Origin of the sequence: Acinetobacter sp. NIPH 817 (assembly GCF_000368405.1) — a bacterium.
Classification (GTDB): Bacteria; Pseudomonadota; Gammaproteobacteria; order Pseudomonadales; family Moraxellaceae; genus Acinetobacter.
Genome location: NZ_KB849420.1, coordinates 3,086,502 through 3,129,834 on the forward strand (window position 1 = coordinate 3,086,502; position 43,333 = coordinate 3,129,834).

Annotated in this window: 39 protein-coding genes and 6 pseudogenes (1 of these 45 running past the window's edge); 10 read left to right on the plus strand and 35 right to left on the minus strand. The window is 39.5% G+C overall.

Features of this window, described 5'->3' with window-relative positions; all coding sequences use genetic code 11:
• The 3 genes from F968_RS18140 to abaR all read right to left on the minus strand — a co-directional run.
• Positions 1-128: the beginning of an acyl-CoA dehydrogenase family protein gene (locus tag F968_RS18140; protein ID WP_081399718.1), read on the minus strand. Its footprint begins 1,648 nt before the window's first position; the window shows 128 of its 1,776 coding nt (coding positions 1-128); the start codon lies at positions 126-128; its stop codon lies beyond the left edge, outside the window.
• Between the two features lie 50 nt (positions 129-178).
• Positions 179-2,068 (minus strand): fatty acyl-AMP ligase, encoded by a 1,890-nt coding sequence (locus F968_RS18145; protein WP_004795346.1) that lies wholly within the window; start codon positions 2,066-2,068, stop codon positions 179-181.
• A gap of 867 nt (positions 2,069-2,935) precedes the next feature.
• Positions 2,936-3,652, minus strand: coding sequence for a LuxR family transcriptional regulator AbaR (gene abaR / locus F968_RS18150; protein WP_004795347.1), 717 nt, complete (start codon positions 3,650-3,652; stop codon positions 2,936-2,938).
• A 635-nt stretch (positions 3,653-4,287) separates the two neighbouring features.
• Here abaR and F968_RS18155 point away from each other — a divergent pair.
• Together F968_RS18155 and abaI are read left to right on the plus strand one after the other, a co-directional pair.
• The gene (locus F968_RS18155; RefSeq protein WP_004795349.1) at positions 4,288-4,704 is read left to right on the plus strand and encodes a DUF4902 domain-containing protein; all 417 of its coding nucleotides are present in this window, start codon (positions 4,288-4,290) and stop codon (positions 4,702-4,704) included.
• Positions 4,705-4,767: 63 nt separating this feature from the next.
• Positions 4,768-5,334, plus strand: coding sequence for an acyl-homoserine-lactone synthase AbaI (gene abaI, locus F968_RS18160; protein ID WP_080632436.1), 567 nt, complete (start codon positions 4,768-4,770; stop codon positions 5,332-5,334).
• 140 nt (positions 5,335-5,474) lie between these two features.
• Here the strand turns inward: abaI and F968_RS18165 are convergent, their stop codons facing one another.
• The 7 genes from F968_RS18165 to F968_RS18195 form a co-directional block, all read right to left on the minus strand.
• The gene (locus F968_RS18165; protein WP_034596696.1) at positions 5,475-6,836 is read right to left on the minus strand and encodes an MFS transporter; all 1,362 of its coding nucleotides are present in this window, start codon (positions 6,834-6,836) and stop codon (positions 5,475-5,477) included.
• A gap of 120 nt (positions 6,837-6,956) precedes the next feature.
• The gene (locus F968_RS18170) at positions 6,957-7,982 is read right to left on the minus strand and encodes an enoyl-CoA hydratase/isomerase family protein (RefSeq protein WP_004795359.1); all 1,026 of its coding nucleotides are present in this window, start codon (positions 7,980-7,982) and stop codon (positions 6,957-6,959) included.
• 12 nt (positions 7,983-7,994) lie between these two features.
• Entirely contained in the window at positions 7,995-8,768 is a 774-nt protein-coding gene (locus F968_RS18175; protein WP_004795361.1) for an enoyl-CoA hydratase, read from the minus strand.
• Positions 8,769-8,789: 21 nt separating this feature from the next.
• Complete coding sequence (locus tag F968_RS18180) at positions 8,790-9,917, minus strand: acyl-CoA dehydrogenase family protein (RefSeq protein WP_004795362.1); 1,128 nt, start codon at positions 9,915-9,917, stop codon at positions 8,790-8,792.
• Positions 9,918-9,928: 11 nt separating this feature from the next.
• On the minus strand, positions 9,929-11,578 hold the full coding sequence (locus F968_RS18185) for an AMP-binding protein (RefSeq protein ID WP_004795363.1): 1,650 nt from the start codon (positions 11,576-11,578) through the stop codon (positions 9,929-9,931).
• A gap of 77 nt (positions 11,579-11,655) precedes the next feature.
• Positions 11,656-12,546 carry a 3-hydroxyisobutyrate dehydrogenase gene (mmsB, locus tag F968_RS18190; protein ID WP_004795365.1) on the minus strand — a complete coding sequence of 297 codons (891 nt, stop codon included), beginning with the start codon at positions 12,544-12,546 and terminating at the stop codon, positions 11,656-11,658.
• Positions 12,547-12,557: 11 nt separating this feature from the next.
• The gene (locus F968_RS18195; RefSeq protein WP_004795367.1) at positions 12,558-14,075 is read right to left on the minus strand and encodes a CoA-acylating methylmalonate-semialdehyde dehydrogenase; all 1,518 of its coding nucleotides are present in this window, start codon (positions 14,073-14,075) and stop codon (positions 12,558-12,560) included.
• 166 nt (positions 14,076-14,241) lie between these two features.
• Between F968_RS18195 and F968_RS18200 the strand changes: the two genes are divergently transcribed.
• Complete coding sequence (locus F968_RS18200; protein ID WP_004795369.1) at positions 14,242-15,123, plus strand: LysR family transcriptional regulator; 882 nt, start codon at positions 14,242-14,244, stop codon at positions 15,121-15,123.
• Positions 15,124-15,180: 57 nt separating this feature from the next.
• Here F968_RS18200 and F968_RS18205 read toward each other — a convergent pair whose 3' ends face one another.
• The 5 genes from F968_RS18205 to F968_RS18225 form a co-directional block, all read right to left on the minus strand.
• A complete protein-coding gene (locus F968_RS18205; protein ID WP_004795371.1) occupies positions 15,181-16,614 on the minus strand; it encodes an amino acid permease in 1,434 nt (477 codons plus the stop codon).
• A 371-nt stretch (positions 16,615-16,985) separates the two neighbouring features.
• Entirely contained in the window at positions 16,986-18,425 is a 1,440-nt protein-coding gene (locus F968_RS18210; protein WP_004795372.1) for an amino acid permease, read from the minus strand.
• Between the two features lie 161 nt (positions 18,426-18,586).
• Positions 18,587-18,946, minus strand: a complete 360-nt coding sequence (locus F968_RS18215) for a RidA family protein (RefSeq protein WP_000071348.1) — start codon at positions 18,944-18,946, stop codon at positions 18,587-18,589.
• 10 nt (positions 18,947-18,956) lie between these two features.
• Positions 18,957-20,060, minus strand: coding sequence for an alanine racemase (alr, locus tag F968_RS18220; RefSeq protein WP_004795374.1), 1,104 nt, complete (start codon positions 20,058-20,060; stop codon positions 18,957-18,959).
• Between the two features lie 20 nt (positions 20,061-20,080).
• Entirely contained in the window at positions 20,081-21,346 is a 1,266-nt protein-coding gene (locus F968_RS18225) for a D-amino acid dehydrogenase (RefSeq protein WP_004795376.1), read from the minus strand.
• Between the two features lie 136 nt (positions 21,347-21,482).
• Between F968_RS18225 and F968_RS18230 the strand changes: the two genes are divergently transcribed.
• Positions 21,483-21,950, plus strand: a complete 468-nt coding sequence (locus tag F968_RS18230) for an Lrp/AsnC ligand binding domain-containing protein (protein ID WP_002118087.1) — start codon at positions 21,483-21,485, stop codon at positions 21,948-21,950.
• A 41-nt stretch (positions 21,951-21,991) separates the two neighbouring features.
• On the opposite strand, the gene F968_RS18235 is transcribed toward F968_RS18230, so the two are convergent.
• The gene (locus tag F968_RS18235; RefSeq protein ID WP_004795378.1) at positions 21,992-23,137 is read right to left on the minus strand and encodes an acetyltransferase domain-containing protein; all 1,146 of its coding nucleotides are present in this window, start codon (positions 23,135-23,137) and stop codon (positions 21,992-21,994) included.
• Positions 23,138-23,211: 74 nt separating this feature from the next.
• Between F968_RS18235 and F968_RS18240 the strand changes: the two genes are divergently transcribed.
• Positions 23,212-25,302: a TonB-dependent receptor gene (locus tag F968_RS18240; protein ID WP_004795380.1), complete on the plus strand. Its 2,091-nt coding sequence runs from the start codon at positions 23,212-23,214 to the stop codon at positions 25,300-25,302.
• A gap of 39 nt (positions 25,303-25,341) precedes the next feature.
• Here F968_RS18240 and F968_RS18245 read toward each other — a convergent pair whose 3' ends face one another.
• The 7 genes and pseudogenes from F968_RS18245 to F968_RS18275 all read right to left on the minus strand — a co-directional run bounded on the left by F968_RS18245 (position 25,342) and on the right by F968_RS18275 (position 30,787).
• Positions 25,342-25,719: a nuclear transport factor 2 family protein gene (locus tag F968_RS18245; protein ID WP_004795382.1), complete on the minus strand. Its 378-nt coding sequence runs from the start codon at positions 25,717-25,719 to the stop codon at positions 25,342-25,344.
• Positions 25,720-25,747: 28 nt separating this feature from the next.
• Entirely contained in the window at positions 25,748-26,128 is a 381-nt protein-coding gene (locus F968_RS18250; RefSeq protein ID WP_004795383.1) for a ribonuclease E inhibitor RraB, read from the minus strand.
• Positions 26,129-26,256: 128 nt separating this feature from the next.
• Entirely contained in the window at positions 26,257-26,922 is a 666-nt protein-coding gene (locus F968_RS18255) for an RluA family pseudouridine synthase (RefSeq protein ID WP_004795384.1), read from the minus strand.
• Between the two features lie 111 nt (positions 26,923-27,033).
• Positions 27,034-27,735: a DUF1003 domain-containing protein gene (locus tag F968_RS18260; protein ID WP_004795386.1), complete on the minus strand. Its 702-nt coding sequence runs from the start codon at positions 27,733-27,735 to the stop codon at positions 27,034-27,036.
• 80 nt (positions 27,736-27,815) lie between these two features.
• Positions 27,816-28,319, minus strand: a complete 504-nt coding sequence (locus F968_RS18265; protein WP_004795388.1) for a DUF2867 domain-containing protein — start codon at positions 28,317-28,319, stop codon at positions 27,816-27,818.
• A 485-nt stretch (positions 28,320-28,804) separates the two neighbouring features.
• Positions 28,805-30,005: pseudogene (locus F968_RS18270) on the minus strand (MFS transporter).
• Positions 30,006-30,202: 197 nt separating this feature from the next.
• Positions 30,203-30,787, minus strand: coding sequence for a TetR/AcrR family transcriptional regulator (locus tag F968_RS18275; RefSeq protein WP_004795395.1), 585 nt, complete (start codon positions 30,785-30,787; stop codon positions 30,203-30,205).
• A 296-nt stretch (positions 30,788-31,083) separates the two neighbouring features.
• On the opposite strand from F968_RS18275, the gene F968_RS18280 reads away from it, so the two are divergent.
• Positions 31,084-31,785 (plus strand): SDR family NAD(P)-dependent oxidoreductase, encoded by a 702-nt coding sequence (locus F968_RS18280; protein WP_004795397.1) that lies wholly within the window; start codon positions 31,084-31,086, stop codon positions 31,783-31,785.
• 69 nt (positions 31,786-31,854) lie between these two features.
• Here F968_RS18280 and F968_RS18285 read toward each other — a convergent pair.
• Positions 31,855-32,317 (minus strand): annotated as a pseudogene (locus F968_RS18285) (hypothetical protein).
• A gap of 25 nt (positions 32,318-32,342) precedes the next feature.
• Positions 32,343-32,705: a hypothetical protein gene (locus F968_RS18290; protein ID WP_004795400.1), complete on the minus strand. Its 363-nt coding sequence runs from the start codon at positions 32,703-32,705 to the stop codon at positions 32,343-32,345.
• Between the two features lie 15 nt (positions 32,706-32,720).
• Here F968_RS18290 and F968_RS20055 point away from each other — a divergent pair.
• A pseudogene (locus F968_RS20055) lies at positions 32,721-32,840 on the plus strand (4Fe-4S dicluster domain-containing protein); the annotation flags it as partial.
• An 89-nt stretch (positions 32,841-32,929) separates the two neighbouring features.
• Here the strand turns inward: F968_RS20055 and F968_RS20715 are convergent.
• The gene (locus tag F968_RS20715; protein WP_228128908.1) at positions 32,930-33,160 is read right to left on the minus strand and encodes a hypothetical protein; all 231 of its coding nucleotides are present in this window, start codon (positions 33,158-33,160) and stop codon (positions 32,930-32,932) included.
• 248 nt (positions 33,161-33,408) lie between these two features.
• Here F968_RS20715 and F968_RS18300 point away from each other — a divergent pair.
• Positions 33,409-33,687 (plus strand): annotated as a pseudogene (locus F968_RS18300) (short-chain dehydrogenase); the annotation flags it as partial.
• A gap of 148 nt (positions 33,688-33,835) precedes the next feature.
• On the opposite strand, the gene F968_RS18305 reads toward F968_RS18300, so the two are convergent.
• From F968_RS18305 to F968_RS18320, 4 genes are read right to left on the minus strand one after another with little or no spacing between them, the layout of a single operon-like run.
• The gene (locus tag F968_RS18305) at positions 33,836-34,246 is read right to left on the minus strand and encodes a hypothetical protein (protein ID WP_004795406.1); all 411 of its coding nucleotides are present in this window, start codon (positions 34,244-34,246) and stop codon (positions 33,836-33,838) included.
• 8 nt (positions 34,247-34,254) lie between these two features.
• Positions 34,255-34,743, minus strand: coding sequence for a hypothetical protein (locus F968_RS18310; protein ID WP_004795408.1), 489 nt, complete (start codon positions 34,741-34,743; stop codon positions 34,255-34,257).
• Complete coding sequence (locus F968_RS18315; RefSeq protein WP_004795410.1) at positions 34,740-35,570, minus strand: lipase family protein; 831 nt, start codon at positions 35,568-35,570, stop codon at positions 34,740-34,742. Before F968_RS18315 ends, F968_RS18310 begins: the two co-directional genes overlap by 4 nt.
• Position 35,571: 1 nt before the next feature.
• Positions 35,572-38,334 (minus strand): type VI secretion system Vgr family protein, encoded by a 2,763-nt coding sequence (locus tag F968_RS18320; protein WP_004795412.1) that lies wholly within the window; start codon positions 38,332-38,334, stop codon positions 35,572-35,574.
• A 261-nt stretch (positions 38,335-38,595) separates the two neighbouring features.
• Between F968_RS18320 and F968_RS18325 the strand changes: the two genes are divergently transcribed.
• On the plus strand, positions 38,596-39,288 hold the full coding sequence (locus F968_RS18325) for a tetratricopeptide repeat protein (RefSeq protein ID WP_004795414.1): 693 nt from the start codon (positions 38,596-38,598) through the stop codon (positions 39,286-39,288).
• An 11-nt stretch (positions 39,289-39,299) separates the two neighbouring features.
• Here the strand turns inward: F968_RS18325 and F968_RS18330 are convergent, their stop codons facing one another.
• On the minus strand, positions 39,300-39,773 hold the full coding sequence (locus F968_RS18330) for a DUF4844 domain-containing protein (protein WP_004795416.1): 474 nt from the start codon (positions 39,771-39,773) through the stop codon (positions 39,300-39,302).
• Between the two features lie 738 nt (positions 39,774-40,511).
• On the opposite strand from F968_RS18330, the pseudogene F968_RS20840 reads away from it, so the two are divergent.
• A pseudogene (locus F968_RS20840) lies at positions 40,512-40,598 on the plus strand (hypothetical protein); the annotation flags it as partial.
• Positions 40,599-40,702: 104 nt separating this feature from the next.
• Here F968_RS20840 and F968_RS18335 read toward each other — a convergent pair.
• The 4 genes and pseudogenes from F968_RS18335 to F968_RS20490 all read right to left on the minus strand — a co-directional run bounded on the left by F968_RS18335 (position 40,703) and on the right by F968_RS20490 (position 43,056).
• A complete protein-coding gene (locus tag F968_RS18335) occupies positions 40,703-41,122 on the minus strand; it encodes an NUDIX hydrolase (RefSeq protein ID WP_004795417.1) in 420 nt (139 codons plus the stop codon).
• A 333-nt stretch (positions 41,123-41,455) separates the two neighbouring features.
• Positions 41,456-41,957 (minus strand): annotated as a pseudogene (locus F968_RS18340) (NUDIX hydrolase).
• A gap of 266 nt (positions 41,958-42,223) precedes the next feature.
• Positions 42,224-42,799, minus strand: a complete 576-nt coding sequence (locus F968_RS18345; protein WP_004795421.1) for a DUF4126 domain-containing protein — start codon at positions 42,797-42,799, stop codon at positions 42,224-42,226.
• Positions 42,800-42,921: 122 nt separating this feature from the next.
• A complete protein-coding gene (locus F968_RS20490) occupies positions 42,922-43,056 on the minus strand; it encodes a zinc ribbon-containing protein (protein ID WP_004640417.1) in 135 nt (44 codons plus the stop codon).
• Between the last annotated feature and the right edge of the window lie 277 nt (positions 43,057-43,333).

Below are 43,333 nucleotides of genomic sequence, written 5' to 3' on the forward strand. Positions count from 1 at the left end.
ACAGCACGCTGAGGGTATTGTTCCTTCTCATCGCGCTCAATGGCAGCGGACCAAGAAAAATCGTTGTTAGTATCATGTACGGAGCCTAAAATTTGCTCCAGACGAGCAGCAGATTGAAACTGCCGCAAATTAGATGTAAGTGACATGAGTTTTTGCTCAAATGATTAAAGGGTAAGGATTAAAACAAAGCACTTTTCAATCGATTAAAAATGAGCGCGCGCACTTCTCGTTCCTTGATCATTGAGTTGAGTAGATTGGAGCTATAACGAATCAGTTGCCCCCGCTGCTCACGATCACGGATGATTTCTAAGCCATTTTTGACATAGTTTCGAGCCATCACTGTTCTACGGTTTGGATGGGTTAAACAGATCAGTTGACCGCGCTCGATCTGCTCTTTAATTTTTCTTCTTCTAATTTTTCCGCTAGTGGTCTTGTTGATCCGACCTTGATGCAGCAAATAAACACCTTCTACAGGCAAACCGATATCAGCCGCGACTTGTTCTTTAACCTGAGTTCTGATGGTTTCAAAATTAAGTGTCTTGTCTATCGACTTCTTTTTGATCTCAAGCACAACCGTGACACCATCAGAATTACCGAAATTCACTGCTGCCACACAGCCTTTACGGACAGCAGGATGTGCTGTTTCAACAGAACACTCGATATCTTGTGGGTAATAGTTTTTGCCACGGATGATGATCACATCCTTAAGGCGACCAGTCACATACAGGTCTCCGTTTTTAACAAAGCCCATATCACCAGTTCTCAAGTAGTGCACTTGACTAGGCTTATCTGCCTTATCGAGGATGGTTGCAGCAAAGGTTTCCTGATTGACCTCAGGCTTCTGCCAGTAACCCGCAGTGACACTCTCACCTGCTAGCCAGATTTCACCGACTTCATCAGCCCCTACCTCTTTGCGGGTATGTGGATTGACAATACGGCAATCAATGTGTGCGGAAATCTTGCCACAGCTTACTATTTGTACGGCTGTCTGATCTTGACTGGTCTGTACCAAATTGGCATTCAACTTTTCACGATCAATTGAAATAGCATTAAGCGGACCAGTCACACCACTGACTAGGAGCGTAACTTCTGCCAAGCCATAGCACGGCAAGAAAGTATCCATTCTCAATTTCGACTGAGTATTGAACTTCTCCATGAAGCTTTGCATAACATGAGCTTTGATTGGCTCAGCACCGTTAAACATCACACGCACACGGCTCAGATCAAGCGCTGCTGCGTCCTCATCCGAAATGCGATGCAGACACAACTCATAGGCAAAGTTTGGTCCGCCACTAATCGTGACACCTTTTTCGCTAATAAATTGCAGCCACTTAAGTGGTTTACGAATAAAATCCAGCGGTGACATTACATAGCAGGTCAGACCTACATACACAGTCTGCAAAACTGATCCGATCAATCCCATGTCATGATAAACAGGTAGCCATGTAAGACCGATATCATCGGCTTGTGTACCAAAAGCTTCAGCAATCATGACTTCATTTGCCATGATGTTTTTATGAGTGACAATTACCCCTTTAGGCCAACCAGTTGACCCTGAAGTGTATTGAAGGAAGCAGATATCGTCTTCAGCAATATGTGGAAAATCCTTTTCCACTAAGTCACGCTGCAATTGGGCATCAACAGCATGCAATATTAAACTTTCGTTTTGGGCTTTTAATGTGATAAGACCCGATAGCTCAAGAATCTTTTTGGTTGTGAGTACTATCTTTGGCTCACAGTCATTCATAATATTCAAAATATTAGAAAAACCATTGCGGTTAAAAGGCAAGCTGACAGGTACTGCGATAATTTTAGCTTTTAAACAGGCAAAGAACGATACGATAAAGTCCAATCCAGGCTCAAACAGCAACACGGCGCGATCACCGCTATCTACAAGATTCATTAAGATTTGGGCCTGACGTTGAACTTGCTCGTTCAGCTCTGCATACGTCAGAGATTGAATTCCACCGGATTGGCGCCCTAAATACTCGAAAGCAATCCTAGCTCCATTTGAATTTGCGTGGGATTCCAAAGTTGCAAGGATATTATCCGTACCCATTACAGCCATAACTTACTCCGATTAATTATAATTCACCCTTTAAACTCGCTAATTCAGAAATGACACTTCTAGCTGGGGCTTTTAATAAAAAATGAATATACTTTTTGTTTAAAATATAAATTCACATTATATTTTATGTGCGAGTGTTTTTTATTACACCTGTAAGGTTTTACAGGTTGGCCTGTTTTTATTAAGAATTAAGAAATTGGATATCTTTCATAAATTAATTTTTATTCAGTTCAATATTGTGAAGGCTGGCAATTAAATTAAACCTCTAACTCAATTTTTGCCCTTATTTCGTTAATATTTAATAGTGTTTCTCAAGGTTTTTAGCATGCTAACTATATGGCCTGTTCGTATTCTTATTTTGTGAATCTCTTGATTAGATATCTTGTATTTACAATCTAATGTGCTGTTTATTTGCTTTTCTTAAGGGCAATAAATGATTCAGATAAGGTCTTCTCACAGCCTTTATTTATAAGGATAAAGCTCCTAAAGAAATCTGCTTTAATGTGTACCTGAATAGCATGAAGCTATGTACAGCGCCTTGACTGATATACAACTCTATAAATTAATAAATTTTATCTTCTAAGAACCGATAAAATGCCAATACCAAATTTTAAAACAATAATATTAATAAAATATTTTTAACTATAAATTTCATTTATTCTTTATTTTATCATTAAGTGAAAATATTATTAAATCACTCTATCAAATCAATTTTAAAAACTTTTATAAACAAGATTATCCATACAAATTCTAATTTAATTAAAATTTTATTAAATTAAAAAATTCTCAATTAACTCCATTTCAAACAAAAATCTAATAACAATTTATTTTATTAAAATTAATTATTATATTTCTATATATCTAACTTTATAAAATCCCTAACATTACAGCTCTAATCGCTGCTGAAATTTTATTATTCACATTAAGTTTCTGCATTGAATTTCCAAGATGAAAATTTACTGTTCTTTCAGTTACACCGAGAATCTGAGCAATCTCTGCTGACGTTTTTCCTTCCGCAGTCCAACGTAGAACCTCTTTTTCCCGATTCGTTAAATAAAGATTAAACTGAGCAAATTCTGTTTCATTCACAATTTTAGCAATACTGGAATGTACTGTCTGAGATAGCCAAAACATATTGGTATATTGAGCTTTCTGCTCTTTTTCTGATAATTGGTCAGTGGATCTTGCGAGTGTTAGCATTCCCCTTGTACCAATAAAATCACGGCTTGACTGTGCCCAACCGACATTTAAACCATAAGAACGCGCCTCCTCCCAAAAATCTTTTTGAGATTGTGTGTTCGCAGATTGGCTCGACCAGACAAGAGGTTGAAGTGATAGCATACAATGCTGTACGGTTGGATCTACCCTCACATATTGCTGTTTAACATAACGCTTCTGCCATGCTTCGGGATAATTATTCAACATAATTGTTTTTGGTTCAGCAATAGATAATGGCGACTGCATACCATAAGCACAATAATCAAATCCAAGCTTTGAAGCTGTAGATTTGACTACCTCAAATAGCTGATATTGATTTTTTACCATCAGGGATGCTGATAGTAGATCTTCTTGCCAATTTTCCATTTACTCTCATTAAACCTCATGCATAAATCATTTTTATTTAGTTGCATATAGTGAATTCATAATCTAATTAACAACATTTTTGAGCCTGAGAGGGTGGTAAATTTTCCGGATAAACTGGTTTCAGAAAGCTTTTTAAGGTTGTTATATTGCACATGCGAATTATGCTTGAAAGCCTCAAATTTACAGGATGCATTTTATTCCAAAAATGAGTATTTTTTATTTTTAAAAGGAGCCTATTATTTCTTCTTATTTGTATATTTCTATTAATTTAACTAAAGAATAACGTCTAGCAGTGATACTAGAAGTATAAATTTTTATTTATTATTTGATGAAACGCATAATCATGATAATGATTTCTAAAATATTATTTTAATAATAGGATAGATATTATCTACAATACATATGAAAAACTTAAACTATTGATGGCCTTTAAACAAGCAACTCTCATATTGAAGCTATAGATGGGTCAATTTCTGCGTAAGTAAAACTTCCTGCCTGAAATACTTTCTAAAGAACAGCTTAACGTTGTGTATCACCAGATTAGGGCTAACCTGTAAAACTTAACAGTATTTTGTTGGCAATAATTTATGTTATTTATCTATAGAACTGTAATTCAAGTCACTTGAATAGGTAGCATGGTCACAATCCCCCCTGATTTTTCAATCTCAACAGATGGTTTTATTCGGATGAATGAAATCCAGCTTATGAATTACCCCCTCCAACACCTCATATCTATTGTTGAAACTACACAAATTGAAGACTCTCAAATTCTATATTGTGGGTTTACTGAATGGGCAACATCACGGAGCCCAGCTTTAAGTACTGGATGGGACTGGGAATTTATTGAGAACAATGGAATTGCTAGCTTAAAACGAATTGGGCTACCTCGAAGCAATATCATGATTGTTGATTTATCTGGTACAGATATTGGATTTGATGTTACTGAGACATTAATCGAAAAAAAAATAGATTCTTTGTTTTGGGAACAGTTCATTTATGCTCAAATCAATACAACGCAAACAAAGACTAAATTAAGTCCAAATTTCTCTTAGAAACCTGTAAATTCTTACAGTTACCACCTTTTCAGCTGTCGAGTAAAGTCGCCTGAAAAATAAGTGGAAGCACTTGTAATGAATGTTATTGCTGGATTCCAAAACAATTTTTCAGAAGTCCTATATACCAAATTTAAAAGTTATCGCTACAAGGTATTTGTTGAACATTTGGGTTGGGAGTTGAACTGTCCAAATAATGAAGAACTAGATCAATTTGATAAAATCGATACAGCTTATGTCGTCGCTCAAGATAGAGAATCCAATATTATTGGCTGTGCCAGACTACTACCCACGACTCAACCCTATTTACTGGGTGAAATATTTCCTCAATTAATGAATGGAATGCCTATTCCTTGCTCACCAGAAATTTGGGAATTATCAAGATTTTCAGCCGTAGATTTCTCGAATCCGCCGACCTCCGCTAATCAAGCAGTGTCATCCCCAGTCTCTATTGCAATTCTGCAAGAAGCGATCAACTTTGCAAGAAAACAAGGTGCAAAACAACTCATTACGACCTCACCTCTTGGGGTAGAGCGGTTATTACGTGCCGCGGGTTTTCGCGCCCATCGTGCAGGACCGCCAATGGTTATCGATGGATATGCCATGTTTGCATGCTTGATTGAAGTGTAGTTTGTTAAATCAAAGTCTAAGATATGGGTGACATAGCAAAGATGAAGGTCTTAAGCCCGAATCTCGTTTCATTCGCTAAATTTCAAAAGCCCTAGTCAAAAGATTAGGGCTTTTGAAATTTGAAAGACTCAAACTTAATATTAAGACTGCTCAGTAATTTTGTTTTTCAAATTTAATTCTGATTTTTTATGGTAAGCCTCATCAGTTTTAGTTTGCCAATCACGTGGCATAAATGAAGTCGATATAATCGCAACGATAGCCATAGAACCAATATAAATCATAATTAAGTATGGATTACCCTGCCCGATACTTAAAAGTTTGGTTGCAATTAATGGTGCTAAACCACCACCAAGTACCCCGGCTAACTGTACCGAAATTGAAATTCCGCTATAACGAATTTCTGCTGGAAATTGACGGGCAAAAAGCTGAGCTTGCGGCGCATACATAATTGGGAATACAACACCAATTGCTAAAACAATGGCTGTCCAGACTAATACTGGGTCTTTTGTGTTGAGCATGGTGAAAAATGGATAGCAGTAAAGTGCCAATATGCATAAACCAAACATGAACATATTGCGTTGACCCACTTTATCTGACAAATGCCCACATAACGGTGTCATAAATAGAATGACTATTGCACCGCAAATGGTAGCAAACAAAATGTCTTGGCGTGCGATCCCAAGTTGTGCAGTGGTATAAGCCAATGTAAAAGTTGAAGCAATATAAAACCATGCGTTCTCGGCAGCGCGGGCCAAAATAATGGTGATGAGTTGCTTTGGATGGTTTTTAAAAACTTGTAAAGCAGGAACTTTAACTTCTTCGGACTGCTGTTTTACTTTTTCAAAATCGGGTGATTCAGGCACTTTCACTCGAATGTACCAACCTACTGCCAGCAAAATAATGCTGGCAAGAAATGGTAAACGCCAACCCCAGCTAAACAGTGCTTGTTCAGGTAATAATGACACCAGTCCTAATGCAATTGAGGCTAGCATTAAACCGCCACCTGTACTGGCTTGAGGCAAACTTCCCCAGAACCCTTTACCGCCTTCGGGTGCATGTTCAACGGCCATGAGCACAGCACCGCCCCATTCACCGCCCATTGCCATCCCTTGAATGAATCGTAAGACAACCAAACAAATTGCAGCCCAGTAACCAATTGATTCGTAAGTTGGTAATAAGCCAATGAGTACCGTTGGGATTCCCATGAGCATTAGAGTCAACAGCAACATCGATTTACGGCCAATCTTGTCACCAAAATGACCAAAGACTAGTCCCCCTAGTGGTCGCCCAATAAACCCAACGGCATAGGTGGCAAATGCAGCAAGCACACCCGTAAGAGCATCTAGATTTGGGAAAAATAATTTATTAAAAATCAGCGCCGCCGCCGCACCGTAAATAAAAAAGTCATACCACTCAATGGTGGTGCCGACCATGCTTGAGATGCCTGCTAATCGATGTGACGACTTTTTAGTATTTGAACCGTTTCCATGTACTGTTTGCATCGTAATATCCTTTTTAGATTTTTTTGTTTTATCTTTTTTATGCTTATGACCAGCCCTGACCATAAGCATTTTCAGGTCTCGCTTTATCTCCTTAAGCTTTTTATGTTTTTGTAATGCGGTTTAGCTCAATTTTTCTAAAATTGGCTCAAATTTCGAATTACGTTCTTGCCATTGTGGTTGTTTGTCTTTATCGACAATGAGCGCGCGGACACCTTCAATAAAGTCACCATGTTCAAACCAGATATCCTGTAAATCACGTTCAAGCTGCATACACTGCGGTAAAGAAAGCCCACGCCCTAAATGCTGCAGTTTCAAACTGGTTTGTTTGGCTATAAATGAGCGCTGCTGCAAAATACTGAGCATCTTACTTGCCCAAGTTTTTAAGCTTTCATCTTGTTCATTTTCAAGACTTTGCTCGATTTCATCTAAATGCTGATATCCGAAGTGTTTACGGATACCTTCCGCCAATTGTTTTAATTCACTTTCGGCAGGGCGAGTAATAAATCGGGTAATGATGTGTTCAATTCCCTCTTTAGTTAAACTTGGCGCTTCAACGAGAGCATCTTGCAAAGCTTGTAACTGCTCGCTTGGCACATGATAGTCAATTAAATCGAGGTAAAGCGCATCGCTACTGCTGATCTGCTCACCCGTAATGGCCATATAAACACCGATATCATCAAGGCGAGACAGGAAGTGTGTTGCACCAACGTCTGGGAAGAAACCAATCGCTGTTTCAGGCATGGCAAATCTAGACTTTTCGCTGCTTACCACAATGTGACAAGCCTGAGCCAAGCCAAAACCGCCACCTAATACATAGCCATCAAGCATAACAATGACTGGCTTTGCATATTCACGCAGTACATTCAACATTTTATATTCGGCACTAAAGTAGCCTTTGTAGTCGGCCGTGCCATTTTTATAACTGTCATAGAGATAGCGAATATCACCGCCTGCACAGAAGGCTTTTGGGCTATTTGATTTGATTAAAACGGCCTGAATAGCAGCATCATTTCGCCACAGTTCCAATTGGGCACCAATACTTTTGATCATATCTAGCGACAATGCATTGAGATGAGTCACACGGTCTAAGGTAATCACGCCAAGCTTACCTTGTCGCTCAATCATTAAGTGATTTTCTGTATTCATTTTATTGATCTCTTATTGATTTTTAAAATTTGGCTTTCGTTTTTCAACGAATGCCTGCATTCCTTCTTTTTGGTCAAATGTTGCAAATATTGAATGGAACATACGTCTTTCAAAACGTAAGCCTTCTGTGAGGTTTACTTCAAAAGCTCGGTTAATGGTTTCTTTAAGCATCATGTTTGCAGTTAAAGAGCGTGCCGCAATTTTTTCAGCTGCTTGTAAGGTTTGTTCAAGTAATTCTTCTTTGCTAAACACACGTGCGACTAAACCACTTTGCTCTGCTTCTATAGCGCCCATTTGACGAGCGGTAAAACACATTTCCATTGCTTTGGCCTTACCAATGGCATGGGTTAAGCGTTGTGTGCCACCAATACCCGGAATTACCCCTAAGGTGACTTCAGGTAAGCCAAACTTGGCGTTGTCAGCACAATAAATAAAATCACACATAAGTGCCAATTCACAGCCACCACCTAATGCATAGCCGCTGACCGCAGCAATTAGAGGTTTACGGCGCTGTGCAATTCGGTCTGCAAGATGAAAAAAGTCATCAAAATAAATATCAGGAAATGCCAAATCAGCCATTTCTTTAATGTCTGCACCTGCGGCAAAAGCCTTTTCAGAACCTGCCAATACGATGCAACCAATTTCACGGTCTTTTTCGAGCTGATCTAATGCCTGATTAATTTCACTAATTAATTCACTGTTTAAAGCATTGAGCGCTTGAGGGCGATTTAATGTAATCAACCCAACCCCATTACGCTTTTCTAATAAAATACTTTGCCACTGCATTATTTATTCCTTGTTCTGGTTTTATAGACTACGTGCAATCACTAAACGTTGGATATCACTCGTGCCTTCGTAAATTTGACAAATACGCGCATCACGATAAATACGTTCAATTGGGAAATCTCTGAGATAGCCATAGCCACCAAACACTTGTAGCGCACTCGAGCACACACGCTCAGTCATTTCTGAAGCAAATAACTTAGCCATTGAAGCTTCGTTGAGACACGGTTGACCTGCTTCTTTTAAACGCGCAGCGTAGTGAACCAGTTGTCTCGCTGCTTCAATTTCAGTTGCCATGCTAGCAAGGCGAAAAGCGATGGTTTGATGCTCAAAAATTGGTTTTCCAAAAGTAATACGTTCTTTGGCATAACGAGTTGCTTCTTCGAGTGCCGCACGTGCTAGACCGACTGCTTGCGCCGCAATACCAATACGGCCACCTTCTAAATTGGCAAGAGCGATTTTTAAGCCTTCGCCCTCTTTGCCTAGCATGAGACTTTTGTGAATGCGTACATCGGTCAGTGCAATCTGGCAAGTATCTGAAGCATGCAGACCGAGTTTTTCTTCAACACGAATTACTTCATAACCCGGTGTCTCGCGTGGGACTAAAAATGCACTAATGCCCTTTTTGCCAGCGCTCGGATCGGTCACTGCAAACACAATAATGACCCCTGCATTATCACCCGAGGTAATAAACTGCTTGGCACCATTTAAAATGTAATCATCGCCATCTTTCACCGCTCGGGTTTTAAGAGCTGCCGCATCTGAGCCAGTATGTGGTTCGGTTAAAGCAAAAGCACCGATCATTTCACCTTGTGCCAAAGGTTTTAAAAAACGCTCTTTTTGCTCATCAGTACCAAATTTTAAAATAGGGACACAACCAACCGAGTTGTGTACGCTCATGATGGTTGAGGTTGCGCCATCTGCTGCCGCAACTTCTTCGAGGGCTAGTACATAGGCTAAGTTACCCGTGTCAGAACCACCCCATTGCTCTGAAACAAGCATGCCCATAAAACCGAGTTGCCCCATTTGAGCTAAGGTATCTTTCGGGAATGTCCCGTCTCGATCCCAATCGCTGGCATTAGGCTTAATTTGTTCTTGGGCGAAACTTTTCGCCATATCACGAATGAGTAATTGTTCTTCGGTAAATTGCATTGTTATTTCCTTTACCCTGCTTTAGCTTGTTGTTTAGCAATTTCTTGATTACGCAATAAAAAGCGCTGAATTTTACCACTTGGAGTTTTAGGTAATTCACTCACAAATTCAACTAAACGTGGGTACGCATGTGCAGAAAGTCGTCTTTTAACAAATTGGCTGAGTTGTTCAGCAAGTGCATCTGAAGGTTGAGCATCTCCAGCTAAAATTACAAATGCCTTAACCACTTCGGTACGGTCGGGGTCAGGCACACCAATCACTGCGGCCTCAACTACTGCATCATGTTCAAGCAAAGCACTTTCTACATCGAATGGCCCAATCCGATAACCCGATGTGGTGATTACATCATCACTACGGCCAACAAAGCTCATGCTGCCATCAGCATGCAACTCGGCAGTGTCGCCCGTTAAGTAGTAATGACCAACAAATGGCGATTTACGGCTTTCTTTATAGCCACCAAACCACATCATTGGAGACTGGCTAATGTCGACCGCTAAAATTCCCGGTGTGTCTGGCGGAAGCTCTTCACCTTGTTCATTGACAATGGCAACACGGTAGCCCGGACTTGGGAAACCTGCTGAACCAGCATGAATTTCATGTTTTAAACCATGATGATTACACACCACCATGCCCACTTCGGTTTGCCCATAGTGGTCATAAATCGGAGCATCAAGCACTTGTTTAAACCACCGAATTACTTCTGGGTTAAGTGGCTCACCTGCACTGCTCACTACACGGAACTGACCTTTTAACGGCGCCATTTGTGCTGGGTCAGCTGCCATCATCATGCGGTAAGCAGTTGGCGCACCTGCCAAGTTATTAATTTTATAATCTTTCACAATTTGGCATAGACTATCTGTGCTGAAACCACCTTCATAGAACAAGGTAGCGTGACCCAAGAATAACGGCCCAGTAATCGCATAGTACAGACCATACGCCCAACCCGGATCGGCAATATTCCAAAACGAATCTTCTTCGGTTAAGCCAATGGCATCTTGCATATATCGGCCAAAGGCAATCAGTGCTTTTAAAGGCACTTCCAAAGGTTTAGCAGGACCTGTAGTACCTGAAGTAAACATGAGCAAAAAAGGATCTTGGATGCTACGCATAACCAAATCACATTGATCGGACTGCTGCTTCACTTCATTCCAAAAGTTAAAACCGCCTGCTTTAAGCGGAGTACCTTGTGTGTCGGCCACCGTCACAATTGCAGGGCAATTTTCAATTTCATCAAGCTTGCTACGGTTGCCCATATCAGTCACCACCAGCTTACTTTGTGCAAGCTGAATACGGTGCTCAATCGCTTTTGGACCAAACGCAGTAAAGAGTGGTTGATAGACTGCACCAATTCGCCAAGCTGCAAGAATCGTCACGATCAATTCAGGTGTTCTTGGTAATAGACCTGAAATACGGTCACCCGCTTTCACACCTTGTGATTTTAAAAAGTTAGCAAACTGACTCGACCATTCTTTTAATTCACGGAAGGTATATTGCTCTTTTCGTCCGTCTTTTCCTTGCCAATACAGTGCAATTTTGTCGCCATCTGCATGTCGATCACAGCATTCATAACAAGCATTTAAGGCATCAAGTGAACCTGATAACATCTGTTTTGCAGTACTTTCCAAATCGAAAGCCTGTACAGCATTTTGATAATCCATCATATCTTTTCCCTCAGTCCGGATTTGTTGTTATTCACGACAGGGTTTAATGTGTTTAAAGCCATCCTTTGGCTTTACCGTTATGCCTCTTGTGGCAGGTACTGCTGAATAATGCTCGAAAAATCCAGATTGGCATTCCCGCGCATGCACATTTGCTGATAGAGCTGCTGCACCATGCCACCTAATACAACTGGCTGTTTGACTTGGCCCGCGGCCTCTACAGCGAGTCCTAAATCTTTCAGCATCAGCTGAGTCGCAAAGCCATCTTGATAGCCTCGAGATGCTGGCGCATTTTCATTAATATGCGGCCATGGGTTACACACATCCGAGCTCCAGCAACGACCGCTTGAGGTGTTAATGACGCCTGCCAATGCTTGTGGGTCGATGCCCAGCTTTACACCGAGTGCCATACCTTCGGCAACAGCAGCCATTGAAATACCTAAAATCAGGTTGTTACAGATTTTGGCAATTTGACCTGCACCGACATCACCACAATGAACAATATTTTTGCCCATGTGGCTAAGTACAGGTTTCACTTCGTTAAAGGTTTGCTCATCCGCACCCACCATAAAGGTTAAGGTTCCTGCTTGAGCACCAATAGTTCCACCTGAAACTGGCGCATCACAGATTTTAATATTTTTGCTCTCTGCAACAGCGGCAATGTCTTTAATAGTTTGTGGGTCAATGGTACTGCTATCAATGCATAAGCTACCTGCTTTTAGCACTTCCAATACACCATTTTCACCCAAGTAAACTTCTTTAACGTGCTTGGCTGCAGGCAGCATAGTAATAACCACATCAGCTTGTTTTGCTGCTGCCTGTGGGCTGTCACATACCACACCACCTGCCTCGGCAAAGTGCTGAATCGCGACTTCACTGAGGTCATATCCATAAACATTGAGTCCGGCTTTAAGGAGGTTATGGGCCATTCTGCCGCCCATATTGCCTAGACCGATAAAGGCGATATTCATCCGTGATCCCCTTAACGTAAACTAATGGTTGTATTTACACTGCCAACTTCATGGCTATCTTCAAACCAGCGACTGGTAATGGTTTTAGTTTGTGTATAGAACTGCACAGCTTGTTTGCCGTATGGTCCCAAATCACCCAGTTTTGAGCCTCTTGAACCGGTAAAACTAAAGAAAGGCACTGGCACAGGAATTGGAATGTTGATACCAACTTGACCTACATCAATTAAGTTTTGGAAAGTACGTGCAATCGCGCCACTTTGTGTGAATAGACCTACACCGTTACCAAATGGGTTGCCATTGATAAGAGCAATCGCTTCATCAAGGGTGTCTACACAAATAATGGAAAGTACAGGGCCAAAGACTTCTTCTTTATAAATACGCATGTCGGTATTTACGCCGCTAAAAATCGTTGCACCTACAAAGTTGCCCGATTCATAGCCTTGGACTTGAACATCACGGCCATCGAGTAGCAACTCTGCCCCTTGCTCAACACCGCTATTAATTAAATCAAGCACACGCGCTTTAGCACGTTTTGAAATGACTGGGCCAATGTCAGTATTTGGCTCATGGCCTGCGTTTACTTTTAAGGTTTTCGCTTTTTCAACTAACTCTTGAATCCACTGTTTACTTTCACCCACCATGACCGCAACCGACAATGCCATACAGCGTTGTCCCGCTGCACCAAATGCTGCACCGACCAAGGCATTTAAGGTTTGCTCTTTATTGGCATCTGGCATAACAGCCACATGATTTTTTGCACCCATCATCGACTGCACACGTTTACCATGTTGCCCTGCAAGGTTATAAACATGCGTTCCAACAGCAGTTGAACCCACAAATGAAATCGCTTTAATATCTTTATGGGTACACAAACGGTCAACCACTTCTTTACCGCCATGCACAACGTTGAGCACACCTGCTGGAATACCTGCTTGAATCGCAAGTTCAACCAGCATCATGGTTGATAACGGATCTTGTTCTGATGGTTTTAAAACGAAGGTATTGCCACATACGATTGCCATTGGAAACATCCAAAGCGGAATCATGGCAGGGAAGTTAAAAGGCGTAATACCCGCACAGACACCCAAAGGTTGTTGCAAGGTATAAGTGTCTACACCACGCGCAACACCTTCAACATATTCACCCATTTGCAAAGTGCCGATCGAACAAGCATGTTCAACCACTTCTAAACCACGTTGAATATCGCCTTCCGCGTCGGCCAAGGTTTTGCCTTGTTCAGCCGTTAGTACTTGTGCAATTTCTTTCATGTTGGCACGGATTAAGTCTTGTAACTTAAGCATGATGCGCATACGTGCCTGAATTGGGGTCTGACGCCAAGAAGCAAAAGCATCTTGTGCAGCCTGAATAGCAGCGTCAACTTCTTGAACCGTTGCAAATGGTACACGACCAATTACTTCCTGAGTTGCAGGGTTAATAATGTCTTGCCATTCCTGTGTGTCGGATTCGATAAAATTTCCGTTAATGAGTAGTTTAGCGGTTTCCAATTCGATTTTTTGGATTGTGTTCATAACCTCTCCGTAGGCCATATTTTTATTGTGTTCAATTATTAGAAAATACTTTTTGATCGTATTTTCTTTATTCCAGTTTCAATTGAGACTAACAAAGAAAACTTTGACCACCAACGGAAATTCATGCACGATTGTTGTGCAAATATGCACAAGGATTACAACAAAAATGAAAGTGGATTGGGATCATCTACATTTTTTTCTGGTTTTAGCGCGGACTAAAACATTGACCAACGCTGCGCGGATTATTGGTGTCGAACACAGTACAGTGGCCAGACGGATTCAGGCACTAGAACTTGCTTTGGGTACAACACTGTTTAAGCGTGAAGCGACTGGTTATGAGTTGACACTCGAAGGTATGGCACTTGTTCCTCGAGTTGAGCAAATGGAACAAGCTTTCTTACAAATTGAGAAACCACATCAACCTTTGCAAGGTCGTGTGCGAATTGGCACACCTGAAGGTTTTGGCACTGCATTTTTAGCCCGTTTACTGGCTGAGTTCTCTATCCAATATCCACTGCTTACCATCGACCTGATTCCAGTACCGAAAATGATTAAGCTCTCACACCGTGAAGCAGACATTGTGGTGTCGATTGATCGTCCAACATCTGGACCCTACATCATTACGCGGTTATCAGACTACTGCTTAAAAATTTATGGCAGCCAAAACTATCTGGCGCAAAACCCACCCATTCGTGGTTTGGAAGATTTAACCCAACACCGCTTTGTGAACTATATTGATGATCTGGTCTATAGCCCTGAGTTGTACTGTCTAGAACGTTTACCCTTAAAGCTTAACGCGAACTTCCGTAGCAGCAGTATTTTAGCCCAACAAATTGCGGTGAGTGCTGGTGCAGGACTTGCGATTTTGCCCAAGTTTTTAGCAGATGATAAACCAGAACTTGGGGTCGTTTTAGAGCAGCAAGTTCGCTTTACTCATACCTTCTGGATGCTGACTTTTGTTGATTTACAACATGAACCACGCATTAAGTTAGTTTGGGACTATTTGCGTAAGCAAGCCGATAAATATCAGCATTTGTTAGTTGATTAGAGAGTGTAAATAAAAAAGCCAATCACGGATGATTGGCTTTTTTGAAATTAATAATAATTAATCAAAAGTTTCTTGGCCTAGTTTTTTCATGCGTGGTTTATAAAACACATGATAGCTAACGCCTAAAACAACTAGCCATAATGGACTAACATAGAGTGCTTTTAATGTATCTGGCTCTAGTGCCAAAATCACTAAAGTGAACAAGAAAAATGCAATGACCACATACGCCATTAACACGCCACCCGGCATTTTAAAGGTCGATTTAGCATGTAACTCTGGACTCAACTTACGGTAACGTAAATAGCATGCCATGATCAAAAGCCATACACTAATAAAGAGAATCACACAGAGTGAACTTGCCAAAGTAAATGCTTCCATGGTGTTTGGAACAAAGTACTGAAGCACTGCCCCACCCATAATGAAAATACATGAGAAGATTAAACCATTTGAAGGTACGGCACGTTTTGATAAACGCCCCAAGGCACTTGGTGCCTGACCATCTTTCGATAAACCGAACAGCATACGACTGGTTGAAAACACACCGCTGTTCATTGAAGACATCACTGAAGAAAGTACGACCAAGTTCATAATGATGGCTGAAACAGGAATACCCGCATTTAAGAACAACTCAACAAACGGACTTTTGTCTGCACGAATATGATCCCAAGGTGTTACTGACATCACAATAAATAGTGCCAACACATAGAACAAAATAATACGTACAGGAATCGCGTTAATTGCCTTCGGTAGATTTTTCTCTGGATCTTTCGTTTCAGCAGCTGTTGTACCAATCAATTCAACGCCAATAAAAGCAAACACGGCAATCTGGAAACCTGCCAAAAATCCGCTTACGCCTTTTGGAAACATGCCGCCATGCGACCACACATTACTTACACTCACAACCTCACCATGCGGAGCTTGAAAATGAGTGAGGATCATGTAACCACCGACTCCAATCAAGCCAATAATGGCCAAAATCTTAATGAGTGCAAACCAGAATTCAACTTCACCAAACAACTTCACCGTAAGCAGGTTAAGCCCTAAAATGAATAGTACACAGCCTGCACTAATCATGGCCTGTTGTGTTGGTGAGAAACTGGCGCCTTCGGGCAGCCAGAAACTTAAATAGTTAATGACCGCCGATAAATCAGCAATACCGACCAGTACCCAGCCTAACCAATAAGTCCAGCCTATATAATAGCCAGCCCATGGTCCGATCAAGTCATAAGCCATATCGACAAATGACTTGTAATGCAAATTAGCGAGTAGTAATTCACCCAATGCACGCATCAGAAAAAAGAACATGCCACCAATTAACATGTAAATCACGAGAATTGAAGGACCTGCGAGGGAGATGGTTTTGCCCGAGCCCATAAATAAGCCGGTTCCAATTGCACCGCCAATTGCAATCATTTGTAGATGGCGATTATTTAATTTCCGTTGTAAATGATCAGGGGAGCTTGCCTCATCAGAATGATGAACCATTGTCATATTAGAAGTCCTTTTTATATTTTGCTTAACTTAAAATCAGCAACCTATAGGGAGAAAAACGAACCGTATATCGTGGGTTGCTGAGTCTATACCTCAGGACAAGATGTTCAAGTATATTTTTTCCTTAATTGATAAATCGTTTGTCCTGTTTTTTTTAAGTCACATTATTTATGTACTGCCTTCACGGCAATTTTAATTAATCAATCTGGGTTTCCAGATTAGCCGAAGTGTAGCATGTGATAATGCTATATGTACTTTGCCAACAGCCTCCAATTTGCACTGATGATTTAAAAATAAACAATATTATTCCGATAAAAAATCCAATAAAAATAAAAAAAGCCAATCATGATTGATTGGCTTTTTAATAAAACTTAATGATCGTTGACGAGTTCACGTCCTAGTTTTTTCATACGTGGTTTATACAACACATGATAGGTAACACCTAAGATAACTAACCACACTGGACTGACATAGAGTGCTTTTAATGTATCTGGCTCAAGTGCCAAGATGACTAAAGTGAAAAGCATAAATGCCAAAACGATATAACTCATCCAAATGCCACCCGGCATTTTGAAAGTTGATTTTTCATGTAATTCAGGACGTAATTTACGGTAGCGTAAATAGCACACCATGATGAGACTCCAGACACTAATGAATAGAATCACACAAAGTGAACTTGCCAAAGTAAATGCTTCCATCGTGTTTGGAACAAAGTACTGAAGCACCGCTCCGCCCATGATAAAGGTACAAGAGAAAATCAAACCATTTGAAGGGACTGCGCGTTTTGATAAGCGTCCAAATGCACCCGGTGCCTGACCGTCTTTTGATAAACCAAACAACATACGGCTGGTTGAAAACACACCGCTGTTCATTGAAGACATCACCGAAGACAGCACCACCAAGTTCATGATGATGGCTGAAACAGGAATACCGGCATTTAAGAACAACTCAACAAACGGACTTTTGTCTGCACGAATATGGTCCCACGGTGTTACTGACATCACAATAAACAGTGCCAACACATAGAACAAAATAATACGTACTGGAATCGCATTAATTGCTTTCGGTAAGTTCTTCTGCGGGTCTTTCGTTTCAGCAGCCGTCGTACCTACAAGTTCCACCCCGACAAAAGCAAATACAGCAATCTGGAATCCTGCTAAGAAGCCTTCTGTACCTTTCGGGAATAAACCACCATGTGACCAAACATTACTGATGCTTGCAACAGCGCCTTGCGGAGCTTGGAAATGGCTGAAAATCATGTAGCCGCCCACTCCGATAAGGCCAATAATCGCCAATATCTTAATAAGAGCAAACCAGAATTCGATTTCACCAAATAGGCGTACTGTTAGTAGGTTAAGACCCATCACAAACAATACACAGCCTGCGCTAATCATGGCCTGCTGTATTGGTGAGAAGCTTGTCCCATCTGGCAACCAGAAGCTCAAATAGTTAATGACCGCTGAAAGGTCCGCAATACCCACCAGCACCCAACCTAACCAATAAGTCCAGCCCAAATAATAACCAGCCCAAGGACCGATCAGGTCATGAGCCATATCAACAAAAGATTTGTAATGCAGATTTGCAAGGAGCAACTCGCCCATTGCACGCATTAAGAAAAAGAACATTCCTCCAATAATCATATAGATCAAAAGGATTGAAGGACCTGCGAGGGAGATGGTTTTACCTGAACCCATAAATAGGCCGGTTCCAATTGCACCGCCAATAGCAATCAGTTGTAAATGACGGTTAGACAGTTTTCGTTGCAGATGATCAGGAGAATTTTCCGTATCTGAATGACGAGCCGTTGTCATATTAAAATTCCTTTTTGAATTCCTTTGTTAAAATCAGCAACCTACGGCGAAAATTGAACCGTATGCCATAGGTCACTGAATCTATTCACCAAAAATGACTGGTTAAACCGTATCTATCTTCCTTCTGTTAGATACATCATCATTTTTGGAGTAAAAACGAATTACTTTTGTGCTGCCGTCACGGCAATTTCAATGAGCCAGTTCGGATTGACCAAATCGGCCTGAATTGTGGCACGCGATGGTGCAACACACCCTTTTAACCAGTCAACCCAAATTGCATTTACGGTTGAAAAGTCAGAAAGATTTTTTAAATAGAGCTGCGCAGAGAGCAAGCGAGATTTGTCGGTATTGGCTAATGCCAAAAGTTCATCAATCGTTGCAAGAATTTCACGAGTTTGGCCTGCCACGTCTTGCTCGGTATTTTTAGGTACCTGACCTGACAAATAAACTACTTTGTTAAAAACAGTCACGGCGCTCATGACTTCATTAGTGTTAATCTTTTGTATATCTGAATTAGACATTCGGATTTCCTTATACCTGATTAATAAATTGAACACGGGCGGTGACGGCACACATCAGTTCATAGCCCACCGTACCGGATGAAACTGCGACATCATCAATAGGTAAAACGACGCCTGTACTTGATTGGCCCCAGAGCACGACTTCACTGCCGACTTTGGCACTCTCAATGCCCGTTAAATCGACTGCCAACATATCCATGCTGACACGGCCAATTGTGCGAGTGAGGACAGAGTCCACTAAAACCGGAGTACCTGTTGGTGAAATACGCTGATAACCATCGGCATAGCCACAAGCGACAATCCCAATCGTCATGGCCTGCTCTGCGACAAAGTTTGAGCCATAACCCACGCTTTCATTCGGTTCTAGATGTTGAACAGAGATAATTTCACTGCGTAAGCTCATGGTCGGTTGTAAGCCCCAGTCCGCAATACTATGCGTCGGGTAGTCTGGCGAGCTGCCATAGAGCATAATGCCGCTACGTGCATAATCTGATTTGAGCTGATCTTGATAGCGCAGAATTGCCGCGCTATTACTTACCGACCTTTCACCCGGTAAATCTTTAATAATTTCTTCAAATGCAGTGATTTGATAATCAATACCCTGCTGGCCAAAACGCTCGCCATCTGCATCTGAAAAATGCATCATGTGGGTAATCTTGGAGACATTTGCCAAGTTGTTTAAACGTTTCCATGCCTGAACATAGTGCTCTGGTTTAAAACCAAGACGGTTCATACCACTGTTCATTTTTAGGCAAACATCAAATTGGGCCGCATAAGGATGCTTTTCTACCCACTCAATTTGCGCTTCACTATGAATAGTGAAACTGAGTTGATACTGAACACAATCAAATAAATCTTGTGGAGAGAAAATCCCTTCGAGCAACAAAATTGGACCTGTCCAACCTAGAGCACGAATTCGTTTTGCTTCATCAAGATCAAGTAAGGCAAAGCCATCTGCTGCTTTAAATGCTTCATAGACACGTTCAATTCCGTGTCCATAAGCATTAGCTTTTACAACGGCAAAGACCTTACTGTTTGGCATAGCCTTGCGTACCACCGCCAAGTTATTTTGTAAGGCTTGACGGTGGATCACTGCGGTAATAGGACGAGGCATGATTAATTTCCTAACGTCCGTTATGCAGCATGCGCGTGTGAATAACGCTGAATTGAAAGGCCATCGGTACTGATTTCAGTCTTATGATTCAATACGATGTCACTGATTAATTTTCCTGAACCACATGCCATGGTCCAACCTAAAGTACCGTGACCTGTATTCAAGAACAGATTTTTAAAGCGAGTCGCACCAATAATTGGAGTACTGTCTGGTGTCATTGGACGTAGACCCGTCCAGAAAGACGCCTGTGCCATATCACCGCCCGGGAACAAGTCCTGAGTCACCATTTGCAAGGTTGCACGGCGATCTTCGTTTAGGCCTAAATTGAAACCGCTTAGCTCTGCCATTCCACCTACACGAATACGTTGGTCAAAACGAGTTATCGCAATTTTGTAGGTTTCATCAAGCACTGTAGATTGCGGAGCAAAAGCAGGGTCAACAATTGGAATCGTCAACGAATAACCTTTCACAGGATATACAGGCAACTGTAGATCAAGTGGTTTCAAGAAATCACGTGAATAGCTACCAAACGCTAAAACATAACGGTCTGCGGTTAAGACCTTACCATTGACCTGAACGCCCTTAATTTCATCGCCTTCAACAATCAATTTTTCTACGTTTTGGTTGAACTGGAAGTTAACACCCAACTCTTTAGCAATTTGAGCTAAAGCATTGGTAAATAAATAACAGTCACCTGTTTCATCATTTGGTAAATGTAAACCACCAACCAGTTTATCTTGTGCATTTGCCAACGCTGGTTCTACACGACCAAGTTCATTGCCATTTAATAATTCGTAGCTTACGCCGCATTCTTGTAGCACGCTAATGTCACGTTGAACCGCTTCCATTTGTGCTTCTTTACGGAATAACTGCAACGTGCCTTTTGCACGGTTTTCGTAATTAATGCCTGTATCTTTTCTAAGTTCACGTAAGCAGTCACGGCTGTATTCAGCCACGCGCATCATACGTTCTTTGTTTACAGCATAACTTTGTGGATTACAGTTTTTTAGCATTTGAGCCATCCACTGTAACTGCCACATGCTGCCATCTAAATTAATCGCAAGCGGTGCATGATGTTGAAACATCCATTTCACAGCTTTAAAAGGAATTCCTGGTGCTGCCCAAGGAGTCGAATACCCAGGCGAAATTTGCCCTGCATTACCAAAACTTGTTTCTTCAGCAGGACCTGACTGGCGATCGAGAACAGTAACCTCAGCTCCTTGTTGAGCTAGATAATAGGCACTTGCCACTCCAATAACGCCGCTACCTAAAACAATTACGCGCATTTCCATTCCCTCACGCACACCAGTTTATTTAACTAGTATATTTCTGCTTCAATAGTTTATTTCACTGTTTTTCAGGCTATAATCTAGGTAAATTTATGTTTTTCTCGCGAGAATTTAAAAAAAAGAGGAAATATCTATGCGCCCCTTAGATCGTATAGATCGCATGATTCTGGACATTTTGCAGCATGAAGGACGAATTGCGATTAGTGAATTGGCATCGAGAGTTAACCTGTCGACCACCCCTTGTTCAGAGCGTGTAAAACGCCTAGAACGCGATGGCATTATCATGGGTTATTACGCTCGGCTAAACCCAGCCTTTGTGGACCGTAACCTGCTTGTCTTTTTAGAAATTAAGTTATCTGCCAAATCTGGCGATGTGTTTGATCAGGTGGCTAGAGATTTAGTCGAGATTCCTGAAGTGCTCGAATGTCACCTTATTTCTGGCGAATTTGACTACCTTGTAAAAGCGCGTTTAAAAGAAATGAGCGCATACCGCCGCTTATTAGGAGATCTATTAAAGAAACTCCCTGCTTCGGCGTCTTCACACAGTTATGTGGTTATGGAAGAAGTCAAAGAAACTCTATATCTCGATGTAAGCAAGTAAAGCGAAGCTCCATTGAACTCGCTTTACTCAAGTTTTGAAAATTAGAAATATTTTAAAATCGAAATATGTTTATTTTGATGTTTGAACTTCGAGAACCATTTAACTGCTGGATAGAGCGCAAAAGACAGCGCAATCGTAATTAGCCACAGCATCCACACATGGTTGACCGACAAATAGTTTCCGTAGTTGGTTCCCCACACACTGAGTGCAAACACATACATGAGTTTCAACACATATAAATGCAGTAAGTAAAAGAACATCGGCACCGAGCCAAACACCAACAAGGGTTTTAGAAACGAATATTGCTGCATACGATCAAAACCAACGAGCACAAGCAAGCCAATTCCCACATTCAGTAAAATAAACAGTAAAGATGGTGGATACTTGGTGAGATTAAAAAAGCTCATTAGCGTCAGTTGTAATGAATCAAAATGTTGCCAAGGCTGGTCGCCATAGATATTGATAGAACGCAGTAAAACAAATAACCCAATGCTTACTAAACCAAGGCTGAGTAAAGCGCGGGTTCTTTGCTTTGCAGTATATTTTGAACTAAAGAACTGACCTAAAACGTAACCTAATAAAATCACCCCAATCCAAGGTAAAACAGGATAGCTTGTACGCAGTTTTATGCCCGCGAACTCGATCCACCCCCGATCATGTAAAACGAACCATATATTCTGTAGGATGCCTTGTGAGAATTGCACAGAATCTAATAAGTTATGCCCAAAAATAATGACCAACGCTACACCTGCAAGAACAGGCAACGGTAGACTCACACAGCAAGCTAACACCACCATACTAATACCAATTGCCCAAATTACCTGTAAATAAATGACTTCAGGCGGAAAAGTCGCTGTCCATGCAAAATTCACAAGCGTAAGTTCTAGCACAATCAAAAATAAGCCACGTTTTAATAGAAAAGCACGCGTTTGCCGTAAATCTTGTTTTTTTGATTGAAATAAAAAAGCGGAAATGCCGGTTAAAAGTACAAAAACCGGAGCACAAATATGGGCCAATAATCGACTACCAAATAAAGCTGGTTCCGTTACTGTTACGTCCATTGGATCGATAACTTGTTTATGTAAATAGAAAGTTTCCCTTACATGGTCGAGCAACATAATGATGATAACCAAACCACGCAATGCATCAATCGACTGTAAACGTTCAATATTCTTTTCTAAAGGCATAGCGGTAATCAATAAAATAATGTAACGTTATACTATTACATTATAGTTCTTTTGTCTTTCATGGCTGATTATTTATGCAACACAAATTAGGATTGTTGTCTTCGTTGGGTCTATCATTTATATCGACATTCACTTGGGCAGAAGAAACGTCAACGGTACTTGAAACCATACGAATTCAGGCTGAAAGTACTCAAGAAGGTGTGAGCCAAAATAGCTCGGCGACTAAATTTACTCACGATGTTTTAGATGTCCCTTTTAATCGTGCTTATGTTTCAAAACAAATGATGGAACAACAAGACGTTCAACGGATTGATGACGCATTAACTTTAGTGAGTGGAGTCTTTCATCAAAATAGTTTTGGTGGCGGTTTTTGGGATAATTACTCTTCCCGTGGTTTTAGTACCGATCCCAATTTAGGTGCCTCTATGATCCGTAACGGTTTGAGTGTCAACCGAGGGATTAGTGCTCCAAAAGATGTCGTGAATATTGAATCTTTAGAGTTTTTAAAAGGGCCAATGGCAGCTTTATATGGCCGCGGCGAAACAGGAGGTTTGCTTAACCTCAACAGTAAAAAACCACAGTGGGAAAGCGAAAGTGAAGTTAACCTACGTGCCAATACTCAAGAACAATATCGAATTAGTCTGGAACATACCGCGCCTATAAACGATGAACTGGCTTATCGTGTAGCAGTGGCTCATGAAGATAATCAAAGCTTCCGTGATCATGTCAGTAGTGAACGCTGGTTCTTTTCACCACAGCTCACATGGAAAATTTCAGATCAAACACAACTCGACTTTGACAGTGAATTTACAGAGCACAAAGGAACCTTTGACCGTGGTGTAAGCACCGTCAATCACCAGTTTGTGATGGACCCTAAAACCTTTACAGGTGAACCTGACGATGGCGATTTAAAAATAAAAGATTACTTTTACCAATTACGTCTGAGTCACGAGTTTAACCCTGATTGGAAGCTGAATAGTGCAGTCAGCTATAAAGATGCCCAAATGGTTGGCTTTGCAACCGAACCACGGCACATACAAGCTGATGGTCGTACTTTAGAGCGTCAACGCCGCTATCGTGATTATACAAGTGAAGATGTGCTCGCTCAGACAGAGTTACTTGGCAAGTTTGATAGTTCGTGGGCTCGCCATGAAATTTTACTTTCAACTGAACTTGGTCAACTCGACTATAAGCAAAACCAGCTTCGTCGCAATCACAGTACAAGCTCAACAAACACAATTGATATCTACCAACCTGAATACGGCAAATATTTACCCAACCTCGACCCTTTTACCAATACTAAAGAGCGCCAGCGCTATTTTGCACTGAATGTACAAGACCAGATCTTTTTCAATGATCAATGGAGTGTGCTATTTGGTAACCGTTTTGATCAAGTCGAACAAGACTTTAAAAATCACCTGACTCAGACTGAAAGCAACCAAACGCTTCACCAGAATAGTCCACGTTTCGGAGTAAATTTTAAAGCCTCTGACCAATGGGCGTTTTATACCAATTATGGCCGCTCATTTGCGATGAATAGTGGTATGAACCGAAATGGTCAGACTTTTGCTCCTGAAAAAGGTGAAAGCTATGAGATCGGCACCAAATATAAAATGAATGATCAAAGTGTGCTGAGTCTCGCTTTGTTTAAAATGAAAAAACGAAATGTACTCACGACAGATCCTATCGACAATGCATTCCAAACAGCGGCAGGTGAAGTCAGCAGCCAAGGGCTTGAGTTTGACTTAAATAGCCAGATCAATGACCGCTGGTTCGTCAATGCCAACTATAGTTATACCGATGCTCAAATTGAAAAAGACCAAGACTTGGCAAAGGGTGCACGTCTAAGCAATGTTCCAAAACACCAAGGCGCTGTAAGTACTAACTATGAGTTTCTACAAGAAGGTGCAAGAAAAGCAGGTGTAGGTGCCAACCTTACCTATGTGGGTGAACGCAGTGGACATAACCTTGATAATGGCTTTAATTTACCAAGCTATACGCTGGTCAATTTAAATGGCTACTATGTTCCATCTGACCGCTTACGCTATCAGCTGAATGTAAATAACCTGTTTGATAAAACCTACTATATCTCAAGCTATAGCGATTTATGGGTTCAACCAGGGGAACCACTCAATGCTTCAATTTCGGCACAGTGGAAGTTTTAATTTATAAATAAAAAAGCCCGAATTATTTCGGGCTTTTCATTAAAACATACCATTTTCATTGACGAGTGGGTCGGGCTGTACTTGACCGATATCCCAAAACTCAGCAATTTTTCCATTTTCAAAACGACAAATATGGACCACTGCCAAGGTAGTTAATCCGTTCATTTGCATTTCAAGTTTAGAATGCACAGCAACCAAATCGCCCTCTTCAATGACATGTTGAACGTCAAAGACTTTGTTTGGCGTTTCAGCTGCGCTTTCACGCATCCCTTCCCTCAAAGAAGTCGTATCACCCGCATAATAAGGGTTGTGATGCTTGAAGTTAGGCGTGGTGTAATTGCTATATGCTTCATCAACTTCGCCAGCTGCGGCAAGCTCTAAAAACCGTACTGCAATTTGTTTTTGAGATAGGTTCATGATTATCTCCTACTCTTTATTTTAAACCTTACTGCAACAGGTCATCTTCGTCGTCGCCTTCCTCGAAGACATAGGCCATACAGCCCCATCCATCATATTCGCCTTGAAATTTTTCAGCGATGCTGGCAAACCATTGTTCCAAATCAACAATATCTGAATACTCAGGTTCCATATTGACAAAGATGGTAATCACCCACTCGTTTGGTTCAACAGAGTCATCTTGGAAAAGTGAAACTTTTTGTTCTTGATAAAGTAAATACAGCGCACATTGCTCTGCATTTTTTTGATCTTGAAAAGCAATTGAAAATTCAATTTCATGCAGCTCGGTTAAATCATCCCCATCTTCAGCCATTTGCCAAAGTACATTGCCGTTATCGTCATCTGGAAATTGTTCGTAGTCACGAGTCATAAAGTGATCCTTGTTGTTGTCGCAGTATTAATATTATTCGACATCAAGAATACCCGACTTTTATTGCAATTTGGGTATATATTCCGTTCCCAATTGCACCAAAATGAATTTTTAATTGTATATAAATTTTAAAAAGGCACTTCCGATTCAATGACTACATCTTTGCCTTTCAATGGATGCTGAAAAGCCAAATATGCAGCATGTAAAGCCATTCGGTTTAAATGAAAACGTTTCGGTTCAGGGTGATACAACTTGTCACCCATAATCGGATGACCAATATGCATCATGTGCACACGTAGCTGATGCGAACGTCCTGTGACTGGTTCAAGTAACACTCGACTTTGATCTGTTTTTTCTTCATAAACCAAAGGTTGAAATAAGGTTTTGGCATGTTTGCCTAGTTCAAAATGTACAATTTGTCTTGGGCGATTTTCCCAGTCGGTAATGAGTGGAACTTCTACACTACCCTCTTCTGCGACTTGGCCTTGCACCAAAGCAATATAATGTTTTTTGACTGTTCTGGCCTGAAACATTTTACTTACCGCAACTTCTGCATCACGATGCTTGGCGAACATAAGTAAGCCCGATGTCGCCATATCTAAACGATGGGTGACCTTAGCCAAAGGAAACTTTTCCAGCACCCGTAAATAAGCGCTGTCATGATGTTCAGGTAAACGACCCATGACCGACAACAAGCCCGCAGGTTTATCAACCACTATTAAATCGTCATCTTCAAATAGAATTGAAAGTGGATCTTGTGGTGGAGCGTAAACAAAGTTGTCGTTTAAAGGCATGGTCGTAGAAACAGCAATGGAGCATGGCGGCAGATCATAAAGAAATTTCAGACCTACCGCAAAATAATCTATAACGCTCTAATCATGTTCCACGTGAAACTCAGAAAATCTTTATCGTTTTTTATTCATTTCAGCCAAAAGATCGAGCTGAATTTCTTGAATGTGTGCAAGCCTTTCCCACTGATGCGACAAAAGATGGTCCATTTTTTCATGCAAATGGCGAATTTCAAGCTCAGCTTTTAAATTAATTTGATAATCATGTTGAGAACGTAAGCGGTCTTTGGCTTCTTGGCGATTTTGGCTCATCATAATAATAGGTGCCTGAATTGCAGCTAAACATGACAAAACCAGATTCAGTAAAATAAATGGATATGGATCAACTGGACGTACAACCATCACAACCGTATTTAAAATAATCCACGCGACCAGAAATAGCCCGAAACAAATTAAAAATGCCCAACTTCCCCCAAAAGTAGCTATTTTATCTGCCAGTTTTTCTCCAAGCGTCCATTTTTGATCAAAATCTGTTTCTGTATTTCGGCTAATCAGCTCATGCCGCTGCATGCTGCCAATCACTTCATTTTCTAAATTAGATAATTCGCCTTTCTCCGAGCGTAATAGCGACTGAACATATTTAATTCGATAATCTGCCAGATCGGCTCGACAAATAAAGCTTGAGTAAGTCCAGTCTGGGTGATCTTTTAAAATTTCATCACTGATTACATTCCGAATGACTTCACCAGACACAAGATCTTTTAAGGGAAAACTTTTTCCACAAACGGCGCATTGGCGACAATGGTTTTTATTTTCCATATTATTGAGCTCGTTATTATGATAATAAGATTAGTATATAAATGATTTTTGCTGACCGCATCGTAAATAAAAATAGTACTCTAACCTAATATCTGTAAAGTCGCTGGCACTATTTTTCGATGGGCAGGAGTTACAGGTACCATGTACAATCGCCCAAGTAGATTTTTAATATGTACCACTATGGTCACTGTAAGCACTTGAGTATCTTCATTTTTATAAATAGATAAAGTCACATTTAAATGCTTATCATCATCTCCAATGACTAACTCATTTTCGGTACGTTGTAGCAAAGTAAAAATTCCAATTCTGTCACCTGCAACATATTCATTTTCTTTTTTATTCAAATCAATCTGCTTAAAACTTCCTAAATCTTTAAGCCCAATCTTGGAAGTAATTTTATTACGCACATTCATGCTCCACTCTATCCACTGAGGCGTGTGATGGAACAATTTAATGAGCTGCCCAAATACATTCAGGTCAGGCTGACCAAGCACAATACTCCACGAGTCGTGGAAGTAAGCATTTTTCAATTGAGATGAGATTTGGCTGTCATGCGGCAAGGTAGAAAGATAAGGCTTATTCATGAATTATATTCTTGTAAAGTGTTGTTTTTATTATAGAGAATTTTTTAGGGTGTCAAGGGAAACCATGTATGGTTTACTTCAACAATTATAACTTTGTAAGTTAGAACCTTATGCCTATAAACTTTTGATCTATAGCGTCCTAAGCCGAATCGAGACCTTTTGGGTGAGTACACACTAACGTTATACGTTTTGGTGCATGCTACTCTTTTCGATCCCTATCACACCCTTGAGATATAGTTTAGCCAGCACCCTGCGGGATTGTTTTTCTAAGAACAGCTAATTTTAAATATTTTTGGGAATTTTTACGCAATTAAGCAAATTTAAAAGAATATATTTCCATTTCAATATAATTAGTTAAATTTAAATTCCACTTTATTTGTATTTTACGGTTTATTTTACCAAGACATTGACCATTTTTAGCCACAGTGCATCAGACTATAAAAAGTTTTGCCCTTCACTTCTTCATTCATGAAGGGCAAAACTTTTTATGAATAAATAAAACCATGCTTACGGGCATGGTAAACAGTAGATAACGCGATCAGGGCAAAAGCTAGCATAAACCATGGAAAAGAAGCTGCTCCAAAACTTTCAAGTAGCCCACCGCCAATCATTCCACCGAATGCGATCGCAAGGTTAAATATAGTGACCAACATGGACTGAGCGACATCTGCCTCATTGCCCGCAGTATTTGCTAAAGCTGTTTGTAATAATGTTGGAGCCCCACCAAAAGTGACTCCCCATAACACTACACCCACTAGTACGACAAAACTTGAAGAACTATAAACACCTAATAGTGCTGTTGCGATTGCAAAGATAAATAAACTTAAAAGCGTTATTTTTTCTTAATGAGCGATCGATAAACATTCCCGTAATGACGATGCCTATAATCGAAGAAATACCAAATAAAAAAAGAATGGTCTCAACTTTATATGCATGTCCTGTCGAGGCCAAGAAAGGTGAAATATAGGTATAAAGAATGCTATGAGACAATATCCAAAGGAAGACAACTGCTAAAACAGCTCTAATGCCCGGTATTAAAAGAACTCTTAAAATGGGCAATCTTTTTTGTGCTGACTGTCCCGCAAAATCAGGAATACTAAAACGAATCCAAACAAATAAAATCAATGCCAGTAAAGACATGATCCAAAATACACCGCGCCATTCAAACAACGTTCCCAACCATGCACCTAACGGAACACCAATCGCCAAAGCAATAGGCTGCCCGACTCCGGCAATTGCTAAAGCTCGTCCTTGATACGATGCTGACACCATACGTCTTACATATCCAGCTAGAAGTCCCCATATAACACCCGCTGCCATGCCTGCAATAAAACGAGCTGCCAAAGTCAAAATATAATGATTTGATAACGCAGTAATCACATTGAATAAAAGCAATCCAGCAATCGCACTGAGTAACAATGGTCTTCGATTCCAACTACGAGTAAAGCTAATAATAGGTATTGCAGCCAATACCGAACCTAATGCGTAAACTGTAATAAGCTGACCTGCGTAGGCCTCTGAAATGTTTAATCCCTGACTGATTTGTGACAACAGCCCTGCTGGCATGGTTTCTGTCATGATGGTCAGAAAGCCGGCAACGGTAAAAGCCAACAGTTTCCAAATCGGTAATTGAGAAGAGAATTCATCAGTTAACTGATGAGATGTTTCATCACACTTAATATTCATAAAGGTTTACTCTCAAATTCTTTTTCAAAGTTCTTACCTTGCTCTGCATAGCTATAGCTCGTTTTATAAAGTTAGGATGGGAAGGCATTTATTCTCCATAGGAACTAAAAACCATCATTTAGGAACGATCATTCCAATTAAAATTAAATAAAAACCTTAACTATTCAGCTCAACAATAGTTAAGGTTTAAACGAGTTTTATAAAATGCTTAAAGCAACCTCAACGACGTCCATTAAAGATTGTCTGCGTTCTTGAAGAGGGCTACCTTTCCCCAAAACACGTAAACCTTGGATAGTATTTACAAAGAAACTCGCTAATGCACGAGGGTTTTGGGTAGAAGCAATTTCATCAGATTGTTGAGCTTTAATTAATAAATTCTCTAAAGCATGCTGTATTTTTTGCAGATTACTTACAACAAATTCGGCGACCTCTTCGTCATGGCCTGCTAGCTCTAAACATGCATTTGCGACCAAGCAACCTTTGTGCTCCGGATCACTCAGCTCATCTTCAACAATATTAAGAAGTAACTGTCGAATGAGTGCTTTAGCTGGGCCTGAACCAGACAATAACTTTACATTATTAAGCGTAGTTAAAAGTTCATAGCGACGTAATGCTTGTTGATAGAGTCCCTGTTTACTCTGAAACGTACTATAAAGACTGCTTCTCGATAAGCCAGTGCCATCTACTAAATCTTGAACCGAAGTAGCAGCATATCCACGACGCCAAAAAACATGCATGGCTGCATCAGCAATTTCATCAGTTTCAAATTCTTTTGTACGCATAAATAGATGCTAACAGGAACGATCATTCCAATTAATTTATGATAGGACGAAAGAGAAGTCAAACTAAAAAATTATTTCATTAGCAAACATTGCTCTACACTTTTAATAAAGTTGAAATTTTATTAATGGTTGCCCCATCTAGGTCATTCAAAGCAAACTTATTCATTGCTGCTTTTAAGGTTTTTTATTTTGTTCTTTCTATATTATTTTCAGATATCACTTTTTCGCTTGAATACATTATAAAAACATATTATAAACTATTTCTAACCAAATAATTGGTTTTTTGGAACTTTATAATGAACAACAATATTATAATTTTTGGTTATGGAACAGGTATTTCCAAAGCCGTAGCACATAAGTTTGGTAAAGAAGGCTATAAAATCGGTTTAGTGGCACGTAATACTGAAAAACTCGAAAAAGCCATTTTAGAACTTAAAACACAAGGTATTGAAGCTTACACTTTTACATGTGATTTAGCAGTTCTGGAAGATATACCAAACCTAGTTAAACGTATTAAAGATCAATTAGGAGAGATTAAAAATATTCATTGGAATGCTTTCCATGATATTGAAGGTAATATCTTAAAAACTCCTCCACTAGAACTTACCAAAAGCTTTCATATTCGTGTTTCAAGCTATATTGCGACGGTACAAGCTTGCTTAGGCGATTTAGAAAAGAACCACGGTAGCATTTTATCGACAAACGGAATTTTTGCTTTCGATGCCGTAGGCATCGATTTAGTTGCCAAAGAATATTCATCATTAGCGACTACGGCTGCCGCTCAATACAAAGCCACCAACTTGCTTGCTCATAGTCTCGCTGACTCAAATGTTTACGTGAGCCAAGTGATTGTAAATGGTTTTGTAGATGGAACTCCTGAAGCGAAAGATAAGACCTACACAGTACATCCAGAAACCGTTGCGGAGCAGTTCTGGTACTTACACCAGCATAAACAAGAAACTGTCTCTCTTTGTGGTGAAGCCATTCAAGCTGCTTAAATAATGTCTTATGAGAGAAGGAGCATAATTTATTACGCTCCTTCTACTTTTTTTAAAATTTATAATTTTTTAATTATTTTCATACTCTGAAAGATCAATTTTGTATTTTTTTAAATAAAATAGAGCGTACGGAGTCATTTATACTTTCATCATGTTTAATGATTAAATAAATATCTTTCTTAGTTAAAGGAATTTCTTTTAGTAAATCAGGCAAGTCCTTCGACCTTATAGCACTGACTTCACTAGGTTGCTTTAAAATATCAGGATCTTGTTCTTCGAAATTAAAATCCATACCTTGCAAATTAAAGTAAACCATAACTCTTCTATTTAACGAGTCACTGTCATCATATAGAACAGTTCCTGCAGGGAGGATTGTATATGGTGAATAGTTATCAAAATTTGATGCTATTCGTAAAGGTTTCTCTAGAACATGAATTTCGGGTGTTTTTGTACGATTCCAGAAGTAATAATTTAATAACGACTGAACGATGAAAAGTAAAATGAGTATGGTAATTAATAAATTCTTTTTCATATCTAGTTCTTATTAAAAATATCTTTTATTCTTTAACTATAAGTTCATAGGTCTTATCCAAATTCCCATCACCACTAGCATAAAAACCAGCATATATATAAATCTTAAAAGTTCCCTTATATTTTGGAACTCCAGAAATTTTTAAATTGTTATAAGCATCCGCTTCATATTGGTCTATTGGCTCAATAGAGATATTCATATCACTTGGAAAATTATCTTTTACTTCAAAAGACTGTGGTATCACTCTTCCACCAGTAATTTTTAATATCTGATTATATTCTTTGCCAATATGTGCTATCGGAAGCTTATTTGGTTCAATATTATAATCCTTACTACAGCCACAAAGACTCAAAGTTAAAAATATTACAGCCAATTTATTAAATTTCATTAGAAAGACTCTCTTTTTACTATTAACGCAGTGAACTGTGTTCACTGTAAGACCTGTGATATTAAAGACCCATCTCAAAACATAACATGGGTAACACCTGAAGGCAGCGGTGGTCCAAACTACCCGAATATGTAAATAAATAAAACCCGCTTTAGCGGGTTTATTACATTTCTAGTTCTCAACTTAATAAATTACAGATTAACTTTAGCACCAACAACTTGATTTTATTCAAAATTAGCATTCGTCAACTTTGCTTTATTTGATTGATAAGCATCATTTGAGTAATTTTTCCTTAATTCAATTCTGCATTCAGTATCAATTTTTGCTTTTTTAATATCGACTGAACAATCATCATTTTTACATATTTCGACATGTGCTATATATTTATATAATTGATTATTAATTTCTTCTGAATCTAAGTCTACTCCACCTCTTACCATAAACTGATTTTCCAAACAATTTAGCTTAGAAATCGGAAATGCATTTTTTTCAGAAATTTCTTTTAAAGAAGAAGAGCTTGTAACAAAACCTTGGTATTTTTTTCTCCACTATACATAGATTGGAAATATTTAAATTTTCCAAAATTAATATCGGTAGATTGAGAACCTATGTTTTTAGAAGTACAACCAAATAATAAAAATATCCATACACATAATAAAAACTTCATTTTATTTGAACCTTTTTTAATTCGGCTTGCAATATTTGCTCTGATGATTTAGAAAAGAATCATGGCAGTATTTTATCGCCAAACGGAATTTTTGCTTTCGATGCACTGGGCATCGACTTGGTTGCTAAAGAATATTCATCCTTAGCAACTACCGCTGCCGCTCAATATAAAACCACCAACTTACTTGCTCATAGTCTTGCTGACTCAAATGTTTACGTGAGCCAAGTCATTGTAAATGGTTTTGTAGATGGAACTCCTGAAGCCAAAGATAAGACTTACACAGTACATCCGGAAACAGTTGCTGAGCAGTTCTAGTACCTACACCAACATAAACAAGAAACGGGTTCTCTTTGTGGAGAAGCCATTCAAGCTGTTTAAACTATTTCTGATGAGAGAAGAAGTGTAATCAATTATGCTTCTTCTCATTTTTAAATTTATGCTTATATACCGCAAAATTATTTAATTATTTTTCTTCCCATATAATTGGAAATTTTTCTGATTTAGAGACATTACCAATCATTGCAGAGAAAATGGCTTGGCATTCTAAATTAATTTTTTTAACTGAACTGATATCTATAGGTTCACAGCTTCTATTATCATTATTTGCGCAGAACTTCACAGATACCTCAATTTGGTTACTCTCAAATCTATTGATATCCGCATCTAATGTTTGCTGATGATCAATCATATTTTCACAAATAAACTTTTTTGATGATGATTCTTTTATTTTATTTAAAACTCCCTTATCTTCAATTTTCATAGCAAAGTTTAATTTTTCATTACTTTTCATAATATGATCTATTGTGAAGTTTGAAACTTTTTCACTACATCCACTTAAAAAAATTAGACCTAATAGGTAAAGAAATTTTTTCATTTAAAACTCTATTGGAAACTGGATTTTCTTATAGATTCTTTTGATATTAAAATATTATCTGCTACAACTTTACTACTTTGTAGTAAGCCCCCAAAAACTACTCTACAAGACATATTGTTAGTTAATAATTTTTCCAATTGATTCTTATCGATACATACATTCATTGATTCATCTTCGCAAACTTTGAAGTACCCAGATGAAGTATATTTTCCATTTTTTAACTTCTCTCCCTCGACTGAGATAGCTCCTGTCACAAAGTAATTTTTAATTTTATCGCACTTAAAATGTGAATATTTATAATTATTCTCTTGATAAATCTTATTTAAATCATCATTTGTTTCTAAATTAAATTTAAAAATATCACCACTCATACCATCCAGACGTGAGTAAGTTAAACTCTTAATATCTGCATTATTGTTAGATGCTTTCTCATTATTTATAAAAGGATTACATGCTGACAATGTTATAGAAAGCAATGTTAATAAAAAATATTTCATTTTATTCTACTCAACTCTTTTGACAAAATATCCTGCACACTTAAATTATTAACAATTTTCTCTTGCATCATCAATCTGAAATCTGCATGGCTATACCTTGTTACATAGTAATAGGAACTATTACTAGAGGGATAACTACTCCATTGCCCACCTAAATCTGCAATCAAATCATTGTTCCACTCATAACTTTTAGGGTCACAACTTATACTAATCCAAAGATTAAATACTGGCTTTGGTCTACTATAATAGATACTAGTTCTAGACCCCAAACCAATTTTAGATAATATTTCTCCCACTGGATCGATAGTTATCAGCACGTTAACCTTACAAATATTATTCTTATGCAATATTTCAGCTAATCCAGCTGCATTCCAACCACCTAAACTATGACCAACAATATTTACTTGTGTTTGAGGATAGGTTTTTAAAAATGTTTTTATATCATTGAAAGCATTTAATTTTTTATCCTTATTTGTATTTACTGTTAATTCTCTTGTATCAGATACATATGCCTCTTCATACCCATAATATTTAACAAATGCATTTTTACTATTGCCTTTTATAATTGCAAAATAATTATTAACATAATTCCCTACAAAATATGTTGGACCAATAGGCCTAAAATCACCCCATCCTACTGGAACATCTCCGGGTGTAAATACATACTTATCAGCAGCCCCTCCAATGAAGATTGTTAAACTATGAGTATAAGTTGTTAACTTAACTGGAATTACTGGCGGCACATTACTTACTTTTCCATGTGCTTTTTTTAACAATTCAGTCGCTTGTTTTTTTATATCTTTATTGGCATCTATTACATTACCCATTTCAATTCACCACATGTATTTTATATTGCTTATTCGGCTCTTCTGTTTCCAACTTAACCAAGCCTGTTCTATCTAACTTACCGCGCTCAATTTCTTTATCATGTTCATCAAAAATAATATATTCCGTGCCAGGTTTTAGTTTATTTCCTTGTTTATCCATTACATCGAACCATAAACCATATTTTTGCTTTCCTTGTTCGGGTAGATACGGTAATGAACTATTCACACTCCCGCCCCCCATAAACACATGCTGCCCAGCCTTCACCTCAAACTTACCGCCTGTGGTCATAAAAATGCCCGAACCAGTAATTTTGACTTGAGAGCCGCCTGCGGTGAGCACAATTTCTTTGGCTGCTGTCGCCTCAATTTTGTCTTCTGCTGAAATAATCTGAACAGCTTTACGGGCAATTAAATCTGCTCCATCACCTTGTGCTTGTATCTCAACTTTGCCTTTGCCTGCATATAGTCTTGCCCCTTCTTGAGCCGCAAAAAGGCTAATTTTATTTTGGGCATGCGCGATTAAATTCTTTTGGGTAGACAGATTAATGCTGTCTCCAGCAGTTTGGTTGAGCTGCCCATCTGCACTTAAGTGAATGTCTTCATTACTCGCGACCGCAATACTATTTGGGCTTGCCAGTAGCATGATCGCCTCTTTAAACGTTTTGGCTTTTGCGTTGTCTTGCTGCTCAAGTTTTTCAATAAACGACTTTAGGTTTTCTAAATTTTCTAAAGGGTCAGTTTGCTGATTTTTAGCAACTTCACTGAGCGCTTTGGCATTGCTAAGACCACCTTCTATTTGTTGCTTGGCCTCATTTGCATCAAGGTGTACACCTTGAGCTTGGTCCTGTTTATGGGTACTAACGAGTAAGCCACTGCCTGCTCGAACTGCACCCCACTGGTCTGTTCTAAGTTCGAAACCTTCACCTCGGCCATCACTTTCCGCCTTGTCTTTTGGATGGCTTAAGTTACCCAAGTTGAGCTGGCTTGCTGCATGGCTGCTTTGTAGCTGGGCACTGATTTGGCCTGTGGTGTCATCAAAACGTAGCTGATTAAAGCCTTTACCGTCGACTTCTTCGGAGCGGATGCCGCTAAGTTTTTTAGTGTCAGGTAACTGGCCTTTCTGGTCGAACTGGGTCGGGTGACGTTCGGCTTCGTGAATACGGCCCACCACAAACGGGCGGTCAATGTTGCCATCAAAAAAGTCGATCACCACGATCTCACCGACACGTGGCAAGAAGCGTGCGCCATAACCTGCGCCCGCCCACGGGGTCAGCACATCAACCCAAGCCGAGTCGGTGTCATTGTCGTTACTTCCTGCTCCACCGTCATGACTATGGTCATCAGTTCGGGTAAATAGGAAACGGACTTTAATGCGTCCCCACTGGTCAACATGAATGCTTTCGCCCTCTAACCCAACTACTCTAGCGCGCTGCGGGTAAGCGGCTGGTCGGTGTTCTAGCGGGCTATATTCAGGCACAGCTTTAACATTACGTCGAACCACATTGAGCTCAGCAAAGTGGCGCTGCTCTGGGTTTTGTGTGTCGAGTTGGGTAGCTTTGAGCTTGTCTTTTGGTAATAGGCGCTCAAGTTGCTGTTGTAATTCTTTCGGTAAATTATTCTGGTTATAGTAGTGTTTGCTTAAGATTAAGAACTCTTTATCAGCACTGTCATGTTGGTCGAGTTCAGGGTGGTCATTGAGTTCAAACCAGTAACCCACCTGTGCATCACGGACGTTACCAGCAACGGTAAATTGTTTAGAACTCAAGTGATGGTAAGCATTAATGTGCTGGTTAAGCTGTTCAATCTGGCTATTGCCTGAAGCTGTGGCTTGGTCTTCACCTTTTAAGTCCTGCATCCACGCTGGGCTGACATGCCATGCATCTTCAAGGTTTAGACTGGCATTGTCATAATGTTCGCTGTGTTTCTGCGTGCCTTGTACGCTGCCACTGCCTTCTTCTTGTTGCAAGGCATCGGCTTGCCAGCGTTGCACATGAACAGAAGTTGGTTGTAAGCGGCGCTCTGCCTTGACTTGGGTAATGGTGTCGAACTGTTCTGTGGCGCTGCTGCGTTGGTAACGTAGGCTACGGCGCTCAAGGGCTTGATAATTTTGGTTATCATCAATTAAGCGGAGTACTTGTGGCTGAATGGAAGCATTGGGGTCAGCTACAAAAAGTTGCGATTCGTCGACTAGCCAGTTAATGCCCTCGCTACGCCACAGACGGGTTAAAAAGTCATAATCGCTTTCGTTTGATTGCATCACAAATGGACGCACATCGTAGTCTTTCGTTAAGCCTGCTGTGTCGAGCGTTAAACTTGAGGCAAACAGCGGGCTTTTGCCCTGCCATTCTTTAAATAAAATTTCGCTAATATCGCGCACGCTTTTGTTCATAAACACGCGGCTGTTGCGACGTTTATGCCAGAGTGCAGTTGGGTCTTTTAAGGTGAGATTATAAATGGTAAGTGAGCCATCGCTTTGCCCTTGGCTTGCTTCGGTAATAATGCCTGTTGTTCTAAAGAACTGACCTGTGTCCGTCACCTGATCAACAGCAACCTGACAGCCAATAAATTGTTTTAATGCAATATGCGCGTTTGTCGACAGACACAGTAACTCAGCAACGCTACCTTGGTTGAGCGTATGCTCGCCTTCAATGCGTTGTAAGAAGACTTGCTGATTTAAAGACTGATTTGAGAATTGGATATGAACAGCGCGATTTTGTGAAACAAGGCCTAAACGCTCCAATATACTCGACACACTCATCTGCATTTTTATTATCAATCAAACTTATATTTAGGCCGCATTTTAATTAAAAAAAGACTAACCTGTCTATCTATACTCATTTTCAAAATGTAACTAGTCTCAATATGCGGTTTTACGTTAATTTGTTATTAAATGGGTATTTAAACCATAAAATTTACTCATTTTAAAGTGCTATAAATCACCCAAAGATATTTAATATTTTTCTTTTATATTCAAATGGATATTAAAGAAAACAAATACACAAATTAATAGAATTTAGGATAAGTCATGAAAATAAAAAACTCTGCTTTCTATATATTTATGGTGATTTTCTCGCTTCATTCCCCAGCATTTGCTGAACCGAGTGTGGCCGATATTCAATATCGTGCAGAACAAAGGCAAGCTGTTGCTCAATATCATCTGGGCATGATGCTTTTAAGCGGCGAACAAGGCGTTGTTAAAAATTATGAACAAGCGTTTAAATGGCTAACTGCGGCTGACCAAAATGGAAGCGTGGGGGCAAAATATAGTTTAGGAATGATGTATTACACAGGCACGGGTGTTGAAAAAGATGCCAAGCGCGCTTTTGATTATTTTAGTAAGGCTGCGGCCAAAGGTCATGCTAAAGCGCAATACAACTTAGGGGTGTTATATGACAGAGGCGAAGGAACTGCACAAAATTATGTGCAGGCGTTTGAGTGGTTTAGTCGTGCTGCCGAGCAAGGCTATCCACCTGCAGAATACAATTTAGCTCAGCTATATAAAAAAGGTCACGGCGTCACCCAAAGTGATGAGCAGGCGCTGAAGTGGTACACCAAAGCGGCCGAGCATGACGAAAGCGATGCCCAGTACAACTTGGCCCAAATGTATTTAAATGGCGAAGGCACGCCGAAAAACCTCCAATTGGCAAAGAAATGGTTTCAGCAAGCGGCCAATACAGGCGATGTAGATGCGAAAGAAATACTTAAAAGTTTAGAATAAAGTATTAAAACTTAATATTTATCTAGCTCTAATAACTCACTAATTTCTTCACCATACACCCATTTATTTAAAATACCTTCCGAACTTTCTAGGCCTACAATATCGAGAAAACTTTCAAATGTCGTTGCCACTTGTTCTCGATCTTCTGTATCAAGCTTATCAGGATCGATTTGGCTGATTCCATGAGCAAGAACATGTAAAAGTTCTGCCTTAGTTGGCTCATTCTTTTGCTGATAGAGAGTAATAAAAGCTTGTGCAGCATCCGCTACTTTTTGATTCAAACTCATACGTAATGCAGGATTTTGAACACCTGTATATAGCTGCCCATCTCCAGCAAAATGATCTTGAGTTTTAAACTTTTCTAATTGTTGAATAACAATAGAGTTTGAATTTCGAATACTCATTTCTGTTTTATTCTCAGTTTTTTGGGCACAACCAACTTGTGAACTTAAGACAGCCATGACTAAAACCAAAAGCTTTTTCATAATTTTATTACTTTTATATCTTTCTGCATCCAATATAAACTAAATTAATTATGATTTTCCACATCTATGAAATTTTATTTTATTATTTATTTTTTCTAATTAAATTTAAACATTAACTCCATTATTTTAAAAATACATTTAGATTTATTATTAAATTAAAAATATTTTAAATATTAAATTGACGTAATTAAAATCACCAATTATTATCTCGTTGCTGGCCTACATTGCCAGTCGGTTTTGACAGACCGTTGATCCACGGCGGGTTATAGTACAATCTATAAGTCGTTAGACCCTTGCGTCCCCTTTTCTTTGCGGTAGGACGGATGGGGGACGCCCCGTGCGTGCTGGTTCCATGGATCCCAGTCTGTCAACCCCCTTTCGTTCTACCACCATAAATTAATTCGCGGTAATCTGGTGGTAGGACTCCATAAATTATAAGGAGTTGACCATGACACTTTTCAAACTTATTCCCTCTCTAATTTAATCATTTTATTTATTTAAAATTTAGGTTTTTTATTGCCTAGTTTTTAAATTTATAAATTATTTTTATTTTAAAAATTTAGTTATTTTATTTTCCTATATATATGGGAGGATTAATTATTACCTAAAAATTATTTAAATCCTTAAAACTAATTATATTTTTATTCTACTCATAGATATAAATCATTATGAGAATAATATGACAATTTATAAACCTATTTTGGCTTTAAGTTTCGTTCTAGGTAGCTATGGTTTTTCAGTTTGCAAAGTCCTGTTCTCCCACAGAACTTTGCCCCTACTTTCTTTAGCATCATGCAGCGGTGTGACAAAAGTAGTATCGGTTAAGCATTTGGCTTAGCTCCTCTATCTCTGTGTTGCAATGTTTTATTACTTTAAATCAGCGCAAAAGATTAAAGTCTGTTGTGGCACAGAGGCCTAAAGTTGTTTGATTAGTTGAGCTGGTATTTAGATTTAATAAATTCAAATAATTCTTTGAAAAGAGGATGCCATTCTTCTGTTGTAGAACTTAAGAAAGGATGCCAGAAAAAATCGAAAGTTAATCCATTATCATCTTCACAAAAATGTGACCATTTATCTTTTAAAGTCTCATGTGTACTACACACAAAAACATGCCAATCAGGCCCAGCCTCTGAAGGAATATGTTTACCTAGGTATGAATGAATTTGAGCACTCTTTATTCCAGATTCTTCATAAAGCTCACGCAAAGCGGCGTGTTCTAACTGTTCTTGATGCTCCACGGTGCCTTTAACGATTTGAATTCCTGCTAACGGATGTCTAAATACTAAAATCTCCAAGTTATTATTAATTTTCCTGAATACCACAGGAACCACTTTTTCTATTAAGGTCATGATCATTTTCTTCTTTAAATTTAATTACATATTATAGAGCTTAGTTAGAGTTCTAATACGTTATTGTTGATGTAAATCCAAATCCACATAAAGCAATTAACTTCTTTGTACGCTTTAACCTACAAACTTTTAGGGATTTTGCGGATTGGCGACACCCTTCTTTTTTCCTATGATGAGTTCATACAGGAACAGGATGTTCCGGAACACAAAACAACAATAATAGGTTCATGCACTAGGAGCGTGAGATACGACAGGAGTCATATCTAGCAACCAAATACGAAAAAGCTCGACAGGATGTCGGGCTTTTTTTATATCTGGCTATTGAGACAAAATTTAGAGTCTGAAAATTTCAGGCAGACTATCTGCAAGAATATTAGGAATGTTGTTTGGATAAACAATCTCATCAGTTTGGCTCAGTTCATCAAACGTCCACCAACGGCTTTTACTAATCACAAGCTTTTCATGTTCTGACCAGTTTGCTGTATTCATTTCTTCATTTTTAATAAAAACAATAAAGAGTCTTTCTTCAGAAATCACAACTTCCGCACTCGGCAACATCATTTCAAAATTGCGTGTTGCAACATGCGTGTCTACATTTTGTCGTACTACGCCTAACTCTTCATAAAGCTCTCGGCAAGCTGCTTGCTCGAAGGTTTCCCCTTCTTCAAGCCCTCCACCTACGGTTGCCCAATATGATTGTCCAGCCAAAGCATCATTTGTATGGGTAAACTGAAATAACAAAATTTGATGATTTTCATTAAGAACTAATAGTCTTGAAGATTTTCTAATACGCATTTGATTTTTTTCTTAAAGTAACAAGGTGGCTATTATTCATATTCACTTTGAAAAGTTAAATCATTTCTGAATGTACGTTTTAACCTACAAACTTTTAGGGATTTTGCGGATTGGCGACACCCTACTTTTTCCCTAATATGAACTCATACAGGAACAGGATGTTCCAGAACATAAAACAACAATAATAGGTTCATGCACTAGGAGCGTGAGATACGACAGGAGTCATATCTAGTACCCAAATACGAAAAAGCTCGACAGGATGTCGGGCTTTTTTTATGATCTTTTAAAAGTGATATTTACACTCACCTATAGCGGGCTATGCGCCTGTTCTTGCTTCTTCTTCTGTATCCAACGGACTGCCCAAATAACAGCAATCAGCACCACTATTGCAACAAGCGCAGGGACTAACAAAGCCGAAACCGAAAGTAAGATTGCTCCAATCCACTCCCCTGTAGCAACAACAAAATTCCCTAAGCCGCCTGTGGTTGCAGTTGAAACACCACGTGCAGCAACCGTACTCATTTGCACCACACCTGCCGTACCACCGCCCACAATAATCGCTGCTGCCCAACCGGCGAACTGTGACATTTCACCACTACTGACTGCCATGGTCGTTAACGTACCCGCAATCATGGCCGCAGGAGTCGCGACCGTGTCTAAAGCATTATCGACCCACGGAATATAATAAGCGGCAACTTCACAGACTGTTGCCACAGCTAAAGCCAAGCAAACCGATGGCATGGCTAACCACTCAAAACCTTTCGATGGCTCAAACCATCCCATCATTGTTGCAATGCTCATGACCAATAGTGGCACAAACACGCGAAAACCGCAGGCAGCGCTCAGGCCCACGCCAATACATAAACCTAATATAGTTTCCATAACGGTTTCCTTTTTCATGCCCATCGCGGGTCTTGTTATGTAAGTCTTATTTTAAACTAACAAAAAGCCCCATCGGGTGACAGGGCTTTTTGTTAAATGCGAACGCAAATATTATTTTATTCTTAACGTTTAAACTCAGTGCAATAGCATTTAGTGCATGGTGGTAAACGATCTGTATTAATTTCTAAAAACACTCTCTGGCCACATTGAGCGCAGAAATAGAAGCCTGTTCCGGGTTTTTCGCCAGCTGTTACCATGATTGCATTCCTATAATCGTATAGATATTAAACAGGAATATAACCCAGTTAGAGTGATTGTCAATTGTCCATTTCGCCGAATGATGATGGCATAAATGCAAAAAATGTTATTTGTACGATATATCTTACAAACTTTTAGGGATTTAGCGGATTGGCGACACCCTGCTTTTTTCCTATGATGGGTTCATACAGGAACAGGATGTTCCAGAACACAAAACAACAATAATAGGTTCATGCACTAGGAGCGTGAGATACGACAGGAGTCATATCTAGCAAC

Coding starts and splice junctions, on each gene's coding strand:
- F968_RS18330 (WP_004795416.1), bottom strand. CDS start 39,773: ATGAAAAAGCTTTTGGTTTTAGTCATGGCTGTCTTAAGTTCACAAGTT.
- F968_RS18225 (WP_004795376.1), bottom strand. CDS start 21,346: ATGCGCGTAATTGTTTTAGGTAGCGGCGTTATTGGAGTGGCAAGTGCC.
- F968_RS18195 (WP_004795367.1), bottom strand. CDS start 14,075: ATGAACACAATCCAAAAAATCGAATTGGAAACCGCTAAACTACTCATT.
- F968_RS18200 (WP_004795369.1), top strand. CDS start 14,242: ATGAAAGTGGATTGGGATCATCTACATTTTTTTCTGGTTTTAGCGCGG.
- F968_RS18260 (WP_004795386.1), bottom strand. CDS start 27,735: ATGGAAAATAAAAACCATTGTCGCCAATGCGCCGTTTGTGGAAAAAGT.
- alr (WP_004795374.1), bottom strand. CDS start 20,060: ATGCCTCGTCCTATTACCGCAGTGATCCACCGTCAAGCCTTACAAAAT.
- F968_RS18255 (WP_004795384.1), bottom strand. CDS start 26,922: ATGCCTTTAAACGACAACTTTGTTTACGCTCCACCACAAGATCCACTT.
- F968_RS18315 (WP_004795410.1), bottom strand. CDS start 35,570: ATGGGTAATGTAATAGATGCCAATAAAGATATAAAAAAACAAGCGACT.
- F968_RS18240 (WP_004795380.1), top strand. CDS start 23,212: ATGCAACACAAATTAGGATTGTTGTCTTCGTTGGGTCTATCATTTATA.
- F968_RS18235 (WP_004795378.1), bottom strand. CDS start 23,137: ATGCCTTTAGAAAAGAATATTGAACGTTTACAGTCGATTGATGCATTG.
- F968_RS18185 (WP_004795363.1), bottom strand. CDS start 11,578: ATGATGGATTATCAAAATGCTGTACAGGCTTTCGATTTGGAAAGTACT.
- F968_RS18280 (WP_004795397.1), top strand. CDS start 31,084: ATGAACAACAATATTATAATTTTTGGTTATGGAACAGGTATTTCCAAA.
- mmsB (WP_004795365.1), bottom strand. CDS start 12,546: ATGAATATCGCCTTTATCGGTCTAGGCAATATGGGCGGCAGAATGGCC.
- F968_RS18145 (WP_004795346.1), bottom strand. CDS start 2,068: ATGGCTGTAATGGGTACGGATAATATCCTTGCAACTTTGGAATCCCAC.
- F968_RS18290 (WP_004795400.1), bottom strand. CDS start 32,705: ATGAAATTTAATAAATTGGCTGTAATATTTTTAACTTTGAGTCTTTGT.
- F968_RS18310 (WP_004795408.1), bottom strand. CDS start 34,743: ATGAAATATTTTTTATTAACATTGCTTTCTATAACATTGTCAGCATGT.
- F968_RS18265 (WP_004795388.1), bottom strand. CDS start 28,319: ATGAATAAGCCTTATCTTTCTACCTTGCCGCATGACAGCCAAATCTCA.
- F968_RS18215 (WP_000071348.1), bottom strand. CDS start 18,946: ATGTCTAATTCAGATATACAAAAGATTAACACTAATGAAGTCATGAGC.
- F968_RS18345 (WP_004795421.1), bottom strand. CDS start 42,799: ATGGAAACTATATTAGGTTTATGTATTGGCGTGGGCCTGAGCGCTGCC.
- abaR (WP_004795347.1), bottom strand. CDS start 3,652: ATGGAAAATTGGCAAGAAGATCTACTATCAGCATCCCTGATGGTAAAA.
- F968_RS18275 (WP_004795395.1), bottom strand. CDS start 30,787: ATGCGTACAAAAGAATTTGAAACTGATGAAATTGCTGATGCAGCCATG.
- F968_RS18175 (WP_004795361.1), bottom strand. CDS start 8,768: ATGCAGTGGCAAAGTATTTTATTAGAAAAGCGTAATGGGGTTGGGTTG.
- F968_RS18165 (WP_034596696.1), bottom strand. CDS start 6,836: ATGCAAACAGTACATGGAAACGGTTCAAATACTAAAAAGTCGTCACAT.
- F968_RS18205 (WP_004795371.1), bottom strand. CDS start 16,614: ATGACAATGGTTCATCATTCTGATGAGGCAAGCTCCCCTGATCATTTA.
- F968_RS18170 (WP_004795359.1), bottom strand. CDS start 7,982: ATGAATACAGAAAATCACTTAATGATTGAGCGACAAGGTAAGCTTGGC.
- F968_RS18210 (WP_004795372.1), bottom strand. CDS start 18,425: ATGACAACGGCTCGTCATTCAGATACGGAAAATTCTCCTGATCATCTG.
- F968_RS18335 (WP_004795417.1), bottom strand. CDS start 41,122: ATGACCTTAATAGAAAAAGTGGTTCCTGTGGTATTCAGGAAAATTAAT.
- F968_RS18325 (WP_004795414.1), top strand. CDS start 38,596: ATGAAAATAAAAAACTCTGCTTTCTATATATTTATGGTGATTTTCTCG.
- F968_RS18245 (WP_004795382.1), bottom strand. CDS start 25,719: ATGAACCTATCTCAAAAACAAATTGCAGTACGGTTTTTAGAGCTTGCC.
- F968_RS20490 (WP_004640417.1), bottom strand. CDS start 43,056: ATGGTAACAGCTGGCGAAAAACCCGGAACAGGCTTCTATTTCTGCGCT.
- F968_RS18230 (WP_002118087.1), top strand. CDS start 21,483: ATGCGCCCCTTAGATCGTATAGATCGCATGATTCTGGACATTTTGCAG.
- F968_RS18180 (WP_004795362.1), bottom strand. CDS start 9,917: ATGCAATTTACCGAAGAACAATTACTCATTCGTGATATGGCGAAAAGT.
- F968_RS18320 (WP_004795412.1), bottom strand. CDS start 38,334: ATGCAGATGAGTGTGTCGAGTATATTGGAGCGTTTAGGCCTTGTTTCA.
- F968_RS18305 (WP_004795406.1), bottom strand. CDS start 34,246: ATGAAAAAATTTCTTTACCTATTAGGTCTAATTTTTTTAAGTGGATGT.
- F968_RS18155 (WP_004795349.1), top strand. CDS start 4,288: ATGGTCACAATCCCCCCTGATTTTTCAATCTCAACAGATGGTTTTATT.
- F968_RS18250 (WP_004795383.1), bottom strand. CDS start 26,128: ATGACTCGTGACTACGAACAATTTCCAGATGACGATAACGGCAATGTA.